Origin of the sequence: Peribacillus sp. Bi134 (assembly GCF_918698065.1) — a bacterium.
Taxonomy (GTDB): Bacteria; Bacillota; Bacilli; order Bacillales; family DSM-1321; genus Peribacillus.
Genome location: NZ_CAKKLN010000006.1, coordinates 1 through 57671 on the forward strand (window position 1 = coordinate 1; position 57671 = coordinate 57671).

At 43.1% G+C, this 57671-nt stretch carries 50 protein-coding genes and 1 pseudogene (1 of these 51 running past the window's edge); 36 read left to right on the forward strand and 15 right to left on the reverse strand.

Going from position 1 to position 57671, the window contains the following annotated elements:
- Window positions 1-205 (reverse strand): annotated as a pseudogene (locus LQ188_RS13860) (DUF1641 domain-containing protein); the annotation flags it as partial.
- 321 nt (window positions 206-526) lie between these two features.
- On the opposite strand from LQ188_RS13860, the gene LQ188_RS13865 reads away from it, so the two are divergent.
- Both LQ188_RS13865 and LQ188_RS13870 read left to right on the forward strand, forming a co-directional pair.
- The gene (locus LQ188_RS13865; protein WP_157831108.1) at window positions 527-697 is read left to right on the forward strand and encodes a hypothetical protein; all 171 of its coding nucleotides are present in this window, start codon (window positions 527-529) and stop codon (window positions 695-697) included.
- Between the two features lie 90 nt (window positions 698-787).
- Entirely contained in the window at window positions 788-943 is a 156-nt protein-coding gene (locus LQ188_RS13870) for a hypothetical protein (protein ID WP_230177111.1), read from the forward strand.
- Window positions 944-1130: 187 nt separating this feature from the next.
- Here LQ188_RS13870 and LQ188_RS13875 read toward each other — a convergent pair whose 3' ends face one another.
- The gene (locus LQ188_RS13875) at window positions 1131-1715 is read right to left on the reverse strand and encodes a DJ-1/PfpI family protein (protein WP_101224420.1); all 585 of its coding nucleotides are present in this window, start codon (window positions 1713-1715) and stop codon (window positions 1131-1133) included.
- A 149-nt stretch (window positions 1716-1864) separates the two neighbouring features.
- Here LQ188_RS13875 and LQ188_RS13880 point away from each other — a divergent pair, with 149 nt between their 5' ends.
- Window positions 1865-2296, forward strand: a complete 432-nt coding sequence (locus tag LQ188_RS13880; RefSeq protein WP_101224419.1) for an Lrp/AsnC family transcriptional regulator — start codon at window positions 1865-1867, stop codon at window positions 2294-2296.
- A 127-nt stretch (window positions 2297-2423) separates the two neighbouring features.
- On the forward strand, window positions 2424-3254 hold the full coding sequence (locus LQ188_RS13885; protein WP_101224418.1) for an STAS domain-containing protein: 831 nt from the start codon (window positions 2424-2426) through the stop codon (window positions 3252-3254).
- 505 nt (window positions 3255-3759) lie between these two features.
- Here the strand turns inward: LQ188_RS13885 and LQ188_RS13890 are convergent.
- A complete protein-coding gene (locus LQ188_RS13890; RefSeq protein WP_230177113.1) occupies window positions 3760-4284 on the reverse strand; it encodes a GNAT family protein in 525 nt (174 codons plus the stop codon).
- Window positions 4285-4454: 170 nt separating this feature from the next.
- Here LQ188_RS13890 and LQ188_RS13895 point away from each other — a divergent pair, with 170 nt between their 5' ends.
- The 3 genes from LQ188_RS13895 (at window position 4455) to LQ188_RS13905 (ending at window position 8286) form a co-directional block, all read left to right on the forward strand.
- Window positions 4455-4601 (forward strand): hypothetical protein, encoded by a 147-nt coding sequence (locus tag LQ188_RS13895; RefSeq protein ID WP_100298038.1) that lies wholly within the window; start codon window positions 4455-4457, stop codon window positions 4599-4601.
- A 115-nt stretch (window positions 4602-4716) separates the two neighbouring features.
- A complete protein-coding gene (locus tag LQ188_RS13900; protein WP_230177417.1) occupies window positions 4717-5682 on the forward strand; it encodes a quinone oxidoreductase in 966 nt (321 codons plus the stop codon).
- An 801-nt stretch (window positions 5683-6483) separates the two neighbouring features.
- Entirely contained in the window at window positions 6484-8286 is a 1803-nt protein-coding gene (locus tag LQ188_RS13905; RefSeq protein WP_101224415.1) for a hypothetical protein, read from the forward strand.
- A gap of 96 nt (window positions 8287-8382) precedes the next feature.
- Here LQ188_RS13905 and LQ188_RS13910 read toward each other — a convergent pair whose 3' ends face one another.
- Window positions 8383-9078: an FHA domain-containing protein gene (locus LQ188_RS13910; RefSeq protein ID WP_230177114.1), complete on the reverse strand. Its 696-nt coding sequence runs from the start codon at window positions 9076-9078 to the stop codon at window positions 8383-8385.
- 783 nt (window positions 9079-9861) lie between these two features.
- Here LQ188_RS13910 and LQ188_RS13915 point away from each other — a divergent pair.
- Both LQ188_RS13915 and LQ188_RS13920 read left to right on the forward strand, forming a co-directional pair.
- Complete coding sequence (locus LQ188_RS13915; protein ID WP_101224413.1) at window positions 9862-10281, forward strand: hypothetical protein; 420 nt, start codon at window positions 9862-9864, stop codon at window positions 10279-10281.
- A 337-nt stretch (window positions 10282-10618) separates the two neighbouring features.
- The gene (locus tag LQ188_RS13920) at window positions 10619-12076 is read left to right on the forward strand and encodes a protein adenylyltransferase SelO (protein WP_230177419.1); all 1458 of its coding nucleotides are present in this window, start codon (window positions 10619-10621) and stop codon (window positions 12074-12076) included.
- 83 nt (window positions 12077-12159) lie between these two features.
- Here LQ188_RS13920 and LQ188_RS13925 read toward each other — a convergent pair whose 3' ends face one another.
- Window positions 12160-12588 (reverse strand): MarR family transcriptional regulator, encoded by a 429-nt coding sequence (locus LQ188_RS13925; protein ID WP_230177115.1) that lies wholly within the window; start codon window positions 12586-12588, stop codon window positions 12160-12162.
- A 120-nt stretch (window positions 12589-12708) separates the two neighbouring features.
- Between LQ188_RS13925 and LQ188_RS13930 the strand changes: the two genes are divergently transcribed.
- On the forward strand, window positions 12709-13296 hold the full coding sequence (locus LQ188_RS13930; protein ID WP_230177116.1) for an NAD(P)H-dependent oxidoreductase: 588 nt from the start codon (window positions 12709-12711) through the stop codon (window positions 13294-13296).
- Window positions 13297-13577: 281 nt separating this feature from the next.
- On the opposite strand, the gene LQ188_RS13935 is transcribed toward LQ188_RS13930, so the two are convergent.
- The 7 genes from LQ188_RS13935 to nikC form a co-directional block, all read right to left on the reverse strand.
- A complete protein-coding gene (locus LQ188_RS13935) occupies window positions 13578-14906 on the reverse strand; it encodes a transporter (protein WP_230177117.1) in 1329 nt (442 codons plus the stop codon).
- Between the two features lie 3 nt (window positions 14907-14909).
- Window positions 14910-15608: an AraC family transcriptional regulator gene (locus tag LQ188_RS13940; protein ID WP_101224408.1), complete on the reverse strand. Its 699-nt coding sequence runs from the start codon at window positions 15606-15608 to the stop codon at window positions 14910-14912.
- The gene (locus tag LQ188_RS13945) at window positions 15605-16372 is read right to left on the reverse strand and encodes a histidine kinase (RefSeq protein ID WP_101224407.1); all 768 of its coding nucleotides are present in this window, start codon (window positions 16370-16372) and stop codon (window positions 15605-15607) included. The genes LQ188_RS13940 and LQ188_RS13945 overlap by 4 nt, the downstream gene beginning before the upstream one ends.
- An 88-nt stretch (window positions 16373-16460) precedes the next feature.
- On the reverse strand, window positions 16461-17450 hold the full coding sequence (locus LQ188_RS13950; RefSeq protein ID WP_290370121.1) for a dipeptide ABC transporter ATP-binding protein: 990 nt from the start codon (window positions 17448-17450) through the stop codon (window positions 16461-16463).
- A complete protein-coding gene (locus LQ188_RS13955) occupies window positions 17450-18475 on the reverse strand; it encodes an ABC transporter ATP-binding protein (RefSeq protein WP_230177421.1) in 1026 nt (341 codons plus the stop codon). Before LQ188_RS13955 ends, LQ188_RS13950 begins: the two co-directional genes overlap by 1 nt.
- Before the next feature lie 9 nt (window positions 18476-18484).
- A complete protein-coding gene (gene nikB / locus LQ188_RS13960; RefSeq protein WP_101224404.1) occupies window positions 18485-19405 on the reverse strand; it encodes a nickel ABC transporter permease in 921 nt (306 codons plus the stop codon).
- Window positions 19406-19416: 11 nt separating this feature from the next.
- Window positions 19417-20319, reverse strand: a complete 903-nt coding sequence (gene nikC / locus LQ188_RS13965; protein WP_101224403.1) for a nickel transporter permease — start codon at window positions 20317-20319, stop codon at window positions 19417-19419.
- Between the two features lie 210 nt (window positions 20320-20529).
- Here nikC and LQ188_RS13970 point away from each other — a divergent pair, with 210 nt between their 5' ends.
- From LQ188_RS13970 to LQ188_RS14045, 16 genes are all read left to right on the forward strand, one after another.
- On the forward strand, window positions 20530-22086 hold the full coding sequence (locus LQ188_RS13970) for a glutathione ABC transporter substrate-binding protein (protein WP_101224402.1): 1557 nt from the start codon (window positions 20530-20532) through the stop codon (window positions 22084-22086).
- A gap of 66 nt (window positions 22087-22152) precedes the next feature.
- On the forward strand, window positions 22153-23661 hold the full coding sequence (locus LQ188_RS13975; protein WP_101224401.1) for an amidohydrolase family protein: 1509 nt from the start codon (window positions 22153-22155) through the stop codon (window positions 23659-23661).
- A 1-nt stretch (window position 23662) separates the two neighbouring features.
- Window positions 23663-25162, forward strand: coding sequence for a chlorohydrolase family protein (locus LQ188_RS13980; RefSeq protein ID WP_101224400.1), 1500 nt, complete (start codon window positions 23663-23665; stop codon window positions 25160-25162).
- A 100-nt stretch (window positions 25163-25262) separates the two neighbouring features.
- On the forward strand, window positions 25263-26828 hold the full coding sequence (locus LQ188_RS13985; protein ID WP_230177118.1) for a glutathione ABC transporter substrate-binding protein: 1566 nt from the start codon (window positions 25263-25265) through the stop codon (window positions 26826-26828).
- Between the two features lie 712 nt (window positions 26829-27540).
- Window positions 27541-28788: an amidohydrolase family protein gene (locus tag LQ188_RS13990; protein WP_230177120.1), complete on the forward strand. Its 1248-nt coding sequence runs from the start codon at window positions 27541-27543 to the stop codon at window positions 28786-28788.
- 24 nt (window positions 28789-28812) lie between these two features.
- Window positions 28813-30063, forward strand: a complete 1251-nt coding sequence (locus LQ188_RS13995) for an amidohydrolase family protein (protein WP_230177122.1) — start codon at window positions 28813-28815, stop codon at window positions 30061-30063.
- Window positions 30064-30091: 28 nt separating this feature from the next.
- Complete coding sequence (locus LQ188_RS14000; RefSeq protein WP_230177124.1) at window positions 30092-31339, forward strand: amidohydrolase; 1248 nt, start codon at window positions 30092-30094, stop codon at window positions 31337-31339.
- A 430-nt stretch (window positions 31340-31769) separates the two neighbouring features.
- On the forward strand, window positions 31770-33065 hold the full coding sequence (locus tag LQ188_RS14005) for a uracil/xanthine transporter (RefSeq protein WP_101224394.1): 1296 nt from the start codon (window positions 31770-31772) through the stop codon (window positions 33063-33065).
- A 281-nt stretch (window positions 33066-33346) separates the two neighbouring features.
- Entirely contained in the window at window positions 33347-33616 is a 270-nt protein-coding gene (locus LQ188_RS14010; RefSeq protein ID WP_148357707.1) for a heterocycloanthracin/sonorensin family bacteriocin, read from the forward strand.
- A 147-nt stretch (window positions 33617-33763) separates the two neighbouring features.
- Window positions 33764-35707, forward strand: coding sequence for a putative thiazole-containing bacteriocin maturation protein (locus tag LQ188_RS14015; protein ID WP_230177126.1), 1944 nt, complete (start codon window positions 33764-33766; stop codon window positions 35705-35707).
- Entirely contained in the window at window positions 35704-37647 is a 1944-nt protein-coding gene (locus LQ188_RS14020) for a TOMM precursor leader peptide-binding protein (RefSeq protein WP_101224392.1), read from the forward strand. The genes LQ188_RS14015 and LQ188_RS14020 overlap by 4 nt, the downstream gene beginning before the upstream one ends.
- A 23-nt stretch (window positions 37648-37670) precedes the next feature.
- Entirely contained in the window at window positions 37671-39239 is a 1569-nt protein-coding gene (locus LQ188_RS14025; protein WP_230177128.1) for a SagB family peptide dehydrogenase, read from the forward strand.
- Window positions 39236-39376 (forward strand): hypothetical protein, encoded by a 141-nt coding sequence (locus tag LQ188_RS14030; protein WP_230177130.1) that lies wholly within the window; start codon window positions 39236-39238, stop codon window positions 39374-39376. The genes LQ188_RS14025 and LQ188_RS14030 overlap by 4 nt, the downstream gene beginning before the upstream one ends.
- Window positions 39377-39434: 58 nt before the next feature.
- Window positions 39435-40865, forward strand: coding sequence for a PLP-dependent aminotransferase family protein (locus LQ188_RS14035; RefSeq protein WP_230177132.1), 1431 nt, complete (start codon window positions 39435-39437; stop codon window positions 40863-40865).
- A gap of 782 nt (window positions 40866-41647) precedes the next feature.
- Complete coding sequence (locus LQ188_RS14040; RefSeq protein ID WP_101224389.1) at window positions 41648-41842, forward strand: hypothetical protein; 195 nt, start codon at window positions 41648-41650, stop codon at window positions 41840-41842.
- Between the two features lie 235 nt (window positions 41843-42077).
- Entirely contained in the window at window positions 42078-42527 is a 450-nt protein-coding gene (locus LQ188_RS14045; RefSeq protein ID WP_230177134.1) for a YfmQ family protein, read from the forward strand.
- A 115-nt stretch (window positions 42528-42642) separates the two neighbouring features.
- On the opposite strand, the gene LQ188_RS14050 is transcribed toward LQ188_RS14045, so the two are convergent.
- The 3 genes from LQ188_RS14050 to LQ188_RS14060 all read right to left on the reverse strand — a co-directional run bounded on the left by LQ188_RS14050 (window position 42643) and on the right by LQ188_RS14060 (window position 45898).
- Window positions 42643-43521 (reverse strand): MurR/RpiR family transcriptional regulator, encoded by an 879-nt coding sequence (locus LQ188_RS14050; RefSeq protein ID WP_230177135.1) that lies wholly within the window; start codon window positions 43519-43521, stop codon window positions 42643-42645.
- Between the two features lie 117 nt (window positions 43522-43638).
- Complete coding sequence (locus LQ188_RS14055; protein ID WP_230177422.1) at window positions 43639-44331, reverse strand: N-acetylmannosamine-6-phosphate 2-epimerase; 693 nt, start codon at window positions 44329-44331, stop codon at window positions 43639-43641.
- Between the two features lie 31 nt (window positions 44332-44362).
- Window positions 44363-45898, reverse strand: coding sequence for a maltose/glucose-specific PTS transporter subunit IIC (locus LQ188_RS14060; RefSeq protein WP_230177136.1), 1536 nt, complete (start codon window positions 45896-45898; stop codon window positions 44363-44365).
- Between the two features lie 360 nt (window positions 45899-46258).
- Between LQ188_RS14060 and LQ188_RS14065 the strand changes: the two genes are divergently transcribed.
- The 10 genes from LQ188_RS14065 to LQ188_RS14110 all read left to right on the forward strand — a co-directional run.
- Window positions 46259-46609, forward strand: a complete 351-nt coding sequence (locus LQ188_RS14065; protein WP_230177423.1) for a DUF2294 domain-containing protein — start codon at window positions 46259-46261, stop codon at window positions 46607-46609.
- A gap of 192 nt (window positions 46610-46801) precedes the next feature.
- Window positions 46802-47839, forward strand: a complete 1038-nt coding sequence (locus LQ188_RS14070) for an ABC transporter substrate-binding protein (protein ID WP_230177424.1) — start codon at window positions 46802-46804, stop codon at window positions 47837-47839.
- Window positions 47840-47860: 21 nt separating this feature from the next.
- Entirely contained in the window at window positions 47861-48790 is a 930-nt protein-coding gene (locus LQ188_RS14075; RefSeq protein ID WP_230177137.1) for a nucleoside hydrolase, read from the forward strand.
- A gap of 24 nt (window positions 48791-48814) precedes the next feature.
- Window positions 48815-49639, forward strand: a complete 825-nt coding sequence (locus LQ188_RS14080; protein ID WP_134784471.1) for an ABC transporter permease — start codon at window positions 48815-48817, stop codon at window positions 49637-49639.
- A 6-nt stretch (window positions 49640-49645) separates the two neighbouring features.
- Complete coding sequence (locus tag LQ188_RS14085; RefSeq protein WP_101224382.1) at window positions 49646-50434, forward strand: ABC transporter permease; 789 nt, start codon at window positions 49646-49648, stop codon at window positions 50432-50434.
- Between the two features lie 15 nt (window positions 50435-50449).
- Window positions 50450-51514 (forward strand): ABC transporter ATP-binding protein, encoded by a 1065-nt coding sequence (locus tag LQ188_RS14090; protein WP_101224381.1) that lies wholly within the window; start codon window positions 50450-50452, stop codon window positions 51512-51514.
- Window positions 51515-51530: 16 nt separating this feature from the next.
- Complete coding sequence (locus LQ188_RS14095; protein WP_230177138.1) at window positions 51531-53249, forward strand: adenine deaminase C-terminal domain-containing protein; 1719 nt, start codon at window positions 51531-51533, stop codon at window positions 53247-53249.
- A 156-nt stretch (window positions 53250-53405) separates the two neighbouring features.
- Window positions 53406-53600: a hypothetical protein gene (locus tag LQ188_RS14100; protein WP_127778047.1), complete on the forward strand. Its 195-nt coding sequence runs from the start codon at window positions 53406-53408 to the stop codon at window positions 53598-53600.
- Between the two features lie 654 nt (window positions 53601-54254).
- Window positions 54255-56159: an endonuclease MutS2 gene (locus LQ188_RS14105; protein WP_230177139.1), complete on the forward strand. Its 1905-nt coding sequence runs from the start codon at window positions 54255-54257 to the stop codon at window positions 56157-56159.
- Between the two features lie 375 nt (window positions 56160-56534).
- Window positions 56535-57671 carry the 5' portion of a PAS domain-containing sensor histidine kinase gene (locus LQ188_RS14110; protein WP_230177140.1) on the forward strand. Its footprint extends 978 nt past the window's final position, so only the first 1137 of its 2115 coding nucleotides appear in the window; the start codon lies at window positions 56535-56537; its stop codon lies beyond the right edge, outside the window.

Sequence of the window (57671 nt, forward strand, 5' to 3'; positions counted from 1 at the left end):
TCAAGACATCATCAGTCGCAACCGATTGAGCGAAATCATAAGACTTTGTTAAAATATTCACTAACTCAGTCAGTTTTGGTAACTGCTCAACTAAAGTGTTCAATGATTCCTGAACCTCAGGCTTTAATAATTGGTCCAGTACATCTAATTGTTTTTGGCGGGCATTAATTTGTTCAGTTTGTGATTGGGTAATCGTTTCTGACATATCCAATTCTCCTTTGCAATAAGCATTTTGTTGAGGTAAATAGAAAAACTTGTAAAATATTACACAATGTGTGACCAGAAAAAATACTAACAAAAATGTAATAAATGCTATCCTATAGTATATCCCTTTAGTGGCTTGAAAACAGCTGATTTTTTAAAAAAGATTCTTAAAATAATCTTTTCCTGCTTATTTTAAGTACAGATTCTAATAGTGGTTACCATTATTTACCTATAATGGACTTTAAGAGGGGGTCTAACATCGAAGCCTGTCATACATATTTCCATCTTGATTTGCCATCCTAAATGATGGAGGTGAAAAAATGTGACTGATTCAGAATCTAAACTTACAGAAGAGAATAATGATAAGAAGCTTCATAAACTGGTTGGCAGTATGGAATATACCAAAGCGCAACTATCGGAAGGTATGAATGGAATTTCTGAAGTTTACCTCAAAAACAGTGAGGAAGGCACATCGGTAACACCTGATAATTAATATTGTTGTGTAAGCATAGCGAAACAGTTATGCTTACACAACAATATCAAAAACAACCGCAAACAATGGCTTGAGGAAAACATACAAAGCGTGGAAGATAAATTCGGTAAGGGAGAGCTGGATAGTCTCGATGTCATTCGCCAGTATGGTGTCATCATCGATTATGCAACGAATAAAGTCCTGCCAGAATCAACGAAACAGTTCCGTGAATCCATGAAAACCTGTTCGTTGGCTTATTGGAAGTAACGTGAAAACATTAGGAACCTTAGACTGCAGACGAACTCGAAGAAAACGAGTTTGCCTGCAGTTTTTTCCTTTAAAAAGAGATTTAGTTGATTTCAGAAATTCGGCTCCCTTTCCGCCGACTGCCTGCGGAATGCGAGCGCCTGGACGGGAAATCAACATCCAAATTGTATAGGTTCCTAAGACATTCTTAATGGAAACCCATCAATTCCTTCACATGTTCACAATTATCTCTTGAAGTGAGCATTTCCAAGAGCGTAAAGGCAACATCGAAAGCTGTGGATGGATTGTAGGATGTAATGATATTGTCCGTAACGACAATCGGTTCGTTTACGACAATCGCACCAAAATCTTTTAGCTGCCTCTGTCTCTTACTGGCTGGATGGTTGTATGTTGTGGCTTTTCTTCCATTCAATATCCCGCTTTTTCCTAGTGGGAGAGAACCTACACAAATGGTTGCTATGATTTTGTTCTTATTATGAAAATGCTTGATCACATCAAGAAACCTCTTATCATAGGCATCCTCATAAAAACCGGCTTCTTCAAAACCTCCTGGAATGGCCAAAGCATCGAAGTCATCCAGGTTCACTTGATCGAGGGTCAGTTCGGGCTGCACGATGAAATTCCATGTGCATTTCAATTGTTCGTGAAGTCCCACCGTAACCAGGTCTGTGGTGCCATCACCCTCTAATTTATTCCATCCCAATACATCTGTAAACACACTTGCTTCAACCGCTTCGAATCCATTGGATAGCAGCAGCAATACTTTTTTCATAGCAGTGTCCCCCTTGTTTATATTTGAATTAATTATATAAAAAGAAAACCCCCTAATACATACGATTAATTACGTAATCATTCCTTTTATATTTATTTTATAATGTATTTGAAAGGAATCGATTTATAAAAAAAGTAGGGGTGATTGAATTGGATCGAACGGATAAAAAAATACTTTCCTTACTGGAGAATAATGGTCGCATGTCCATGAAAGAACTGGCACATGAAGTTTCCTTAACGGCTCCAGCAACGAAAGAACGTGTGAATAAATTAGAGGAAAGCGGAGTGATTAAAGGTTATAAAACAGAAATATCCCTTGAAAAACTTGATAGAAGCATAACGGCATTCATATTATTCGAAACGGATCGATGCAAAGACTTTTATCAATTCAGCTTGAACCATCCGGAAGTTCTGGAATGCCACCGGTTAGCCGGTCAATACAGTTATCTTATTAAAATAAGTACATTTTCCATGGAAACGCTGGAAGACTTCGTCGATGAAGCCATTAAATATGGGAAATCGTCCACCCATCTGATATTCTCTTCCGCATCGAAAAATGTTTTTTCAGGAGATGAGATCTAACCGGCTTTAACCCATTTACTTGCCAACTTTTTAATATATGACCAATTAGCAGGAAAAAACTCCACCAATATAGAAAGTAAATAGTAACAAAAATCACAGTTGGATGTTCAAAAAGGGAGTGGAGAGAGTGAGTTTTGTTTATGAGGAAGATAAAATAATGGAATTCCTTTTGCAGAATAAAAGTGAGTTTGAAGAATATCTTTTATCAGCAGCGGTCAATGTCAGGGATAAAATCGAAGAAATTTTACTGATTGGAAATGTCGACCTTTTGAATAATGCACATAAGCTCATTCGATATATAGTGGAACATAATGAAACGGATATGATTGCCTTTGCCGAAAAAGAGGGAGTTACGTGGGCAACCCACTCCTTGACGCTTTCATTCAAGCTGGAATGGATTCAAGCCCTTCGCAGAACGCTTTGGACCTTTCTTTATAAGTTTGAACAAGATAAGAAAGCGTTTATTGAGGATTCTAGGGTCTTTTTTGAATTAGAGAAAAAAGTGAATGAAAGTGTTGACGTTTTTCTTAAATCCTTTTTCGTCAGTTACTCCGATTATAAAGACAAATTGATTCTCGCTCAGCAAAACTTGGTTGAAAATCTATCCGTCCCTATCATTCCCGTAACTTCCACCACCTGTGTCCTTCCGTTAATCGGGACAATCGATTATTCACGAATACAGATAATCGAAGAAAAAGTATTGATGGAGATAGGTAAACTGCGGATACAGACCTTGATCTTGGATTTGTCCGGTATCATCGAAATGGAAGTTGAAATGATCAATGATTTGATGAAAATCCTCGATGGTACGGCAATGATGGGGTGTAAAGCTGTGGTGACTGGATTACGCCCAGAGGTTGTTACGAAAATGATCCGTTCAGGAATTCAGCTCGATAATAAAGCAGAAACAAAGGGTACACTGCAGCAGGCCTTGAAGGACTATCTTGTAGTCACCTAAATCGTGAAGTGGAGTCGCCATGTTTTGGTGACTTTTTTTTGTGGGTAATTTGGAATATTAAGGTAATTTATTTGCTGTTTTATCATATTCGAATAAGTATATGGAATGGGGAACAGATGCTCCGAAAAGAACTGAATCTTGGTTCAGAGTGAATCTATTCCGAACCCCCAATTTTTGATGAATTCAAGAAAATCCAGTTTGCCTCCAGTTTTTTCTAAAAAAATTCCATTTGATCTCCGCCGGAAACTTTATTCGACCTACCCAGCAGTTTATTCGACCGTTGAAGGAGTTATTCGACCTACCCGGCGGTTTATTCGACCGTTCACAAATTTATTCGACTCTACTTCGGATTCCGGAGCATTTGTCTTGCGGTCCACGCATTAAATCCCGCTCCCGATTGTTGCCAAGCCCTCATCAAAGCAAGCATCTAGCAGGTCTCGTCTTGCCAGTTATCAGCAGGAGTGTCGCCAATTTCTTCTGTGCAACCTTCCAAAGAAGGTTGGTTTCACTTCAGCAAGGAATAGACATATGTATCATGAGGGATACCGTTTTGGTAAATATAACTCCTTAATATTCCTTCCCGAATGAAGCCCAGCTTAAGCAAGAGCGCACTTGATGGCTGGTTTTCCAGAAAAACGACCGCGCCGATGCGGGTTAAATCAAGGTCGTTGAAACCGTAAGCGATAATTTCTTTAAGCGCTTCTAACACAAATCCTTTGCGCCAATGTGAAGGATGGATTTCATAACCGATTTCCGCTCGTCTGTATTTGGGACTGTGGGCATGAAAACCGATGGTGCCAATCAATTCCTGCGTATCTTTTCTTTCAATTCCCCATCTTATGGCTCGTTTTTCACGATGGTTTTTCGCAAAAGATGCTACAATATCCTTCGCCTGTTCGACATTTTCCAATGAGTCCTGGCCATAAAAGCGGGTGACTTCATCTTTTGATAAACATTGGAAAAGAGCTTCCGCATCACTTTCATGAATTTCCCGTAAGCGTAACCTTTCCGTGTTCAATAAAGGAAACATTTTTTCTCCTCCTATATCAGTTTTCTATCTATTCGGGCTCCACGAAGGTTTTTCCTTTATTATGAAGTGCCTAATTTTCTGGTGATTTCGGTGATAATCGGACAAGCTAAAAACGTTAGATGCATTAAACAGTTCAACCTAAAACAGCATTAATGAAGGGGAGATAGATCATGGGAAAAAAACACCGCAACCGTATCGCTTCACCGAAAAAGAATAACCATATTCCGAAAGCGGATATCATTGCAGAACATGAAGCCCACGGTAAAGAATACTCTGCGAATAAACGAAAGAACGGTCCTGGCTCCAATACAGATTGAGTAACCTAGTGACCGCTCTAGCCTTTAAGGGTAGGGCGGTCATTTGTGTTTCTTGCCATCAAAGGGTTCATCCTATATCTTAAAGAATGAAGAACCATTGAAGGGAGTTAGGATGATGAAAGCACTTGTCTTTGATGATTTCGGCGGGCCGGAAGTTCTGTCTGTAAGGGAAATTGCAGAACCTGAACATTCAAAATCAGCCGTGATCGTTCGAATGAAAGCAATCGGATTGAATTTTGCTGATGTATATAGAAGGAAAGGGAATTATCATTTGGTGGGTGATCCCCCATTCATTCTAGGGTATGAAGGAGCAGGGGTCATCGAATATGTCGGGGAAGATGTCCGTCATGTGAAAGTGGGTGATCGCGTCGGGTTTGCTGATGTTCCCCATGCCAACGCGGAGCTGGTTTCAGTTCCAGCTGATAAACTTTTACCGCTGCCTGAAGGCATTTCCTTTGAAACGGCCGCTTCCGTTTTACTTCAAGGATTGACTGCCCAATATTTAACTCATGACAGCCATCCAGTTAAAGAAGGGGAAATCATTCTGGTCCATGCCGCTGCAGGGGGAGTCGGTCAATTACTGACACAGATGATCAGGATGAATGGCGGTCAGGTCATTGGCTTGACCTCATCGAATGATAAAGCGGCTGTTGCCAAACAAATAGGTGCGGATCATGTTATCCTTTACGAATCGGACTGGGTGGATTCCATTAAGGATATAACCGGTGGTAAAGGCGTTGATGTTGTTTATGAATCAGTGGGTCAAACCTTGATGGATAGTTTCAGTGCGACTAAGATTGGAGGAACTGTCGTATTTTTTGGGATGGCAGGCGGTGATCCAGAAAAGATCGACCCGAGAATGTTAATGGATACATCCAAGGCATTAATTGGTGGTGACCTTTGGAACGTCCTGACTACTCATGAAGAACGGACAAGAAGAACAGCAGAGCTATTCCAATGGATTCTGTCAGGGGAAATCCACATCACAGAACCGACTCTTTTTTCGTTGGAAAATGGGGCGGATGCGCATAGACTTCTTGAAAGCCGGAAGAGTTCGGGGAAAATATTATTAATACCATAACAGGTCATGGGGCTTTCCATTCTAAATGGGGGCCCATTTCTTTTACCCGTATAGCGTCCTGTCACATTCAATACCTTATTCATACTGATGAATCAGAACCTTTTTAAGTTCCTTATTATAGACCCATTCTACCCTTAGAATAACTCCAGATAAATGTCCTTGTCCTTACAGGGGTTATGACCTGCTGTCAAAACAACTTGATGACCAAGTTGGCTTATCCACAAGATTCATATGCAACACGCGAATTCAGAGGAGAAATCCACAATGGGCCAATCACCAAACAACAATCGTCATTCTTCAATCCTCAGGCGTTCGTTACAAGCAAAAAAAGAGAACGGACCCGTTCCCTTGGAAAACTTATGAATAGCAGGATTAGGTAATGAGAGACAAACACTTTTTTTAGTGATCCTTGTGGTGCGGTGAATATATGGATGATCTGCCTTAAGTACTTTTCTGTTGTTCTGACTCCCGGGCCATCATATGAAGCGGGCTCTGAATGACCCCGTCTCAATCACTGTGGAGCAATGCATACAATCACGTATCGAATTCAGTGGAAGATACATTCCTTAATAGGTATTGGTAAGTTTATTCATAAATCATAAGGCTTCGTCCCCTTTGGCATCCATCCTTTTATAGAGTCTATATAAACATTAAATCGGTAAAAGTAGCATCGTTGAGGTAAATAGTTTTGGAAGTATTTTGACGTTATTTCGCTATATTAAAAAAATAGTAAATTAGTTGCACAAAAGTGATAAAATGGGTAAATGGAAACATACATGACAAGGAGAGACATTTCAAACCATGATACTTTCACTACTCGGTTTCATCTTAAAAGGAATTTTAATGAAAATGCCATTTGCCATATTAGGACTTTCCTTGATTCCGCAGAGATGGACAAACGCAATCACCAAAAAAGATATACCTTTTTTCATTGAACAAGTGCTGAGACTTTTAGTTTCTGCTGCCGTATTGTTTTTCGTTATCGATATCATGCTGCTGGATCTTACTGCCGCTGCATTCTTTTCGTGTTTTGCCATTATTCTCGGGCTCATTCTCATCATCGATTCAAGAATGTATATGTACAGTGCCAGTGAATCTTCAAGCACCCGACGGAATCGGAGGGGAAATGAAGCGGCAAAGCAGCCAAAAACACCTTGGAACGTACATTTCAACAGTTTGATGGGTGTCGTGTTGATTGCCGCATGGGTCATCATGCTGTTTTACCCGCTCACTTTTGCCGCAGATCTGCATGGATTGGCGAAGGTCGATAAGAAAAAAGAGCTGGAAGAAGTTCAAGATATAAAAACCATGCCGCTCGTTACAGTGAAAATGGCTGACGCAAAAGGCGATGCAGCGATTAATAAAATAGAAAATGCATCATATTTCACTGAAGGCGAATACCGTCTGACCAATATCAATGATGAATTGGCTTATACATCACCCATTGAAATGGACGGGTTTTTAAAAGCCGGGAAAGCGGAATACACGCCAGGTTATAATCTGATTTCCGCCGTATCGACGGATAAAGGGGCAAGTACTGTCAAAGGGAAGATGCTGTATGCTCCCTCACAGTACCTCAATCATGATTTGGAAAGGACCATCCGCAAGGCATATCCGAATAAAATTATCCATGATTCATATTTGGAACCGAACGAAGATGGAAAGCCCTTCTTCGTAGCTTCAGTCGGACATTATTTGAAATACCGCAGCGGTCCCGTGGTGGACGGGGTGGTATTGGTTAATCCGGAAACGGGTGACACGAAATACTATCCAAAAGGAAAAGAACCTAAATGGGTAGATCGGACATTCACATTGGAAACAGCCCTGGAATATTGGACTTACTGGGGAAAATATGTTCACGGGTGGAAAAACCAGTCCTTGATTGGACCGAAGAAAGATGTCCTGATTCCTAATGAGGATAATATGCAAGTTACGTTTAACGAAAAAGGCGAATTGATTTATGTAGTGGACTTTACCCGGGCTAAATCAAAAGGCAACTCCAAAACCCTTGTAGGTTATGGTGTTTTCAATGCCAAGACCGGTGAAATGACGTACTATAAAGGCGTCACGTCCGTTCTGACAGGAAAGGAAGCAAAATCCAACGCCAATGCGAGTGAGTTTTTGTCTAAATATCCAGGCTGGAAAGCCACTAATGGAATTTTCTATACGATCTACGGTGCTCCCACTTATGTCATTCCAGTTACAAAGGGCAGCAAGTTCCAAGGTGTGGCGATCGTTTACGCAAATAGCGATAATCCCCAAGTGGTCTTTGGGAAAACGAAAGACGAAGCTTTCCGTAATTATAAAAAGCTGATTGCCTCTTTAGGGAAAGTCAGCGGTGTGACGCCTCAAAAAGGTTTTGAGATGAAAGAAATAAAAGGGAAGGTATTAAGGATCAATGATGCCAATCTTTCAAATGGATACGTCTTCCATTTAATCGTCGAAGGCAATGCCAAGAGGTTCTCGGTGGACCCTGGTGTCAACGCGCTATCTGATATTGTGTTGACGAATGTAGGAGACAGGGTTGTGCTGATGGTGATGGATATGGAAGAAAGCATCGTTCCAGTCGATGAATTCACTAATCTGGATTTGCCAAGGAAATGATAATGGATCGTGGACATATAAACTGGCCATCTCCAATATAAGCATGAAAAAAAGCATTGTCATCCGCAATGCTTTTTTCATGTTTTCGAATGATTGTCATGATAAGTCCGATAAATTGAATGAATGGATGGATTCCATATAATATCCCTTTTGAATGACGGCTTTTATTGCAAAGTGCCCATTTAACCGTTTCCGCACGCGGTACAGAAGTGAAGCGATTTCCTCTGCCGTCACAATTTGCTCGGGATCACCGACTCGCTCTGGCCAGACTTGCTGAACAATTTCTTCCTTTGAAATAAGATTGTCCAAATTTTCATAAAGGAGCTTAAAGCAATTGAATTCCTTGGTCGGCATTTTAATGGGTGCTTCTTCATTGATGATTACAGTCTGAAGGTGCTCATTGATAGCGACGGTTTGCAGGAACTCGGGGTTCACCGGCGTGAAATCCATTGTTAAATCGTTGTCGATGGAGATTATGAATTCAATCAATCCATTGACCAAAGCAATCGAATCCCCCGGTTCAATGTGACATGGATTGCCCGGTACGAGCGGCATCTGGTTTACGGTGGTGCCGTGTTTGCTTGCCAAATCCTCAATGAGGAGCTGCCCTTCCTCCATATAAATCCGGCAATGTTCCCTGGAAACAAAGTCATTGTAAAGCCTGAAATCAGCTTTGGAGTGCTGGCTTGCTCGGCCGATCAGCAGGCTTTTCCCTTCAAATACATAGGCGAATTCCTCGGTTTGGCCTTTGTGCATGGTTCTCAATACAACCTTGAAAGTTTTATAGATCATTCACTTCATACCCCTTAAAAAAATCTGAAAATTTAAATTATTTTCATGAATTTATCATTTTGGCTACATGGCTATTTAGTGGGTTCAATTTTATAATTATAAATTATCAGTCGCTTACTTACTAACGAAAAATGAAAAAAATCCAAATTAGGCACACAGCCATTATAACAAAGAGGAACGAAGGATGAAGAAGAAACTCTATTTTTGCTGATGTTCGCTTTGACTGTGGGAGAAGTACTTCCTCAGCACCGGAAGAAGTTTGCGATGAAAATGTACCTTACGCTTGTGGAAAAGGAGTTGACCAAAGGTGAGTATGTGGAGAGATAGGATAAATGCTTTCAGCATCCTGCTGATGATCATTAGTATGATCGTATATATTATTTTTCCCCAGCCCTTTACCCTCATTCTGTACTGTATATTTGGCATTGCCTTTATCAGCCTGACTTTACTGAATTAAGACTACCTTTGAATGGGTGGAGGACGGAACCAATAAGAAGAAAAGAAACAAGCCTGCCGAATCAATGGCAGGCTTTTTTGATGCATAATGTTTCATGATGAAATTATAACTATTGGCATATGAAATTGTTAATTTTATCATGAAAAATAGTTTTTATAATAAAATATACCTATATCAGCCATAATTGTAGTAATATTGCTTGAGGAGGAGATGGAGTTCTGAGCGAGATGCAATTTTCCCGGTTAGTAATGCGGGTAATATTGAACGAGGCCACTAAAGTGAGTATTCATATCATGATTGAAAAAATGAGATAGGAGATTTTAATTATGAAAAAATTAATAGTGCTAATAGGATCCTTGCTGTTTGGACTAATCTTAATGAATGTTTATACTGATTCAGGAACAATGGCACGTGATGGACTTGAAATTAATACATCATATATTAAAAACTCGAAAGAATTAGTGGCTGAAATGAGTGTCTCTGGCTATATTCATAAAAAGAAAACGCTAGAAATCAGAACTACTTTAAAAGAAAAGAATACAATTTACATAGATCAAACTGGTAGTGAATTAGAATATATAGTAATCGATTCAACGGGAGAAAAGGTATACTCTGAAAAAATAAAAGGAGATACAATTCGTGCATTTGAATCAATGTCAGGAGAAGGAATCATCAAAATAGTTTTAAGTAGCGGGAAACATACTGCGATGATTAATATAAATGAAGATGAGCTTAATAATGAATAAAACAGATTCTTAAAATCTGTACGGGAGCTAAACCGCTTCACAAGTGTAAAACGGAAGCTGATATTTAAAGGAGAAGAAGCAGGAACCGTTATGGGTTCCTGCTTCTTTCATTCAAAGGGAACCGATGAGGATATTTTCACACAATCGTACTATGAAATCCCGGGGCGCCATGGATTTAAAACGACTTTATAAGAGCCATTTTAATGCAGAAACGGTATAATTAATTGGCAGAAGTAGACATTAATATGGACTGCAACTGAGTTATACCGCGTGTTTTAATATGAATCTTGAGAGAAAGAACATTTATACAAAAGTCAAAGTAAGAAAAGGAGAAACCATGACTAATGAAACAGGATGGAATTTAGACAATAGCTATGCGCGTCTTCCGGAAAAGTTTTTCACGAGCACGAACCCGACTCCTGTACATTCACCGGAGTTGATCATTCTAAATGAACGTTTGGCGGATTCTCTTGGTTTGGACGTTAAGTCGCTGCAAAGCGAAGATGGTGTGGCGGTATTTGCGGGAAATGAGATTCCCGAAGGTGCTTCGCCGCTTGCTCAAGCATATGCTGGGCATCAATTCGGTCATTTTAACATGTTAGGGGACGGCCGGGCGATATTGCTTGGCGAACAGGTCTTGCCCGAAGGCGAGAGGGTCGATATCCAGCTGAAGGGTCCAGGAAGAACGCCATACTCCCGCGGGGGCGATGGCCGGGCTGCACTTGGACCGATGCTGCGCGAATACATCATCAGTGAGGCGATGCACGGGCTCGGCATTCCTACCACCCGGAGTCTGGCAGTGGTGACGACCGGTGAAACGGTAATCCGTGAAACCGGGCTGCCTGGTGCCATCATGACTCGTGTGGCTTCGAGTCATCTTCGTGTCGGCACTTTTCAATTCGCTGCAAAATGGGGCACGATCGAGGAACTCCGGACACTTGCCGACTATACCATTAAGCGTCATTTTCCAGACATTGAATCCGATGAAAACCGTTATCTTTCGCTGCTGCAGGAAGTGGTCAAGCGTCAGGCTGAGCTCATTGCCCAATGGCAGCTGGTTGGCTTCATTCATGGGGTGATGAACACCGACAACATGACGATTAGCGGGGAAACCATCGATTATGGACCTTGCGCCTTCATGGATGCCTATGACCCTGCAACGGTATTCAGTTCAATTGATAGACAAGGCCGCTATGCCTATGGTAACCAACCTGTTATTGGAGGTTGGAATCTTGCGCGATTCGCTGAATCCCTATTGCCGCTGTTGCATGATGACCAAGATCAGGCCGTTACTTTGGCCCAAGATAAGATTTCCGTTTTTAATGATCTGTATCATTCTAATTGGTTAGCGGGAATGAGGTCGAAACTGGGGATATTCAACGAAGAGACTCAGGATGAAGCGCTTATTAATGGCATCCTCAGTATGATGAAAAAGCATGGTGCCGACTATACTAATACCTTCCGTGCCTTGACCTTTGATAAAGTGGAGGATACGGTCCTTTTCGGGACACCGGAATTCGCTCAGTGGCAAGAGCTTTGGAAGGCGAGACTGGGCAGGCAGAAGGAATCGAAAGAATCTTCGAATCAGTTGATGCAGAACAGCAATCCTGCAGTGATCCCACGGAACCACCGGGTGGAAGAAGCGTTGGAAGCGGCAGTGGAGCAAGGGGACTACGGCGTGATGGAACGGCTGTTGGATGTTCTTGCAAATCCTTATGCACACTGCGAGGAACAAGCTGAATACGCCGCACTGCCTTTGTCAACAAAACCTTACCGAACTTTTTGCGGCACCTGATTATGAAACATGTATGAAGCAGCTCCCGCGATTGAAGTCGATTCTTTGTCAACTTCAATTGCGGGAGCCTTTTTGTGTATTAATTAGTAAAAAAGTTTTGTTTGAAGAATGTCCAGGGCACGGTCAATTTCCGCTAAATCTTCCTTCGATGCATGTTGCAGCCGGCTTTGGAAACGGGATTCTACGATTGCAAAAGCCTCGTTCATCATCATTTCCCCCTCTTTGGAAAGGCGGATGTATTGTTTCCGTCTATCTTCCGAATCACTTATTTTTTCAATTAAATTCTTTTCGCTTAATTTTTTCAGTTCACGGCTCGTGTTAGGCATGGAGATATGCTGACAGTCACTGATTTCACTTGGTGTGACAGGCTGACTGACTGTTATATATTCAAGAATTTTATATTGTACCGGCGTGATGGAATCGGATTTGGCGTTTTGTGTCAATTCGTGTGTGACTTGATGTACGGAAGTCGTAAATGTGACCATTTTTTCAAAAAGAGCTTTTTTGTCCATAACTTTCACCTCTTACTGAGAAGATAACAAAAGTGTTATCAAAATACAATTATCATTTGACAACAAAAAAAGGGGTGTAATATGATTGTTATCAAATGATAAGTAAATAGGGGGTACGTCATGAACATGCTGGCCATCTACACATATCCAAATCATAAAAGCTTAAGCCATTCTTTTTTAGAAAAAGTCATTCAAGGAAGTCAGGAGAACCCTAACATAAAGGGGATTCAGGTCTTGGATTTATATGATGAGGGCTTCAATCCGATCTTGGAGTTCAATGAGCATAAACGAAGGCGTGATATGCATCGTGATCCTCAGCTTGAAAAATATAGAAATCAGATTACCTGGGCCGACCAGATTGTCTTTGTCTATCCAATCTGGTGGGGGAGGCCTCCAGCAATGCTGATGGGATACATTGATCAATTATTTTCTGCGAATTTTGCCTACAGGGACAAAAAGGGATTGTTCCCGGAAGGCCTACTGAAAGGAAAGTCGGTCGTATGTGTGTCCACGATGAAGGGACCTGCAAAGTATCCGCTTCTCTGGTTGAATGATGCGCATAAAATATTGATGAAAAGAGCACTATTCAATTTTGTCGGAATCAAAAAAGTGAAATTTTTTGAATTCGGAAATATGGAAAGTCCAAAGGGGAAACAAACCCAAAAGCTAGAGAAGGTTTATCGGTATTTCAGAAAGGTGGCAGTCTAAGTTTTTACGCGATTGATAGGGGCACTTGATTTGTATATTTTGCTATGAACCTGATTTGCTTTTTTGATTTCCACCCCAGGCACTCGCTTTCCGTGGGCGGTCCGGAAGCCTCCTCGGCGCTCTTTGCGCCTGCGGGGTCTCCCTTGGACACGTTTTTCCCGCAGGAGTTCCAATCAACATTGGGTTGGGACTTTATGTCGGCGACCTTTCTTTTTTTATCTATTTACGTGTATCAGATTACATAGTTTGTTATGTAACCACTTTGCCGTGCAGCTTCGCAATCAATCCCGTTTTGTTTTCACGGATATCCATTTGTTCTTGATAAGCGTAAGGATCATACAAATCACTAGGATCGTAAATGAAGCTAATCCGCTGAACCATATGCTTTGGAATTCACTTACATAAGGCTGGATGATGTATGAAGCGACAATGGCCAGGACCGCGCTTATCGGTATGTAGTCAGCGACTTTCCCTTTGCTGAATACGATAACAAGGATTGGTGCAAGTAATGCCGAGTATATGTTGCCTGAGTAAAATAAGAGCTCCAATAGGTTGGGGGAATAGAAGAGTGTAGCAATGAAAACCAATCCTCCAATACAGATTGAAAGCAGGCAGGCCATCCTTATTTTTTGCTGGTCGCTTTTTTTTGTTTGTAATGGTTCAAGAATATTGGCTACGATCAGGCTTACCAATGAATGCAGGCAGGCACCGAATGTTGAGGTGATTGCACTGAAAGCGCAGAGCACAAAAAGGATGAAAAAGAATGGTGTCGTTATTTTGTTTGCCAATCCAGCCAGAATCGAGTGTATATCAGTGAAGCCGCCCGTAAAGATAACCATGATGAACAGGGATGAAAAGGAGAGCGGGAATATGATCCATATAAGGCCGGATAAAGAGAATGTCAATCGAACCTTTTTCATTTCTATCATCAATAATCGCTGCCATGATGTCAGGTCAAAGAAAAACTGGCCGAACCCGACTAGAAGCCCTGCAAAAAGAAAACTCCATAGATCATATTTATTGATTACGAGCATGTATGGATGGTATAAACGGATTCCATCATAAACGGGCTGAATCCCTTCCTTGACGAAAAAGTATAAGGGAATTAATATAACCGCGGCAAACATAAAGACGACTTGAAAAGCTGCGAATCCATGAATGAGCTTTAACCCGCCGAATCCAGCATAAAGGACACAGAAACCGAAAAAAAAGAACAGCCCGACATAGAGTGGCGTATCGAAAAGAAACTGACATAGGGTGGACGCAGCCATTCCCTGAATGAATAAAATGTGTAAGCTGGTTATGACAAGAATCACGATCAATATCCAATATCCGAGGGGATTGAGCCGGGCTTTTAAATAGTCCCCAATGGTCAAGCCCATGGGGAAGTCCTGCCGGACCCTCTTCCCGATGAAGCTGAACATGAACAGGGCGATCGCTCCCATCAGGGCGTATCCGATCCCTCCGAAAACTCCATACTTCACCATCGATTCGGGGGAGGATAATATCGTGGTTCCTGTCACCCAGCGTGCCAGGAGGGAGATGATCCCTAAACCCATCCCGATTTGAATGGGGCCTTGTACGTATTCTTGAAATGTACGTGATCGCAATGTTCATTTTCCTTTCTCGCGGAACTCCTTGGGCGTGATTCCCTCTATCTTCCGGAATAAAGTGCTGAAATAATGCTGGCTATTGAAACCCGATTTTTCAGCGACGTCTGATATGCTCCAGCTGGTGTTATTGGTTAAGGTCCTTTTTGCGGCCTTTATTCTATAGTGCATTAAATATTCCGAAAACGAAGTGCCGACTTCTTCATGGAATTTCCTGCTTAAATAAGTCGGATTGGTATGCACTTCACGGGCGATGTCCGAAAGGGAGAGTTTTTCAGCATAATTTTCATGAATGAATGAAAGCGAATGGTGAATAAGGGTTGAATAATTGTGGGAAGATTCCCTTTTGTCATACTTGGCCAGGACTTTATGCAAATCACTTTCTATTACAGGTTTTGTTAAATAATCAACCACGCCTATCCTGATGGATTGCTGGGCATAATCGAAACTTTGATGCGCGGTCACCATGATGATTTCGACCTCTTTGTTCAGCGCCCTTAGGTCTTCACCAAATTCAAGACCTGATCGCCCCGGCAGGTTAATATCCAGGAAAGCGAGGTTGATTTTATGATTTTGGTTGAGGGTCAGTGCCTGACAGGCATCAGCAGCTTTGTGAAACTTCCAAAAAGGGTAAATGGATTGAATCATATATTCCATTTGTTCAAGGACCAATGGTTCGTCATCAACTAATAATACATTCATTCCGGCTCCGCCTCCTCCGATTTCTTATCAAAAACCAGTGGCCATGATACCTCTACCTTAGTTCCCGAATCAGTAGAAGCTATATTCAATTGTGCACGATCATTGAAATACAAATATAAGCGCTTTTGGATATTATCCAGGCCATGGCCGCCTTCGTCCGTAACGAATGGTTCCTTTCCCATTAACCCATTATCCGCCACTTCCAGATACACCATCTGCGATTCCAGATAAAACCGGATATGCAGCAGGGCTTCACCCACTTTTTTTTCCAAACCGTGTTTAAACGAATTCTCCACCAATGTCTGAAGAATGAAGGGGGGAACAAGTGCGATTGCTAATGGTTCCGGGCAATCCATGTCAATCTTGAGCCGATCACCGAAGCGAAGGGTCTGGATGTCGAGATAATGCTGGGTATACTGAATTTCCTGGGAAAGGGGGATCAATGGTTCTGATGCTTTATATTTGAATTTCAGGAATTGCGAAAATGCCTCCAAGGCCCGTATCAATTCAGCCGTCCTGTTCAGGCGGGCCAAGCCCAATATGACATTTAGTGTATTAAACAAAAAGTGTGGCTGGATTTGCTGGTTCAATTTATTATATTGTGCTTCTTGCAGTGCTTGCTCCAGGCGGATCTCTTTGTTTTTATTTTCAAGAAGGTCGATCCTTTTCTCGAATATGAATAGAAATAAAAGAGCGATAGCTCCCATGATGGGAGCTAAAATGAAGAGCATGATAATTAAGGTGAATCCCTCGTAACTTAGCATGGAGAACCTCTGCTGGTTATATTTTTAAATAACTTGAATTATTCTGTTTATTAGTATCATACTAAAGACCCCTCCGGAAATCTACAGCTTATGACACAATGTGACAAGCGACTTGATGATTTTGTGCAGATTGTTTCAGTTCGGGTAGCTGTGTTTTACAGATATCCTGTACGAAAGGGCACCGTGTATGGAAGCGGCAGCCGTTTGGAGGGTCTATGGGTGAGGGGACATCACCCGTCAATAGGATCCGTTCTCTTTCATGCACAGGATTCGGTACTGGGATGGCCGATAGCAATGCCCTTGTATATGGATGCTGGGGCTGTTCGAAAATGGACTTTTTATCGGCTATCTCGACTATCTTTCCGAGATACATGACCATCACCCGATCCGAGATATGTCTGACCACACCTAAATCATGTGATATGAAAAGAAAGGTAAGGTCGAACTGGCGCTGTAAGGATTTTAATAAATTCAGCACTTGCGCTTGAATGGAGACATCCAGTGCAGAAACTGCTTCGTCACATATGATCAATTTTGGATCCACTGCCAGAGCCCGCGCAATGCCGATCCGCTGTCTCTGGCCGCCGCTGAATTCATGCGGGTATCTTTCCATGGATTCAGGTCTCAGCCCTACATGTCCCAATAATTCTTCGATCCTGCTCTTTCGTTTTTCTTTAGGGACTACATTTTGTATCGCTAAAGCTTCTCCGAGAATTTGGCCGATAGTCTGTCTCGGGTTAAGGGAGGCAAATGGATCTTGAAAAATAACTTGCAGATCCTTCCTGGTACGCCTCATTTCTTTTTTTCCTAAACTCAGTAAATCCCTGTCCTGAAAGTGAATGCTCCCGCTTGTCGGTTCATCCAATCTAAGGATTGCCCTTCCGGTAGTCGATTTTCCGCAGCCGGATTCGCCGACTATGCTTAAGGTTTCACCCTGTTTGATATCGAAGGAAATGTCATCAACGGCTTTTACATGATTGATGGTTCTTCCGAAAAATCCACCCTTGATCGGAAAATACTGTTTCAATTGATTCACTTTAAGCAGAACCTTTTTCTCTGCAGCCGGTACACTCATCATTAAACCCCTACCTTCTCTTGAGCGTCATATTCCTTCTCCCATTGGGGGGTGAACATCCAGCAGCTGACCTCGGTGCTTGGGCCGATAGCCTGGAGATCCGGTACGGCTTGTTCACAAATGCTCTTCGCATGTGCACAGCGGGGAGCGAAGCTGCATCCCTTGGGCATGTTGTAAGGACTTGGAACGGTCCCTGGAATTGTAGTCAGTTCTTCCTGGTCCATGTCAAGACGCGGAAGGGAGTTTAATAAACCGATTGTGTAAGGATGTTTTGGGTTTGTGAATATTTCCTTGGCCAAAGTGTATTCAACGATTTTCCCTGCGTACATGACAGCAACCCGATCACAGGTTTCGTATACGACTCCCAAATCATGAGTAATCAAAATGACAGCCGTCCCGAAATCCTTTTGCAGCGTCTTGATCAGTTCGAGAATTTGGGCTTGGATCGTCACATCCAGTGCTGTTGTCGGTTCATCCGCTATTAAAACCTCAGGATGGCAGGCAAGTGCCATGGCAATCATGACCCTTTGCCTCATTCCGCCGCTTAGCTCATGCGGCTCCTGTTTTGCCCTTTTTTCAGGTGAGGGGATCCCGACGAGCCGAAGCATGTCGACCGCTTTATTCCATGCTTCCTTTTTTCCCAGCTTTTGATGGAGCCTGATCGCTTCTGCAATTTGCTCGCCCGCTGTATATACGGGATTCAGTGAAGTCATCGGCTCCTGAAATATCATCGAAATTTCATTACCGCGTATGGACCGCATCTGTTTTTCAGACTTCGTAAGCAGATCCTCCCCTTTAAAAAGGATGCTGCCACCGGCAATCTTACCGGGTGGCGATGGAATGAGCCTTAACAATGATAGTGATGTTATGCTTTTCCCGCTTCCCGACTCTCCGACGATTCCGAGCGTTTCCCCTTTATTGAGGGAGAAACTAATTCCATTGACTGCCTTACTCGTTCCTTCATCAGTGTAAAAGTGTGTCTGCAGATTTTTTACCTCCAGTATTTTATCATCATCCTGTTTCATCATCATACCTCCTTAGTTCAAGTCTATTCTTTTGTTAAAGTATCGATAGAGGACATCCACCGCTAAATTCATGAATACGAAGATAACGGAAGCGATGAGGACCCCGCCTTGGACCATCGGCAAATCCCTCGTTCTGATTGCATCGACTATCAATCTCCCAAGTCCATTGATGGCAAAAACGGACTCTGTCAATACCGTACCGCCAAGGAGTGCACCGAACTGGAGGCCAACTACGGTAATGACGGGGATAAGCGCATTTTTCAGGCCGTGTTTATAAATGATGATATATTCTTTTAATCCCTTGGCTCTCGCGGTCCGGATGTAGTCCTGGCGAACGACTTCAAGCATGCTCGACCTGGTCATCCTGGCAACGATGGCCGCACCGCCGGCCCCAAGGGTTATGGCTGGGAGAACCATGTGGCTGAAAGTTCCCCAACCTGAAACCGGAAACAAATGAAGGTTCACGGAAAAGAAGTAGATAAGCATGAGGCCCAGCCAAAAACTAGGTAACGAGATTCCCAATAAAGCAACGATCATGATGGAAATGTCAGCTGCCGAGTATTGCTTGGTAGCCGAGATGATTCCTGCGATCATTCCAAGCACAACGGTTATGAAAATGCTGGCAAGTGCCAGTTCAAGGGTGATGGGCAAGCGGACCATGATTTCGTCCAAAACAGGGCGGCTGCTGCGGAGTGATTCTCCAAAGTCACCTTGAACCGCATGAAGGACATAGTCAACGTACTGATAGAGGATTGGACGATCCAATCCAAGCTCATGACGCAGTGATTCAATCGTTTCTTTAGTCGCTCCTTCACCTGCAAGCAGTGTTGCCGGGTCTCCCGGGACCATTTGCATGATGAGGAAAACAACAAGACTTACACCCAGTAAAACCGGTATCGTTTGAAGTACCCGTCGGATAATGAATACGAACATTTTCTCTCCTCCTATTTTTTCATTCTTGGATCCAGGGCATCTCTAAGTCCGTCCCCGAAGATGTTGAAACCAAGTACCAGTGTTGATATCGCTATCCCCGGAAACAAAGCGATGTGGGGGGCACTGAACAAATAATCCCGTCCGCTGCTCAGCATCGCGCCCCATTCTGGTGAGGGCGGCTGGGCTCCCAGTCCCAGGAATGACAATCCGGCTGCCGACAGAATTGCCGTTGCCAGACGTAATGTGGCTTGAACGATGACGGGAGATAGAATATTCGGAAAAATATGCTTGCAGATGATCGTGAAGTCAGTTGCTCCCAATGCACGAATGGCATCGATATATTCCAGCTTCCTGACTGACAATGTGGAACCTCGTACAATCCGGGCAAACATCGGTATGGAAAAGACACCGACCGCTACCATTACATTGATTAAACTTGGACCAAGGGCACTAATGATCGCAAGTGCAAGCAGTATTCCCGGGAAAGCCAGCAGAACATCGACAATCCTCATAATGACGGTATCGATCCATTTTCCGTAATAACCAGCTGTTAACCCGAGGAGTATGCCAATGAACGCCCCGAAGAATACAGAGACAAATCCAACCGTTAATGAAAGCCGTGTTCCATATAATAATCTGCTTAAAATATCCCTTCCCTTATCATCTGTACCCATCCAATGTTCGGCTGACGGAGTCTGGAGTTTGTTGACTAAATCAATTTCATAGGGATCCTGAGGTGAGATCAAAGGTGCAAAGATAGCCAATAAAATATAAAAAAGTACGATGTACCCGCCTACCAATGCCAATTTATTTCGCTTGAATTTTTTATAAAAAGCTTTCCAGTGTCTTAGTTTCGGAGTTTTTCTTTCTTTTACATTCAATTCGGTATTATTGATGACGACCTCTGGCTTCATTGGATTTCCTCCTTTTCTTTCATTCAATTTATTCAAAAAAGGTATTGAAGTAAATATGATGCGGAAAAGCAGTAAAGATAATTAAAAAATGAGTAAAGATTCTGAAAATATAAAATTCGGTTTTTTTTTATAATTTACATTAAGCCCGATGTACTCATAGCTGAAAGTTACTTGGAGAAACAAAGGCAGGTTGAAAAGGGAGGAAATAGAATGAGAAAAAGTATGATTGGGTTGCTCTTTGCTTCTTTATTAGGCATCTCATCCGTTTTATCAGGCTGTGCAACAGAAGAAACCGGCAGTAAGGAAACAGTAGAAAAAGCGAAGGAAGGAGGAACGCTGATCGTCGCGCGATTATCTGATGCGACCACCCTTGACCCTCATTTCATAACAGACATTCCATCTGCAAACGTCGTTTATGAAAAGGTTTATCAAACATTGGTCGTTCCTGACAAAAACATGAACCCTAAACCGCTGCTCGCAAAAGAGTGGAAACAACTGGATGATGTCACTTGGGAGTTTAAATTGCAGGAGGGAGTCAAATTCCATGATGGAGCTCCATTCAATGCCGAAGCGGTGAAAACCAATTTCGACAGGGTACTGGATCCGGCAACAGCTTCTCCGCAGGCTGGTAAATTGGAAATGATCAAAGAAATTAAAGTCGTTGACGAAACGACTGTACAATTCAAGCTGAAATATCCTTATGCTCCGCTGTTATCGATTTTAGTGAGTAATGAAGGAAGCATCATCAGCCCTAAAGCGATTAAGGAAAATAGTGACAAACTGGCTCAAAACCCCGTTGGGACAGGGCCATTCGTTTTTAAATCGTGGAAGCCTGGTGAAGAAATCGCACTTTCGAAAAACAAGGACTATTGGGGGGATAAGCCTAAGATCGATGGGGTGGTATTCAAGGTTGTCCCTGAAGATGCCACGAGGATTGCAATGATAGAAACGGGTGAAGCACATGTGACCGATCAAGTGCCAGTGACGGAGATTGATAGAATCGAAGCGTCAGGCACGATGGATTTATATCGCACGGAGGGACTTGCAGTTGAATACTTAAGCTTCAATGTTAAGAAAAAACCCTTTGATGATGTACGGGTCCGTAAGGCGGTCGCACATGCCATCGAGGTTGATTCCATTATCAAAGGGGTTTATAACGACGTCGGTACGAGGGCGAATTCAACAATGAGCCCGAAGGTGTTTGGTTATGATCCGGATATAAAAGGCTACGACTATGATATTAATGAATCGAAGAAGCTCTTGACTGAAGCGGGGGTCAAGGATGGTTTGGAGTTTACATTGACGACGAGTGATCGTAAGGAAAGGATCAATATGGCCGAGGTGATTCAATCCCAGTTAAAAGGAATTGGAATTAAGGTCAAGATTCAAGTCCTTGAGTACGGGGCTTACATTGACGCGACAGCCAAAGGTGAGCACCAGGTAGCGATAGGCGGCTGGGGCAATGCTACCGGGGATGGAGATTATAATCAATACAATCTTTTCAATAGCAAATCCCAAGGTGCTGCGGGAAATAGTTCATTCTATAGCAATCCGGAAGTTGATAAATTGATTGAAAGTGCACGTAAAGAATCGGATGGAGATAAACGTAAGGAACTATATTCCAAGGCTCAGGCAATTGAAAGGGAAGAAGTTCCATATGTTCCTATCCGTAACTATGAACACTTGGCAGTATATGGCGGGACGGTTAAAGGACTTTGGCTGAATCCGGCAAATTATTTAATGCTTGATGACGTAACCGTGAAGTAGGAATTTATCACAAAAGGAAGGCAGCATAAGGAAGTTATGCTGCCTTCTCAATTAGGAGGGGAAAATATGATAGATTTACTGCTAATCCATGGGACCGTGATAACCATGGATCAAAACAGGAGAATTCTGCAAGATGGCGCCATTGCCATACATCAAGGAAGGATTTTAGCCGTAGATTCAACGGAAAAACTGAAATTGAAGTATGAGGCAGTTAAAGTCATGGATTGCAGCCATCAGTGCATATTGCCTGGATTGATAGATGTTCATGGTCATGGGGGGCATTCCATGTTCAAAACGATTGCAATGGAGAATATTGATTTTTGGATGCCGATCATGACGAATGCGTATAAGCATTTTGTTACGGATGACTTTTGGTATTACGAAGGAAAGCTATCCTCGCTTGAGAGATTAAAGGCGGGCGTGACAACTGGGGTTAGCGTGTTGGGATCCATGCCGCGGTCCGATGAACCGATTTTCGCCATCAATCATGCAAAAGCATACGCCGAAGTGGGAATCAGGGATGTGGTATGCACGGGTCCTTGCAACCCTCCATGGCCCCATTCATTCAGCCGGTGGATCGACGGAAAGCGAGTGGTAAGGGAAGTTTCCTATGAAGAAGTGTTACAGGGGGCGGAAGCTGTAATCGAGGCGCTGAACCATGCGAATGAAGACCGCACGAGAGCCTTCATTACACCATTTGTCATCGTTACATCAGTGGATCCCTCGAATCCCACCTCACCGGACAGGCTTTATGGGCTGACTGATCATGACCTTTATCAAGCGAAGAAAATAAGGGAGATTGCCAGGAAATATAAAACACGAATTCACTCAGATGCCTTTGGCGGGATGATTCATTTAGCGATACAGGATAAGGAAAATGCCCTATTGGGTCCAGATGTCCATTTACAGCATTGTCGTGGCATTTCCTTCGATGAGGCAAGAATACTGGCTGAAACAGGTACCAACGTCAGTGCATCACCTGGTTTTGGCCAGGTTCATGCCCGTACCCCGATAACCGAATTATTGGAGATGGGGACAACTGTGGCAATCTCCACGGATGGGACTTCCCCTTCCACAAGCTTTGATATGTTTCAGGCAATGAGGAAAACACAGTTTGTTCACCAGGCAGCGCTTAGGGACTACTATTATTTACCTCCAGGCAAGCTGTTGGAAATGATCACAATAGATGCTGCGAAATGCATTGGCTGGGATGATGAAATAGGCTCCCTTGAGATCGGGAAAAAAGCGGATGTCATTACGGTCAATCTGCATCAGCCTCATCTGACCCCTGAATTCATGCATGTTCACCGGCTTGTATTTCAAGCAGTGGCGAATGATGTGGAGCATGTCATCGTGGATGGCAAATTGATCATGGAAGGAAGGAAAGTACGGACGGTCCATGAAAGTACAGTGCTTGATGAAGCGAATGAGGAGGCCTTTTCAACGATAAAGCGTGCCGGGCTCGAAAAGTATATGCAGCCGACGAAATACTTCTGGGGCCATGCCAGGGCCTATGTAGATGAAAAGCGATATGACGAACGCGAAGACGCTGCCGTGATGGTGAAAGGGGAATAAGATGAAAACCAAGCTTAAAGGAAGATATGTAATTGGATATGATGGAAACGATCATGTCATTTTGGAAAACGCAGAAATCGTTTATGAAAAAGACACGATTCTGTATGTCGGAAAAAATTATCCTGAAGAAGTGGACAAGGTAATGGATGCCGGTAACGCCATTATCAGTCCCGGGTTCATAGATTTAAATGCATTAGGGGACATTGACCATGATATTTTACATTTTGAAGCCGGTGCCGACAGACAGAAAAACCTTCTTTGGTCAGAGAATTATATAAAAAGCGGACATCCTGAATTAATGACCGAGGAAGAAGAAGCTTTTAAATCACTATATGCTTATTCACAACTCATTCTTCATGGCGTGACGACGGCGATGCCCATCACTTCCGTTTTTTATAAAAGCTGGGCTGAAACCTATGATGAATTGGCAGCTGCGGCAGAACATGCCGCTGGATTGGGATTAAGGATTTACCTTGGTCCGAGTTTCCAATCAGGAATGAGAGTCGTCCAGCCTGACGGGAAAATTAAACTGCATTGGGATGAAAAAGCCGGTGAAGCAGGGTTACGGAAAGCGGTCGAGTTTGTGGGGAAATTCGATGGAGCCTATGAAGGCATGGTCAGGGGGATGCTTGCTCCAGAACGTATAGAGTCTCAAACGGCAGAGCAATTAAAACAGATTAAATATTACAGCGAAAAATTGGAAGTACCCATAAAGCTTCATGCTGCACAAGGAAGTTTTGAATTCAACACCATATGGGAAGCCCATCATGTTACACCGATCAGATATTTATACGACCTTGGCTTTCTCGGTCCAAGAACAGGGATCCCGCACTCCCACTTTGTTTCAGGATATAGTAAAGCGAAATATGGCCAGGGCGATGACTTGAAGCTGCTTGCTGAAACGAATACAACGGTGATTCATTGCCCGCTGATCATCGGTAGGCATGGGGAAGGGTTGGAATCTTTCGCTAAATATAAACGGGCTGGGATCAATATAGCCCTTGGAACGGACACATTCCCTCCGGATATGTTCCAGAACGTTAGGACAGGCAGCATGCTCTCACGGCTGGCGGAAGGAGAAACGGAAGGCTCTGTATATGCCGATTTCTTTCGGTCAGCCACAATTGATGCGGCCGCCTTTCTTGGCAGGAACGATTTAGGACGCATCGCAGTTGGGGCCAAGGCGGATATAATCGCGATTGACTTGGATGGTTTTCATATGGGGGTAATCGATGATCCGATTCGAACCATGTTCGTAAGCGGGTCCGGGAGGGACGTTAAATTATCGATCATCAATGGAAAGGTGGTCATGAAGGATCAAATAATCCCCGAACTTGATTTAACGGAAATCAAATATAAGGGGCAGCAATATTTTAAAAAGATGAGAAAAGGATATATGGAAAGGGATTATCAGGAGCTTCCCGAGAAAGAATTGTTTAAGCCATCATTCAAGGTCGTGGAATCGATAAGCGATCCAGAAGCCATTTATGAAAACAAGTAAAGAAAATGAAAAACATAGTAAAGATATTTGAAATGAATAGTCAGAATATTTCCTATAATTAGATAAGTGTTCAAAAAATGAAATCGGGAGGTCGAAGTCCATGGGGTTAAAACGTGGGACAGGAAAGTTTTTTCTAGTCATGATCATGGCCATCATCATTACAGGCTGTTCTTCTAACAATGACGTAAGCACAACAGCAAGTGATCCGAACAGAGCATCAAACGAAGGGGGCACATTGGTTATTGCCCGCTTATCCGACGCTGAGAATTTGGATCAGCAGTTCATGTCCACGATTAACGCCGCTAGCGTCACTCACCATAAAATCTATGAAGGTCTTGTACAACGGGATGAGAATAGTGAGATACAGCCAATGCTAGCAGAAAAATGGAAGCAAATAAATGACACGACCTGGGAATTCAAGCTTAGGGAAGATGTGAAATTTCATGATGGCACACCATTTAATGCAGACGCAGTAAAAAAGACGTTTGATCGACTATTAGATCCGAAGGTCGCTTCTCCCAGAGCAGTAGTATTCGATATGGTAAAAGAGGTGAAACCGGTTGATGAATTTACCGTGCAATTCATTTTGAAGGAACCTTTTTCCCCTCTCCTTTCGATATTGGCGAATCATGAAGGCGGAATCATCAGTCCGAAAACGATTGAAAAGTATGGCAAAAAGATTATCCAGGAACCGAATGGAACAGGTCCTTTCGTTTTTGATTCATGGTCCCCGGGCCAGGAAATCATATTGAAGAAAAACGACAGCTATTGGGGAGATGAGCCAAAAGTGGACAAGGTCCTATTCAAGGTCGTCCCGGAAGACTCCACGAGGATATCGATGATAGAAACCGGTGAAGCCCATATCGCAGAGCCTCTTCCTGTTGCTGTAATGGACCAGGTGGAATCTTCACCGGCAATGGACGTTTACCGCAGTGAAGGGTATGGAACCGAATATTTAGGGTTCAATGTCAATAATGAACCGTTCAATGATGTAAAGGTACGTAAAGCTATTGCTCATGCCATTGAAATGGACTCGATCATCAAGGGGGTCTTTAATAATGTGGGAGTAAAGGCGAACTCCTTGATGGGCTCTAAAGTATTCGGGTACAACGAAGATCTCGAAGCCTATGATTACAACCTGAAGGAAGCAAAGAAACTGATGGCCGAAGCTGGATATTCTGAGGGACTGGATGCAACCATCCTGACAATGGACAGTAAAGAAAGAGTTAACTTGGCCGAGGTCCTGCAATCCCAACTGAAGGGTATCGGCATTAATTTGAAGGTACAGGTGATGGAGTACGGTTCGTTCGTGGAACAAGTGAATAAAGGGCAATCGGAAATGTTCATCATCAGTTGGAGAAACGCGACCGGCGATGCTGATTATAATCAATATAATCTATTTCATACCGATTCACAGGGAGCGGCAGGCAATACATTCTTTTACAGCAATCAAAAGGTTGATCGTTTAATAGATGCCGCCAGGAAGGAAAAAGAAGAAGAGAAGCGCAAAGAACTATACGCAGAGGCACAGGAAATCGAGATGGGTGACACCCCGTATATTCCTGTAAGGGTCATAGAAAATGTTGCTGCAGTCGCGAAAGATGTAAAAGGATTTTCAATCAGCCCTTCAGGCTATCTGGAGATAAATGACGTAACGATAAAGTGATGCGCAGATAAGAACAAAGGGTTCATCCATTTTAGGGTGAGCCTTTCAGTTTGTAAAACGAATGGGGGTTCGGAAAACGATATTTAATCAAATGATGTTCCCGAACCAATTGACCCAAAGCATTTTCATTTCCTCAGATAAGGTTACGATCTAAATGTTCTAACAAAGTTGATTGGAACAAGGATTGGAGTCCGAAAAGTGAGGTGAAGGTCGAAAAAAATTCGTGAACGGTCGAATATAGTGTTGGGTAGTTCGAATGCTGTGCGTGAACGGCCGAATATTGTGTGGTTTAGCAATCGCCCAAGACAGTGCACCGTATCGAATAAGGTGCTCCGGTCTTTATGTTTTTTTTCTGTAATCCTCATTGGATTGAAGAGATTTGCGAAAAAGCACGACCCCACAGGCGCAAACGCCGAGGAGGCTCCCGGACCGCCCGCGGAAAGCGAGTGCCTTACGTTTCAATCAACGTCTACAAAAAAAGGGAGCGGCTTTCTAAATCAATTGAACTTATTAAATAAAAAACTGCAGGCAAACTGAGTTTTCATAGAGTTGTCTCCAATCTGAAAGAGTTCATCCATTTTAGGGAGCCTTTTTCTTTGGCACAATAAGTAAAAATAACATAAAAACGAGTAAAAATTCTGAAATTATTTGCTGATCTTTAAAACTATAATGAAAGTGATGCATGTTCAATCTGAATGGAAGGGTGAGTTTAATGTCTCAATCGTATTGGTTGACGAATGTACGCTTGGAAAATGGTTTTACTTATAATGAAAATGAAACGATCACCGGCACTGAAACCGGTCATTACCACATCAAGATTGAAAATGGAAAAATATCCTCCATTTTATTGGCGAAGGAATCGATAACGGATCAGGACCCGCAGCATGATGTTCATGGTCTCCTGATGGTCCCCTCGTTTAAGGAAATGCATATCCACATAGATAAAACCTACTATGGCGGTCCGTGGAAGGCTTGCATGCCTGCCATTAATGGCGTGAAAACCCGGATAGAGGAAGAGCAGGTTTTACTGCCAGAATTATTGCCTACCGCTAAAGTAAGAGCAGAGAAAATGCTGGATTTATTATTGGACTTCGGATCTACCCATATACGCACACATTGCAACATTGACCCCGTTATAGGACTGAAAAACTTAGAGGCGACCATTCAGGCACTGGAAGGATATAGTGATAAATTGACGTATGAAATCGTCGCATTTCCGCAGCATGGACTATTACGCAGCAATTCCGCTGGTTTAGTAAGGGAGGCCATGAGGAATGGGGCAAATCTGGTAGGAGGCGTGGATCCAGCCACCATTGATGAAAACATAGAGCGGTCACTTGAAACGATCATGGATATCGCGGTTGAATACAATTCCGATATCGATGTCCATTTACATGATCCGGATCACCTTGGTCTCTTCACCATGCAACGCCTAGCTTCACTTACGGAAGACGCAGGCTGGCAAGGAAGGGTAACGGTTAGCCACGCCAGCGGTTTGGCAGATCTTTCAGTCCCGGAGGCAACGGGCATCGCCGAAAGATTTTCGGAAACAGGCATATCGATTACATCCACAGTGCCCATCTTCAGAACGATCCCCATCCCCCTGCTTCATGAAAAAGGGGTGAAAGTCGAATTGGGTAATGATAGCATCACTGATCATTGGACACCCTTTGGCATCGGGGACAATTTGGAAAAGGCCGGTCGCCTTGCAGAGAGGTTCCGCATGATTGAAGAACGTTCCTTAGCGCAAAGCCTGCAATTCATAACAGGTGGGAAGACCCCATTAAACCAAGACGGGGTCAAGACATGGCCTAATGTCGGGGATGAGGCAAATATCGTTTTGCTTGAAGCAAGCTGTTCAGCGGAAGCGGTGGCTAGAAGGGCAAAGCGTGCCGCTGTCATCTTCAGGGGCAATGTTGTTAGCGGATCTATTTCATCTTTTGAGACGACAGGTGTTTAATCTTCTATTAAAGAGAGTGATTTGATGAATGAAGCATACTGGCTTACAAACGTTACGCTTGATAGTGGATTTGTTTTTGAGAATGAACGAATTGATCGGACGAAGACAGCTACATACAACATGTATATACAAAATGGGGTCATAAAGGATTTGCAATTGGCTTCAACTATGCCTTTGAAAACGGATGGTCCTGTTCACGACGCGGGAAAGCTGCTTGCACTTCCTCCTTTTAAAGAGATGCATAACCATCTTGACAAGACTTATTTAGGACTGCCATGGAAATCATGCACTCCAGTTCCGAACTTAATCGAACGCTTAAAATTAGAAGCAAAAGAGCTTGCTGAACTGGCTGAAACCGGGCGGCTCCGGGCTGAACGGATGCTTCAACTATTGTTAAGCGGCGGGGCAACGCATGTAAGGACGCATGTTAACATCGATCCATACATCGGTATGAAGAACTTGGAAGAAATTCAAAAGGCGCTAAGTAGTTTCAGTGGGAAAATGACATACGAGATCGTGGCTTTCCCGCAGCATGGACTGCTAAGAACGAATTCAAAAGGGCTGATGAGACAGGCGATGAAAGAAGGGGCGTCATTAGTGGGCGGCCTGGATCCTGGCGGAGTGGATAATAATATAGAAGCTTCCCTATATGAAATGGTTGATCTGGCCGTTGAATTTGATGCAGATATTGATATTCATATACATGATCCCGGTCATCTTGGTTTATATACGATCAAGAAACTGGCTTCTTTGATAGATGAAGCAGGGTGGAAAAACAGAGCGGCCATCAGTCATGCTTTCGCACTTGGTGATGTTTCAATCGGAGAATCAAATGAACTGGCCGGTGAATTATCAAACCTGGGGATAGCCGTCATGTCTACGGTTCCGATTAACCGGGTCATTCCCCCGATTGATTCACTGCATGAAAAAGGTGTCCATGTTGCTCTCGGATGCGATGGCTTTTATGACTCCTGGTCACCATTCGGTACCGGAGATATGCTGGAAAAGGCCGGCCGATTGGCCGAGAGGTATAACTGGAAGGACGAGTATGCATTGTCCCAATCGCTTCAATTCATTACGGGCGGGGTCAAGACACTGGACCATGAAGGTAATCGTTTATGGCCGAATGTGGGAAATGACGCAAGTATGGTTTTTGTGGATGCATCATGTGCTGCCGAGGCAGTTGCCAGGAGATCGACGCGTGCTGCCGTTATGGTCGATGGAAATGTGGTTTTTGGCGGACTCGATCGCGAATTTGCCTTGAAGAAGAATTGAAGGTCTATATCAAGAAGGGATGAAGATCATGAATACAATCTATTGGTTAAAGAATGTTCGTTTGGAATGTGGCTACCGAAAAGAGAATGGTAGAGTTACAGGAACGATGACCGGGCTATTTCATCTGTTGATGGAGGATGGAAAGATCACGAAGATTGTCAAAGATGGAGAAGCCATACGTGATGATTTACCAGTGGAAGATGCAAAAGGATTGCTGGCGTTACCATCCTTCATTGAAAAGCATGTTCATCTTGATAAAACACTGATGGGGGATGTTTGGAGGGCGTGCACTCCTTCTTCAAGTGTAATTGAACGCTTTGAAAATGAGAAGAGGGTGCTGCCTTCCATTGCAACAAGCACATGTAAACGTGCAGAATCATTACTGGAAATCCTTTTAGCTTCTGGATCTGCACATATCCGTACTCACGTTGATATCTATCCGGAAGTGGGCTTGCAAAACTTAGATCAAGTACAACAGGCGCTTGAAGGCTATTCCAATAGACTCAGTTCGGAAATCGTCGCATTTGCGCAGCACGGATTGCTGAGGTCCGGTTCTGTCAAGCTTGTCAGGGAGGCATTGCGAAACGGAGCAGGAATCGTCGGGGCGGTGGATCCAGCGACAGTCGATAACAATATTGAAGCATCGCTGGTTCAATTGATGGATTTAGCAGTGGAAGCGAACGCTGATGTGGATTTGCATTTACATGATCCAGGCCATCTGGGCACGTTCACCATGAAACGTTTGGCAGCTCTGACAAAGCAAGCGGGCTGGGAAGGCAGGGTGGCATTAAGCCATGCTTTCGGTATCGGGGACGTATCCAGGGAAGAAGCCTATGAACTGGCTGACGTTCTGAGGGATGCGGGGATTTCCATCGTCACCAGTGTCCCTATTAACAGGCAGATGCCCCCTGTTGATTTATTACAAGAAAGAGGGGTTGAAGTATCGGTAGGAAATGATAATATCTTTGATGTATGGTCACCTCTAGGGAATGGTGACATCCTAGAGAGAGCAGGGAGGCTCGCAGAACGTTTCAAATGGATTGATGAAGTCTCACTTTCCCGAACACTCGGGTATATAACTGGGGGAAAAACCCCATTGGATGAAAAGGGTAACAGGGTATGGCCGAAGGCGGGGGATGCTGCAAGTCTTGTGTTGATTGACGCAAGCTGTTCGGCAGAGGCAGTTGCCAGGCGTTCTGAACGTAAAGCGGTCATTTACAAGGGGAACTTAGTTGCCGGTTCACTATATAAACAAAAGCAGTCAATTGAACGGTAGTACTAAACGAAAAAGGAATTCTGGATACTTCCGGATTTCCTTTTTCGTTTTGGGTATGGAACGGCTTCCATGTACTTTTACTTACTTATGTTATATGCTGAGGAAGTGTTTTTTTTGCTCTCATTTCATTACTGTTATACCCCAATATATTTAAAACGGTCACGCTTCTGATTGCCCATTTGCCTTGCAACAGTAGTCAAGCCAACAAATTAGCAGGGAGACTCAGTCTTTGTTACTATTAATGGTAACGTTATCATTTTGCATGCGATCTGCAAAGATCATATGCCATAAAACATCTGTCCAGCAATGGCAGCGACCCTCGGGGGACCGCGTTTACTATCATGATGTTGCCCTATCGCCTTTGAAGGGAAGGGCAATTGAAATTCACCATGAGCTTTAAAAAGTATCATGTTCAAAGGAGATGGAATCTATGAAAAGTTGGAGATCTTCTGTGACTCTATTTTCTTCTTTTCAATGGTTGTTTTTTATTTTTGCAAATACGGTAGTAGTGCCCATATCTATTGGCGCAGCTTTTGATCTTCCTCCCAATGTCACGGAAATGACCATGAGAAGCTCGCTCATTTTCACCGGGATCGCTTGCGTGTTTCAGGGGTGGAAGGGGCATAAGTATCCACTTATGGAAGGTCACTCCGGTCTATTGTGGGGAGTGATGTTGAATTTAGGACTATCTGCACCATCCATAGGGCTAGGTTATGCCGAGATAGGAGGGGGAATTGCTACTGGACTCATTGCCGCTGGTGTCGTGACTGTCATTATTTCTGCCTTCAACCTTATTTCTTATGTCCAGAAGATTTTCACTCCCATGGTCATGACGGTTTATTTATTCCTTCTGACGTTCCAGCTCATTTTTGTCTTTTTTAAGGGGATGCTGGGGATAACGGAGAATGGGGAAATCAACATCCCGGTCAGTTTCCTATCAGTGGGGATTGTACTTTTAGTAAGTATACTAAAGATAAAAGGTCCAAGGACCATAAGCAATTTCTCGATATTGATCGGAATTATGGTGGGATGGATTTTTTACGAGCTGCTATTTCCGGAGGCCGGGGGAGAAATGGGCTCGACGGGTGCCGCTTTTTCATTTTTCCCATTAGGTGCTCCAAACCTGGAATTCGGGATCATAGCGATTTCCTTTTTTGCAGGATTACTGAATTTGTGCAACACGTTCGCTTCGATTCAGGCTGCATCGGAATTAATCGGCGATGAAGCTGAACACAAGCAGTATCGAAATTCTTTATTCATGACTGGCGGCTTTACCATTTTCGCTCCGGTGCTTGGTCTTGTTCCGTATACACCTTTTACTTCATCCATCGGATTTTTGCAGAGCACTCAAATCTATGAGCGGAGGCCCTTCTTACTTGGAGGCATGTTATTGACCATAATTGGGCTCATTCCTCCTTTCATCTCTTTCCTGGCCACCATGCCGATAACAGTCGGGAATGCAGTATTGTTCGTTGCTTATCTACAGCTGTTCGGTACGGCTTTCAACAGCGTCAAGGGTCAGCATTTCACCTCAGATACGATTTTCAGGCTTGCCGTACCGGTATTGATTGGAGTAAGTTTGATGAACATCCTTCCTAATGCATTTTCGAACGTTCCCGCGCTTCTACAGCCCTTTTTGACCAATGGGCTCATAATGGGCGTATTAATATCAATCGTGCTGGAAAAATCGGTAAACTGGAATCGATATGAACAACTGCAGAACTAATGTGACTTCGATTGAAATGGCTATACATAAAGGAAAACGAAAATGCCAAGTGACTTTTAATGACTTAATTTAAGAGACGATCATGAAAACCGGAAGGGTGTTTGCCTTCTGGTTTTTGTTTTTTTTAGTGAAAATAGGCGTTTTAATCAGTAGCAATACCCACTCCCTTTACATATTTTGTTGGAGGGAGTATTTGATGTGCTGTTAATTCCCTGACCATTTCGTTTTGATTTCCCGTTCTAAGCGTTGCCTTATAAATTAATACACGGAGGTTATATAAAATGTATGAATTTCAAAATCAATTGCAAAATCTGAATGTCGATGATTTCCAGGTGACTCAGCCAGTTCCTTGGGAGCAAAACCAGTACAATTTGGATGATTCGTCTCGACAATTCATAGGTGTGGGCGGCTTTGGTTGTTTTGGCTGTTTCTTGTGCTTTGGCTGCTTTGGTTGCGGAGGTCGCTGTGGTGGATGCGGACGCTGTGGTGGATGCGGACGCTGCGGCGGTTGCGGCGGTCGTTGCGGACGTTGCGGACGTTGCGGCCATTAAGGTTTCAGGTCTTCTAAAGAAAAGTCCCTGCGGTGTAGCAGGGACTTTTCTTTATTGCATTAGACATAAGGGACAAATTGTCGTACATAGGATTAAAGTGAAGTGCTAATAGCAGTACTTAGAATGCTTCGGGTTAGGAGGAGCGGAATGGTGAATTTGACCCCTTCTATGCGTTTAAAAGTGAAAAGGGATACGTTTTTTCTTCCGGAACCAAACAGAGGTGTGTATTTCAGGAATAACATAAGTTCATTCCGTATGGAGGGCAGCTCGATCGTTCAATGGATTGAAAAGTTATTACCGATGTTCAATGGGAACCATACATTAAGCGAGTTGACGGATGGATTGCCTGGCCCATACCGGAACCGGGTGATGGAAATTGCCGAGGTTTTGTACGGTAATGGGTTTGTTCGGGATGTAAGTCAGGACAGTCCCCATCAATTAAGGGAACAAGTTCTTGAAAGGTATGCTTCGCAAATCGAGTTCCTGGAAAGTTGCGGCGATTCCGGGGCTTACCGTTTTGAAACTTATCGAAAGAAAAAGGCGTTGGCTATAGGCTCTGGTCCATTGTTCCTTTCATTGGTGTCCTCACTGATTGAATCCGGATTGTCCACATTCCATATCTTCATTACGGACACGGTACCGACCAATAGAAAGAGATTGAATGAAATCGTGGCACATGCGCGTAAGACGGACGAAGAGGTTGTGATAGAGGAGGTCGTGCTTGAAAAGGGAACAGAGATTGCCTGGCGGGAGATCGTGCGGCCCTTTCACTCGATATTATATGTGTCACAGGAGGGTGATATAGAGGAATTAAGAGAACTTCATTCGGTTTGCAGGCAAGGGGAAAAGACCCTGTTTCCTGCAATGATCATCAATCAAGTAGGCATGGCTGGTCCGCTTGTCCATCCAGATTCAAATGGTTGTTGGGAGTCAGCCTGGCATCGTTTACATCAAGCTGAGCTGGAAAAGAATCAGACATCATCTTCCTTTTCCGCCACAGCCGGAGCGATGTTAGCCAATATAATGGTATTCGAATGGTTTAAAGACGCTACAGGAGTTATGAAAGCAGAACAAGCCAATCAATTTTATCTGTTGGATATGGATACATTGGAGGGAAAGTGGCATCCGTTCATTCCCCACCCGGGGGTGACGGGAAAAGGGAGTGCTGCATGGATTGAAGATTTTGAACGGCGGCTTGAACAGAATTCGGACCCGGTTGAGCCGGGGAAAGTATTTATGTATTTCAGCCGGTTGACATCCTCGGAATCCGGTATCTTTCATCATTGGGATGAGGGGGATTTAAAACAGCTGCCGCTGGCTCAATGCCGCGTTCAGGCTGTTGATCCGCTATCGTCCGGTCCGGCAGAACTCCTGCCCGAAATCATCCGTTCAGATCTGACGCATGAGGAAGCGAGGAGGGAATGCGGTCTTGCAGGAGTTGAAGCATATGTATCCCAAACACTCAGCCAACTTGTTGCGACTCTTCCTCCGCTTCGGGGAGCAGACGAAATAAAGGAATCGATCGGTGTCGGAGCAGGGGAAACATTTGCTGAATGTGTTTGCCGTGGACTGCAAAGCAGTTTGGATACAGAGTTTTTAAATAAGCGGTTCAACCAAGAGAAACTTGTGACGGTGCAATTGGCTCAAGTGGAAGATGAGCGCTGCAGGTATTATCTACAAGCGTTGACCCGGCTGCAGGGAGATCCAATCATCGCCTTGGGTGAGGGAGTGTCAGGCTTCCCGGTAGTTTGGGCAGGAACGAGCGATGGCTGGTCCGGCGCTGTCGGTTTGAATGTTACGATCGCATTACGGAACGCATTGCAAAAGGCCGTCATGAAAGTCCAAAACCAGACCGTTTGCTTAACAGCTCCAGGTTTAGTGGCATCGCCTGTTCTTGAAGAAGAAAAGGTCGATCTTGTGATTCCTTCATGCGGGGTGAAAGGGAATCTCGAACTGGTACAGTCCGCCATTCAAGTCTTGAAGAAGAACAGTAAGCGAATCCACGTTTTCGAAATAGATCTGGAACCTTTCTTGAAGGAAGAAATTGCAGGTGTGTTTGGGGTGTTTTTGCGAGAGGAGGAATCAGGGTGAAAACTGACGTATTGGTTGTCGGGGAAGGAGTGTTGGCCGACCATGTTCATGGGGACCTGTCCGGCCAATATCAGGTAAATCGCCATACCGATTTCGAGGCAGGAATCCCGCAAACGACGGCCATGGTCCTTCTGCTGCAAGATGCCTGGAATCCCGCTGACCATGTAAAGGCGGAAGAGGTGATAGGGAAAGCGGGCATTCCATGGCTGCGGGGGTTTGTATCATTTGGAGAGGGAGTGATAGGTCCGCTGGTGCGCCCGGGTGTTCCAGGCTGCTCACAGTGCGCGGACCAAAGGTATCTCATGGCCGGGCGTGATCGAAAGGAAATGTGGGGAATCCGCCAACAGCTGCAGGAAAATGGGGGGATAGAGCGTGATCCGGCGGCATCCCGCACAGGCCTTTTACAGATGGCCCACTTGATTTGTGCAGAGGTAAGGAAGGTGATGAAAGGAGAACGCGCCCGGTCGGAAGGGCATGTATCATTAATCAGCCTGAAGACGCTGAATGGTTCGTGGCACTCTTTTTTACCTGACCCATTGTGTCAGGTTTGCTCAACATTACCTGATGACTCGAAGGAGCGTGCAAGGATTTCGTTGAAGCCAAGTCCAAAAATCAGTCCCGAAAGTTACCGTACCCGTTCGATGGAGGAGCTGAATGAAGTTCTGGCCAAGGATTACTTGGACCACCGAACAGGATTCTTGAATAATAAAATGATAGACCTTGTACCGCCATTTGCCGATGTAAGTGTTAATTTGCCTTTGTTCATAGGAGATGAGGGGTCGGCGGGCCGGACTCTATCATATGAGGTCAGTGAGATGACGGCCATATTGGAGGGATTGGAAAGGTATTGCGGAATGGAGCCCCGCGGCAAACGGACAGTCATTCATGACAGCTACAACAACCTGAAAGATTTTGCGCTCGATCCCATCAGGATAGGGGTACATTCGAAGGAAAATTATGCACAGAGGGATTTCCCGTTTCAACCGTTTAATCCTGACCGCTCGATAGATTGGGTGTGGGGCCACTCATTTTTGCAAGAGCGGCCAATCTTGGTCCCGGAATTGCTTTCCTATTACAGCTTGGGCTGCGGTCATGGATTTGTCTATGAAACTTCCAATGGATGTGCTCTAGGGGGAAGTTTGGAGGAGGCCATTTTCTACGGCATCATGGAGGTGGTCGAACGTGATTCGTTCCTGCTGACCTGGTATGCGCAGCTGCCCCTCACACGGCTTGATCCTTATTCAGCAAATGACAAAGAACTGGAGCTGATGATTGACAGGGCAAGGGCGGCAGCGGGATATGATATCCATTTATTTAACTCAACGATGGAACATGGTATACCGAGCGTATGGGCGCTGGCAAAAAACAGGAAACAAAAAGGGTTGAATATTATTTGTGCGGCAGGGGCCCATCTGGATCCGGTCCGGGCGGTGAAAAGCGCGGTCTTCGAGCTGGCTGGCATGATGCTGACCCTTGACGATAAATTGGAAGAGAACCAGGATGAGGTTGAGAAAATGCTGCATGATTCCTCACTGGTACGGAAAATGGATGATCATGGCATGCTGTACGGTTTACCGCAAGCCGAAGAGCGACTGCAGTTTCTGCTGGATGATGACCGCCCGATGCGAACTTTCGCTGAAGAATACGGGGAAAAGGTCAATCATCCGGACTTGACGGAAGATTTGCAGGAAATACTTCAGGAGTTTCGCCGCTTGAAACTCGAGGTGATTGTGGTGGATCAAACGACACCGGAAATTGCACGAAATGGACTACATTGCGTGAAAGTGATGATCCCGGGGATGCTGCCGATGACATTCGGCCATCATCTTACCCGCATAACGGGGCTTGAGAGGATACTGAGGGTTCCGATGGAACTTGGATATGCAAAACGGCCGCTTGAATTCGAACAGCTCAATCCGCATCCGCATCCATTTCCATAAGCGGTGACTTAGGAGGTTGGAGGATGAGTCTAGAGGCATTTTTGCACAATTTGCATTTTGATATCGAAAAAGCAAGTCCGCCGGATTGGGAAGTGGATTGGGAAGATGCACCGCTAACGTATAAGCTTTACCGTGACTTGCCTGTTTTTCCACTCTCACTGGAGGTACCGCTGACGCTCGAGGGGGGCAGCGGGCCTTCACGGCAGGACCTTGAAGGAATCGGTCATTTCCTCTGGTACGCATATGGCCTGACCCAAGTCAGCCAGGTCCCGAGATCTTCGGAATCTGAGGACCTCATGCAGTCATTCCGGCGTTTTCCGCCATCAGGGGGAGCTTTGTATCCAAGTGAATTGTACGTATACTTGAAGATGGAGGGATTACCTGCTGGCGTATACCATTATGATGCAGCACACCATCGGTTGGTTTTGCTGCGGGAAGGGGATTTTGATTCCTATTTAACAAAGGCTCTTGGTGAATCCTTTGATATGTCAGCATCCTTTGGCACGGTTTTCGTATCGACGATGTTTTGGAAAAACTTCTACAAATATAATAACTTTTCATACCGTCTGCAAGGTCTGGATGCGGGCGTGCTTCTTGGACAGTTGCTCGAAGTGGCGAAACGGTTTGGAATCGCCGCCGGGGTGTGCTTCCAATTTCTTGATCGGGCCATCAATCATCTGCTTGGGCTTTCGGAAGAGGAAGAGAGCACGTATGCGGTGATCCCCTTATCGGCAGAACCTTCTTTTAGATTTAGAGAAGAAAGGAGTATGGACGGAAATGTCACCTCGACGGAATTATTGCTGGAATTGACGGATATCCAGCCTGAACACTATGTTCGGTCGCAGAGGATCAGGGAATTTCCGATGCTAACCAAAATGAATGAAGCATCCATGATGGCATCCACTCAATCATTCCGGCGGGTCAATCCAAAGAATGGGACGGAATTCGAAGGGAAAATTGTAGCCCTTCCTATCGTGAAGCGGTTGTCCTATGACTTGGCATCAGTTTGCGGGAAGCGATTTTCACCTGAAATGGACTTTGTACTCGGGAAAGTCAGTCAATCGCAGCTGGCCGCTCTCCTGCAGGAGGCAACCGCTTCGTTCTCCTATCGAAATGACTTGGATGGAACAAACGAGAACAACGAAAATCGCGTTTCCCTCTATGCTTGTTTATATAATGTGGAAGACATACAAGATGGTGCATACCATTATGACAGCACGACCCATTCATTACGACAGATACAACCAGGAGATCATCGGCTCCTATTGCAATACGGAATGTCCCTCGATATCATGAATTTTCAGCAAGTGCCGATCTGCATACATGTAGTTGGTGAGCGGGACCAATCCAAAACGCAACTTGGATATAGAGGATACCGCATCCAGCAAATGGAGGCGGGGATGCTCGTTCAGAAGCTACTGCTAGCGTCATCAGCCCTCGGAATGAACGGGCACCCGCTGCTCGGCTTTGATGTGAATATGTGTGATGAACTTTATAAGATAGACGGACCGCAAAGGAAAACGAGCCTGATCCAAATCCCGATCGGACACTATCTGAATCGCCCTTGGCTGAAGGGGAGTCTGCATAGTTGAAGAAGATGAAACGAAAGCCTCCATTTCATTTAAGAAATGGAGGCTTTCGTTTTTATTTTGTAGTACGGCAGAGTGCAATAATCTCTGCTGAAGATTATACTGAAATAAGAGGTTTTACTGCTTTTGGGAATGAATAAGTATATAAAGTTAATAATTTAGTATGCTTTTAACTAAACAATTTAAAGGATGTAGCTTATGGAATGGAAAACTGACAGAAAATCCAAGAAGCCTTTATATAAACAAATAGCGGCTTACATCGAGAGTGGAATTGCTGATGGAACATTTTTATTGGATAAGCCGCTACCGTCTGAACGCTTCTTGGCAAGTGAACTGGGAGTTAACAGAAGCACAGTTGTTGCGGCATATGATGAATTGGAAGCAAATGGACTGGTTGAACGAATAAAAGGTAGCGGAACGATGATCAGCAAGGATATCTGGGGAATTACACGAAAGCGCATACCCAGCTGGAATAGATATATCGAAGCGGGTTCTTTTTTGCCCAATATGCCAGTAACCCAAAGAATACGTAGAGAGGCGGAAGGGCATAACCTTATTAACTTAGCTAGCGGGGAGCTTTCAGAGGACTTATTTCCAGTACAACCCTTACGTGAAATCATTTCCAATAGGTCCTTCATTGGTAGCTTAGGTTATGATCACCCTCAAGGCAATGCAATTTTAAGGGAAACGATAACCAATCATGTGAAACAGTATAGGGGAATTGACACGGATCCATCTTCCATACTCATTACTTCTGGTGCACAGCAAGCCCTGCATCTGGTGGTCCAATGCTTGTTAAAGCCAGGTGATGCAGTCGTATTGGAAGATCCTTCATATAGTTACAACCTTCCCATCTTTCAATCCGCTGGCCTAAGAATTTTTCCTTTACCAGTTGATAAAGATGGCATCAACCCAGAGGATTTACTGGAACTCCATAAAAAACATCGGATCAGGATGATTTTTTTGAACCCCATATTTCAAAATCCTACAGGAACTGTCCTTCATATCAACCGTCGTAAAAGGATTCTTGAACTTTCATCCGAATATGGAATACCGGTCATAGAGGACGATCCTTATAGTTTAACTTCCTTTGCCGGTGAAGAAATTTCCACTCTTAAATCGATGGACAACAACGGAAATGTTTTATATATAAGCTCTTTGTCAAAAATTGTTGCTTCCGGTTTAAGAATTGGGTGGATCATTGGACCGAAACCAGTCATAGATAGACTATCTGATGCTAAGCAGCAGGTTGACTTCGGTCATGGCTCATACACTCAATGGATAGCAAACGATTTTTTGGATTCAGAGTATTTTCCTGCCCATATTGCCGGCTTAAGGGGGCATCTGGAAAATAGAAGGGATGCAATGGTTTCGAGTCTTCAACAATTCCTGCCAAAAAAAGTTGAATATTATTCGCCAAATGGCGGAATTCATTTGTGGTGTAAGCTGAAAGTGCCATTGAACGAAATAAAGTTACTGGAGGAATCCATCAAAAGGGGAGTCATATATGTTCCGGGTTCAACGCTAGGTACAGATGAGGGATACGTACGATTTACTTTTGCAAGGGAAAATGAGGCTTCCATTCACGAAGGCATCAAAAGGTTTGCAGAGGCGGTAAAAAGTTTATAATCATACGCTTTGATATTCACGAGAAAGAGTCATGATGATTCCAGACTGAAGACAAACTTGATGAAAACTCAGTTTGCCTGCAGTTTTTTTATTAAAAAGTGTTGATTTCAGAAATCCGCTCCCTTTCCGCCGACTGTCTGCCAAGCCTCCTCGACGCAAGCGTCTGTGGGGTCTCGGCTAGCCAGTAATTCGGCAGGAGTGTCGCAAATTTCTTTAATCTAATGAGGGTTCCATCCATATAAAAAGTAAAAAAACATGAAGTGTAATCAGGTCTTCTTTAAAATCATGGTTCAGGATGAGACCATTTCGAACCATGATTTTAAAACAAAGTTGATTGGAACGTAAGGTACGAGACTCCTGCGGGAAAAGCGCGTCGAAGGGAGACCCCGCAGGCGAGCGCCGAGGAGGCTCCCGGACCGCCCGCGGAAAGCGAGTGCCTGGAGTGGAAATCAACATCTAAAAATTTTAACCATACCCGAGGAGTTGAAGGTCTTTTTTGCTGGATACAAGTCAGGCCTGAGTTCCTGCATTACGCGGTATCTTAGCCATTTCTTCGGTAGCGCTTTGCACTTTTCTATGTATATTACGAAAGAATTCAGCAAGTGGATGGTGGAAATTTCACTTAATTGGATGGTCCAAAAATTGGTTGTTCTTTTATTATAGAGAAGTGGGCTTTTTCTAATATATCTACTCATTAAACATGAAGCGCGATCTACGATGGGAATCGGAATGATTTTAAATGGATCAAGGTAATGGATAATAATATTTGGAGGCGTTGAATCATGACGATAAGTGTAATATTAGTAGTGGCCATTAGTTTAGTTGCTCTGGTTGGCACCCTTTCATTAACGGGGAAGAGTGATAGTAATTATTCTGCAGCAACGAGAGGGAATTTGTTGAACCTTAGTTATATTTATATTGGTCTTGCGCTAGTATTAACTGTGGGCATCATCTACTTCGTAATAAAATCAGCCTAAGAAAGCGTGAATGATTATTATAATAGTATATCAAAATGCATAGAAATATTGCCTTGATTCGTAAGACATACTCTATTTGCTTGTGAAAAAATGTGAATTTGTTCACAAATGTTACGGAAATATGAACAAAAAGAATCTGATAGATACCTAAAAAAAATGAAACGTTAATAGAACGGTCACTTCAAAGAAAAACTGACCGCCTCTTAAAATAATAATGTAGCGGAGATGATCAAATATGACATTGCCTGTATTGATTTTGACAATTATCTTAAGTTTGCTTAAATTATTAGTTACCTGTCTTCCAACCGATGCAGTGAATTGGATTATGAGTAAATTTAAAATACATTCAGAAATTAGTGACGCGAATTCAATCATAACCTTTGATGGAAAACGGTTGGAAGGTGAAGACAAAATTCAAGTAATTAATTATTTTAACGAAGCTAAGTTTTTGAAAAAAAATCATATATTCCCCGGGAACGAGCAATTGTTTTTACATCCAGAGAACAGTGGGACTCCAATAGTCATTGATACTAAAAGAGGTAAAAACGATGTTAGATTATTTGTGTACAGTTACAACGACCATGTGGATGTAGTCAAACAGTACAAGAAGAAAGTAGTTGCGTATAGTCTTCTTTCCGAGAGCCTCCAAGAAAGTACCATTCCGGTAATAAGGGATTTAGCTTAATAGGAACATAAAAAATTAAAGTGAATTGCACTCCAATTGTCAGTAACATCTAACCAATTGGAGATGCAGTTTTTTTATATGATGAATAACGAAAATGACTTTCAGATGCCGAAAGTCAATCGTTCTCGGTTAATACCTTTAAAGTCTTTTCCCTGATGCTTATCCTGTTTTTATAATCTTTAGCAACCAGCTCTGTATATATTAAATCAAAAAGTAATAGTAGCGGAAGCAATGGAGAGATGTTTTGTCCCATATGCATGCTGTTTTTGCTCGTGACCAATAGCGATAGATCGCCAAGCAGTGAGAGCTCGGAATTCTTATCTCCAGTAAAGACCAAGATGAGCGAGCCTTGCTTCTTTGCGATTTTAACTGCTGAAATCACTTCTTTAGTCGTTCCGGAAATGGAAATGCCGATGACAACACTTTTCTCGTTACTTAAAGCTGCGTCCATCATTGACTGGTGGGGATCTGTAATAGCCTCAACAGATAAGCCAATCCGGAAAAACTTGGATTTGAACTCCTGGGCCGCTAAACCCGAACTCCCTATTCCATATACATGTATCTTATTTGCCTGTGTAAGGAAAGATACCGCTTTCTGGATATCGTCATATGTGGTTATATGAAAGGTATTATCTATGATGCCTAAGTGATCTTGATACAGTTTAGCGAAATAATCCACTTGCTTGATGTCCTTCATATTTTTCGGTGTTTTTCGAAGATCCACGAACCTTTTTAACTCATGCCTGAACTCATTAAACCCAGAAAAGGCTAATTTTTGGCAGAAACGCGTAATCGTTGCAGGTGAAATATGAAGCTTTTTAGCTATTTGACTAATGGTTAACTGACTTACTTCTTCAGGGCGCTGCAGAATATAATTGGCCAATTCTTCCTCTGTTTTGGTGAACTTGTCCATGCTGCACTCTATGCCATATATGAGGTTTTCTGCTAAATATTCCATTGAATCACCCATTTCAAATTTCTTATATGTATTCATAGTTTAATGTATCCAGTACGGACGTCAATAACCGGAGGAACGTTTGCAGCAATTTGAATCGAAAAAAAGACCCAAACTGCTGTCAGTCTGGGTCTTTTCATTACTATGTGCCATTTTTTATTCTTGGATAGCGTCCACGAATCTTTTAGTGATTTGCTGCGGTCTGGTAATGGCACCGCCAACTACTACTGCATGGACATTCATATCCAATACAGAGCGGGCGATTTCCGGTGTTATGACATTTCCTTCAGCGATCACTTTCGCTTTTTTCACTGCTTTTACTATCTCCTTGAGCAAAGCGTAGTCATCCTGATATATTTTCTGGCCGAACGTTTCGTTCGTATAGCCGTATAAAGTGGGCGCCACAATATCGAATCCTAAAGCGTCAGCGTATATGGCTTCCTCGATGGTGGATACATCGGCCATTAGTAAAACATCCGGATATTTTGCTCTTATTTCACCATAAAACTGCTTTAGCGTTTTACCGTCCGGCCTTACCCGGGATGTAGCATCCGTCGCAATGATTTCCGCTTTGGTTTCCATCAATGCATCTATTTCGGCCATGGTGGGAGTGATATAGACATCGTTTTGTCCATACACCTGTTTAATGATCCCTATGACTGGAAGGTCCACATTTTTCTTGATTTCGATTATGTCAGCTACAGAGTTTGCGCGAATGCACTTCGCACCGCCTTCTTTGGCAGCAATGGCCATGCGTCCCATAATAAAAGAGCTGTGCAGCGGCTCATTCTCCAATGCTTGACATGATACAATTAAGCCTTTGTGAATTTTATCCAGCACCTGTTGCATGTTTAACACGTCCTTATCGTTGTCTATATTCTCAATGACCCAAGTATTCTTCCACTTCATTTTTGATGATCGTCACTTGGGGACCGTAAACTATTTGAATGCCGTTTCCTTTTTTTACGACACCTTTTGAACCGGTTTGTTTAATGATGTCTTCTTTCACCAATGATTCATCCTTTACGGTGACACGCAGACGGGTTGCACAGCAATCGACGATATCGATATTTTCCTGTCCGCCTAATCCGTTAACGATGGTCTGGGTTCTCTCTGATGCCGTTACTTGTGTAACAGCGGCCTGTTCATCATCTTCACGTCCGACCACTTTCAAATTCTTCTTCCTGATCAAGAATTTAAAAGTGAAGTAGTATAAGAAAAACCACGGAATGCCGACGAGAAGTACATAAATCCAGTTTGTTTTACTGATGCCCTGGAGTATCCCGAATAAAGTAAAATCAATGAATCCTCCAGAAAAGGTTTGACCGATCGTTATATTTAATATATCTGCCATCATGAAGGCAAGTCCGTCAAACAAGGCATGAAAAACATAAAGGATCGGTGCGACAAATAAGAAACTGAATTCAAGCGGCTCGGTGATGCCTGTTAAGAAAGAGGTCAAGGCAGCTGAAAGAAGCAAACCGGCCACGACTTTCTTATTTTTAGGTTTAGCGCAATGATAAATGGCCAATGCCGCGCCAGGTAAACCAAACATCATCGTGATGAACCGTCCGGACATGAACCGGGAAACACCCTCATAATATTTGACGGTAGTTGGGTCGGCCAATTGCGCAAAGAAGATATTCTGGGTCCCGCTGACAATCTGCCCTTTAATCTCCATCGTTCCGCCTAATGCTGTTTGCCAGAAGGGAAGGTAGAAAATATGGTGCAACCCTAACGGTCCGAGCATCCGTAATATGAATCCGTAAAAGAAAGTCCCGATCGTGCCTGTGCTCGTTACCAGCGCACCTAATTGGTTTATGAAAAGTTGGAAATAAGGCCATACGATAAAAAGCACGGCTCCAACCAAGATGGACGCGAAGGAAACGATGATGGGAATGAAACGTGAACCCCCGAAAAACCCTAACACTTGCGGAAGCTGAATTTTATTATATTTATTGTGCAAAAGTGCGGCAACGATACCTACTACGATACCGCCAAACACACCGGTCTCCAGTGTTTGGATCCCGACCGCCATTCCTTGTCCGGCACCTGCCAAATTCTCTTTGGCAAGTTCCCCGTTTATTTGAAGCAGTGCATTAATTGAACTGTTCATGACAAAATAGCCGATCATGGCTGCCAATGCAGCGGTACCTTTATCCGACCGTGCCAATCCTACTGCAACACCTACTGCAAAAATAACCGGCAAGTTGCCGAATACGATGCTCCCTGCAGAACTCATGATCGTGAAAATGGCCTGTAGCCAAGCAAAGTCTAAAAATGGATAGGCTTCAACTGTATTTGGATTGGAAAGAGCACCGCCAATTCCCAGCAATAAACCGGCCGCTGGCAAAACGGCAATCGGGAGCATAAAAGATTTACCGAACTGCTGTGCTTTCTCAAAAGCTTTCTTCATAATGATTCCTCCCTCATTTAACGAGCCATTGATACTCTTTATTTTTTATCGCTCTATACTAGCTATATTAAATCCACATGAGAGCGTTTTCAATGCGGTGCAAGGTTATATCAACTGTTTTCAATCTTGTGCTTATTTCTCTGAAAAAGTTTTCATTAATAGAGGGTGCTGGATTGGATAAAAAGTTATATGAATATATTGAAATCTTTATTGCTTATTTTTATAATTCGTGTATTGGTGAGTAAATGTACTATTTAATAAGAAAAAACATTTTTTTTATCCAAAATCCGAATATTATCTTGTGCAATTAAGAAAAAGTATATATAATTACCTCAAACGATAGTTTGGCAGGTGATAGTCATCTTACCGATAAACGCTAACGAAACGAAGAAATTGCTTTCTCATATGTATAATGAGGTATCGAAGGAATTGTTCGGCTTTGGTACGACGCTGCTGAAGGTTACTATTGAGCAGAATGTGATTACATTTCAGGCCAAACATCGACGTGCCCCGCGCTCTGAAGCTTTAGAAGGGGAAGTTCCCAGCCTGAAGCAGGAGGTTGACTTTCATATGTCCCTGCTTTATAAAAAGAAACTGAAACAAAAGCTGGAAACGCAAACGAATTGGGATATCGAAGCTGTCCTGAGGGATTATGACTCAGCGACACAGCTGGCATTCACCAATATTGTATTGAAGGAAAAAATTATATAATCATATAAATGGATTTCCCTTCGGATTTATCTGGAGGGAACGCCGCTAGAGAACCAAATGATAAGTTTTATCTTTGTTTACAAAGAAAAGACAATCTTGGGTAGAATTTCAATTCTATTTAAGATTGTCTTTTTTTACATTTATATAAGTAAAAAGGAAAGTTTAAACAATATAAAATTGGAGGTTTGGATGATGAAAAAAATATTGATGATGTTATCGCTGTTCACATTAGTTTTAGCTGCATGCTCTTCAAAGGACAATGGAAAGGAAAAACCAGCGAAATTGGTCGTTTCCACTTGGGGATTCGCCGATGATTTCTTCCGTCCTGAAGTCTATGAGCCATTTGAAAAGAAGCATAATGTCGAGATTGTCGTTGATTCAGGAAATAATGCAGATCGATTGAACAAAGTGCGCCAAGCGAATAGCGATGTGGATGTTATCTATTTATCCGACTACTATGCACAGCAAGGCATCGATGAAGGGTTATTTGAGAAAGTTGACTACAGCAAAATTCCGAATATTGATAATATATACGACAAAGCAAAAGCACCGAATGGCGAGGAGTTTGGACCAGCCTATACCATTGCACAATTTGGCATTGCCTATAATCCCGATGAATTGAGTAAACCGATCACTTCTTGGAAAGATCTTTGGAGCAAGGATTTGGCAGGGAAGATCACAATTCCATCCATCACTTCAACAACTGGACCGATGTTTTTGGATGCCGCTTCAAAAGTTAGCGGAAGTAAAGAGTTCAATGAAGATAAAGCCTTCGATCAAATGAAAAAGATCATGCCGAATGCGGTTAAGGAATATGGGCAAACATCAGAGTTCGTTAACATGTTCTCGCAAGGGGAAATCGCTGCAGGCCCGATCATGGAAATGTATTTTGGCGATTTACAAGAAGCCGTTCCCAATGCTAAGTTCATTTCCCCTGAAGAAGGCGGCTACGCAGTGATGAATACAGTGAATATTGTTAAAGCCAGCGATCAAAAAGAATTGGCCGGCGAATTCATGAATTACATCTTAAGCAAGGAAGTTCAGGGAAAATCAGCGAAAGCGAAAGTGGATTCTCCTGTCAATACGGAAGTCGAGCTCTCTAAAACGGAAGCGAAAGGCTTAACCTATGGAGATGAAGTCATTAACAGTCTGCGTGTATTGGACATGAAGTTTGTTAATGAAAACTCGAAACAATGGATCGATCGTTGGAATCGTGAGCTTACACACTAAGAAAGAAACGAGGTGTGCTTGATGAAGAAAAAAATGATTCTTGATGTGGATACTGGAATAGATGATGCAATCGGGATCATTCTTGCTGTTAAAAGCCGTCAATTCGACATATTGGCGGTCACGACAGTGAACGGGAATGTATCACTTGATACGGCCACATTGAATACATGCAAAATATTGGATTTATTGAATGAACAGGACATTACAGTCATAAAGGGGGCAGATAGCCCAATTATCAGGAGCCCCTTTTTTGAACACCGGATCCATGGCGAAGACGGGATTGGCGGAGCCTTGAAGGATGTGCCAGTCAAAAAGCGGCCTGATGATGGATTTGCTTCTGATTTCATCATCAATTCCATTTTGAATTTTCCTGGTGAAGTGACGCTTGTCATGACGGGACCTCTTACGAATTTGGCTTTGGCGGTGAAAAAATGTCCGCAAATCACCAAGCTCGTTAAAGAAGTCATTTTCATGGGCGGAGTGATCAAAGGGGTTGGCAATGTCACGCCAACCTCTGAATATAACACGTATGTCGATCCTGAAGCAGCCAAAATCGTATTACAGGCGGGATTCGCATCGATCACGCAAGTTGGTCTTGATGTCACGAGAAAGGTTTTATTGGGTGAAGAGCATATCCAATTGATTCAAAACCATGAATTTGCTGACTATATAAGGCAAAGTACATCAGATTATCGGAAAAGGTATTTTGAACGTAACGGCATATGGGCATGTGCGATGCATGATCCATTAGCTGTAGCCATTGCTTTGCAAGAAGATCTTGTCACCAGAGAAGAATATTATGTGGATGTTGAAACAAAAAGCGAGCTTTGTGACGGACAGATGGTTTGCGACTTTCAAAATAGGCTGATGAAGCAGCCGAATGCGCAAGTATGTCTGGACGTCGATGCGGAAGCGTTTTTCGACCTGTTCATTCGCATAATCAATTCATAAATAATACGAACAGGGGGTTCCGAGGTGAAGAAACGCTATCTATACCTGTTGCTGTTACCAGGCGTTCTATTTTTAACGATTTTCATGATCATTCCGATCCTAATGACGATTGGCACGACCTTTTTTCAAGAAGGCGGCGGTTTTTCCATACAAGGATATCTCGATTTTTTCCAAGACCGATACTTTATTGAAATTCTGCTGACGACACTTAGGGTGAGTCTGTTCACGACAATCATTTGCATTCTATTAGGATTTCCAGCAGCTTATTATATTTCAAAACTGAAACAACGAAAAAAAGCCATCATGCTTTTGCTGACGATCTTCCCGCTGTTAACAAGCCCTGTTGTCCGCTCATTCAGCTGGATGGTGATCATCGGTAAAAACGGTGTCGTGAATAAACTGCTTATGGGCATGGGCTTGATTGAAAAGCCACTTGATATTTTGTACACGCCTACTGCCATCATCATCGGATTGGTCCATTTATTCCTGCCATTGATCATCGTGACGCTGGTGGGTGTGATGGAGAACATCGAGACTGACTTATTAAAAGCGGCGGAAAGCCTTGGAGCTTCAAGATTGGCTGTATTCTCAAAGGTAATCATTCCGCTTTCGGTTCCAGGCTTGGTCATTGGCAGCATCCTTGTTTTTGTAGGAAGCTTCACTGCTTATACAACGCCTGCTTTATTAGGCGGGAAACAGCGGGTCATTTCGACATTTCTTTATCAAAACGCAATTACATTGAACGAATGGCAAGTGGCATCGATTGTCGCTACGATAATGATTGCAGTGACAGTTCTTATCATATCGATCATGAATGGTTTGGCAAAAAAATTAAATCCAAAGGGGTAGAGGTGTATGCAGGAAAAAAATCGAGGATTGGCCCTGTTTACTCTCCTGGTGTTCATTTTTTTACTAGGGCCTTTGCTTATCATATCCGTTACGTCATTTGAAGGCGGAAATATTTTGAAGTTCCCGCCAGAAGAGTTTTCTTTAAGATGGTACGAAAATATTTTTAACGTGGAAATGTTTTTGGTCGCTTTTAAAACGTCCATCCTTGTTTCACTCGGAGGCAACCTTTTGGCACTGTTATTGGGAGTGCCGGCTGCCTATGCATTAAGCCGGTTTGATTTCAAAGGGAAAAGCGTGATTAATGCCTTTTTCGTTTCTCCTATATTAATACCGGGAATTGTTCTTGGCTTTGCATTTTTACGTTATATTGTTGGGACTTATCAGCTACCGATTTATGCGGCCCTGTTTGTGGGACATACTGTTATCATGCTTCCGTTCATCATCCGTGTGATTTCTTCAAGCTTATCAAACTTTGATTTTTCCATTGAAGAAGCGGCGGAAAGTCTCGGAGCCAGTAAATTGGGCACATTCTTTACAGTCGTCCTCCCTAACATAAAATCAGGAATTCTGGCGGCAGTCATGATCGCCTTCTTGGAATCCTTCAATAATGTCGACATTTCAGTTTATATGACAGGCCCTGGGGTAAGTACGTTTCCGATTCAGATGCTGACGTATGTGGAGAACTACTTCGACCCTACCATTTCGGCCATTTCCGTATTGCTCATGTTCATAACCGCTTTCTTCATGTTTATAGTAGAACGGCTCATGGGATTGTCTTATTTCACAAAACGATAAAGGAGGTAATGATGGATGGCTTTATTCACTTTACAAGATATATCTGTAGCATATAACAAACAGAATATATTAAAAGATTTCAATCTTGAAATTGAAAAAGGGAAACTGGTATCCCTTCTTGGCCCGAGCGGCTGTGGGAAAACGACGACCCTGCGTTTAATTGCCGGGTTTTTACAGGCGAACGAAGGGAAGTTTTTATTCAAGGAAAAGGACTATACGAAAGTGCCCGTCAACAAGCGGAATTTTGGCTTTGTGTTCCAAAACTATGCATTATTTCCGCATTTGTCGATATTCGATAATATTGCATTCGGTCTCCGTCTGAGAAAGAATTCCAAAAGTGAAATCGAAAAAAAAGTAATGAATGTGCTCGAAATCGTTAATTTAAAAGGATTTGAAAAGAGATATCCCCAAGAGCTTTCCGGAGGGCAAAAGCAACGGGTTGCGATTGCCAGGGCGCTGGTGATTGAGCCGGACATCCTATTATTTGATGAGCCATTGAGTAATCTTGATGCCAACTTAAGGGTGAATATGAGAGTCGAGATTCGCCGTATCCAGCAAGAGCTGGGGATTACAACGGTATATGTTTCCCATGACCAGGAAGAATGCTTTTCGATATCCGACCAGGTGGCGATCATGAATAAAGGGATCATCGAGCAGCTTAGTGATCCTGCGACCATTTACAAATATCCTGAAACCAAATTTGTCGCTGACTTCATCGGCTTCAAGAACTTCATTGACTTCGATAAGCGGAGGGATCATGAAGGTAAAATCGAACTGAACAAATCTGGATACTCATTTGTGCTGCAAAAGGATTCGCAGATGACAAATTCAACGGGAAAAATAGGCGCCATCAGGCCGGACGATCTGTTGATCAGGGAAAAAGATAACACTGGAGCTGTTCAGGAAAATAGTTTACCTGGCCGAGTCAAGGTAAGTACGTATCTGGGAAGAAGCTATCAATATGTTGTTGAAACTCCAATAGGGGATTTCACTGTGAACAAGGAAATGGCGGAATCCTATCGGACGGGTCAGGAAATAATCCTTGAAATTCCGAAAAACCAGATGGTGCTTGTTGACTAGCTTAGGAGGGTAAGTTATGCGAATGGATATGCTTGTAAGGGATATCAACGTGTTTAACAGCTATTTTAAAAGATTTATTAAAGGGAATGCAGCCATCAAGGATGGGAAATTCTATTATATTGGAGAACGTGAATTGGATGCCTTCGAGCCGGATACAATCGTCGATGGACAGGGGAAGTATATGGTTCCAGGTCTAATCGATATCCATCTCCACATTGAAAGTACGATGGTGACGCCTGCGACTTTTTCCTACGGGTTAATCAAAAATGGCGTGACGACGATCGTGCCGGAACCGCATGAAATGGCCAATGTTTTCGGCATTTCCGGTGTGAAGGAAATGATCAAAGCAAGTCAAGATTGCGTAGCGGATATGTTTTATGCCATCCCGAGTTCCGTTCCAGCCACATCGATGGAAACAACAGGCGGTGCTATCGAAATAGATGATATAGACGAATTGATGCAAACAGAGGACATTATATGTCTCGGCGAGATCATGAATTACTATGAGGTCATAACCGACCCGGATTGCAAAACGAATAAGATCTTGTCCCATATCCGTTCCCGTTATCCAGATTTGATCATAGAGGGGCACGTTCCAAAGCTGCTCGACTTGGACTTGCAAAAGATTATAAATGCCGGAGTGAATTCAGATCATACACACCAGACCGTGGAAGGGATGGAAGCGAGGATCGCCGCCGGGATGTTCATTGAGATTCAAGAAAAATCAATGACTGAAGAAGTGATGAATTACTTGAAGGAAAATCAGGTGGATGAGCATTTCTGCTTTGTCACCGATGATGTCATGACCGACTCTTTCCAAAACAGGGGACATCTGAATGTCCTTTTAAAGAAAGCCATCCAAATGGGGATGACTCCTGAAAAAGCCATTTATGCATGCACCTATACACCTGCACAGCGGATGCGGATGTATGACCGCGGCGCCATTGCACCTGGAAAAACAGCAGATTTCCTGCTGCTATCGGATTTGGAAAAATTTGAAATTGAACAAGTATACAAAAAAGGTAAGCTAGTTTATGAATCTTCACGGCCATATGTCCAAGAAGTGAAGGAAGAACAATTTCCTGAGCATTTCTATCAAAGTGTGAAGCTTGCGGAACTTACCGAAAACGATTTTAACATCACGATCCCGGATAGGCTTGAAAGCAGCAAGTGCCGGATCATAAACGTGCAGAACGGTTCTACTTTCACATCTGAAACCCATGATCGTATCGAAGGGAAGAATGGTCAATTAAGCTGGGAGGAAAGCCCTTACGGTTTAATCGCCACATTCGAACGATACGGGAAAAACGGTAATCGGGCGCACGGGTTGATCACCGGCGATGTATTGAAGCGTGGAGCTGTCGCCACAACCTATTCGCATGATAACCATAATCTTCTGGTGATTGGCCATAATAAGCAGGATATGATGATTGCCGCTAACGAAGTAATAAGGAAGCAAGGCGGTGTCTGCTGCGTCCACGATGGCAAGGTCCTATCGATGATTCCTCTGCCGGTAGGAGGGATTCTTTCCGAAGAGCCGATGGACATCGTATCAAAGCAAGTTCAGCACCTGACAGATGCACTTAAATCGTTAGGCTACGAACATTATAATGTCATTATGTCATTAAGCACCTTATCGCTTCCTGTCAGCCCGGCTCTGAAAATAACCGACCATGGATTGATCAACGTGAACGAAGGGAAAACAGTCCCTCTCATAATGAGTGATGAAGCTTAAACCGAAAAGGGGATTATCCAATGGATAATCCCCTTTTATTAATGACTTACCTGGCGTCAAATGTTAGCTGGACTTGTTTATTTTCATATAATTACCATTAAGGTAAAAATATGATAAAATAGAGGGACAACTGAGGATAGAGTGGTAGGTCACGCTTTGCTTTTCCATCTAATGATAGATTGGAAAGGAGGTGACCGCTTGATTCATTTCTTATTGAACTTGATTACAGATATGGGTAAAGAGATATTTGTTGCTGTAGCAACCAGTCTTATCCTGTCTATGTTCGCCAAGAAACGGAAAAAGAACCACTCATCCTCCCAAGATGGCAATGGTTCTTCTTCTGACGATTAATTAAGTTAGTTGTGACCAACCACTCTTGCTAGTTGTCAGCCTCATGTTAGCGCATGAGGCTGTTTTTAGTTTATGTCAATATAAGGATAACATACCCCGATTTTAAAGTAAATATTCAGACAATGAAAAGGGGAGAACCATGGGCTTGGCTGCATTGTTTTCTTGAATCTTTTAATAAAAATTTGGAAAATGGCAAAAAACGAATTGACTCTTTCTTACTGATATGGTATGTTAATTCCAATCTAAGAAAAGGTGTGGTGTTTTATGTCGGGAGTAGGTATCAACTAATTTAGTTGAATAAGGTATTTAATCACTGATATGTCAGTGGATTACGTATGCCTTTTTTCACAGTGTAATTCTGCATTGTGAATACCTACCTTAAGACTGCTTCCTTTTCCATAAATCGTGTAACATGCAGGTGTTACGGCGAAAAGCATGGTGGGATTTGTCCTATCATGCTTTTTTGTGTACGCAGGTCTATTCGAGCTGCCCTATTTGTTATCGATTTTAGGTACTTATCCATGGATAAGGCCGATGCCCGCAGGAGCTTTCTACTCAAATGGCTTGTTCATTTGTAAAGGTAGGGGGGACCATTGCGGGCATTTTTTGGATTCGGGAATTTTAATCACTCACTCATTCAAGGAGGATCATTAGATGAATACAATGACTTATGAAAAATTACAATATATCCAACTCAAGGAAATGGTTAAAAATCATTGCGTAAGTGGTTTAGGGAAAGCGTTATTGGATCAGCTTAAGCCGAGCAGCACCTTGAAGGTCGTTAAAAATCGTTTGAACGAGACCACGGAGGCAAGGAACTTACTGAATGCGGAAAGCCATATTCCCTTAAAAGGCATTTCTCATATTGGCCTCCATATCGACAAACTGGAAAAAGGAATGATTTTGGAGCCGTCAGAGTTAGTGGCGATAGCAGACTTCTTAAGAGGCTGCAGGAATATCAAGAAATTCATGACCGATAAAGAGTTCTTTGCACCGACACTGCATTCCTACGCCCGCTCCATGACTGAATTCAGGAGCATCGAAGAAGAAATCCAATTCACCATAAAGGGAAATGCTGTCGTTTCCGAAGCAAGCAAGGACCTGAAACGGATTAGGAACCAAATCATCAAGACAGAAGGTAAAATAGAGGAACGGCTGAATAAGTTCTTGAAGAGCGGAGCCAATAAAGAGTTCATTCAGGAATTTTTCATCAGTAAAAAGGATGATCGCTACACCATCCCGATCAAAGCCTCCTATAAAAATCAAGTGGCCGGAACGATCGTGGAAGTATCCGCAAAAGGGGCTACCGTGTTCATTGAACCTGCCTCTGTTACGAAATTGAATGCAGAATTGGCAAGCTTAAAAGCGGAAGAATCGATGGAGGAGTATCAACTTTTGGCCACACTATCCGGAACGGTTTTCGAACAGCTGAAACCGATCAAGATAAACATCGAGCTGATCAGTCAATATGACATGATCTTCGCAAAAGCCAAGTTCAGTAAAAGTATGGATGCCATCGAACCGAAAATCAATGATCACGGGTATATTAAATTAACGAGCTGTAAACATCCACTATTGCCGCAAGACAGCGTACCTTTGGATTTTGGAATCGGTAAGGACTATCGCAGCTTGATTATTACAGGCCCTAATGCCGGGGGGAAAACTGTCGTCCTGAAAACGATCGGCATCCTTACATTGGCTGTCATGTCAGGACTGCATGTTGCCGGGAAAGAGGGGACGGAGCTTGCCGTCTTTGACCAGGTATTCGTCGATATCGGTGATAATCAAAGCATGGAAAATGCACTGAGCACGTTTTCATCGCATATGAAAAACATCTCGGAAATCATGGGGGCAATAACCAATAACTCCTTGCTGCTGTTCGATGAAATCGGGAGCGGAACGGAACCGAATGAAGGAGCCGCATTAGCGATTGCCATCCTTGAGGAATTTTATCAGAGGGGCTGCATAACCGTTGCGACGACCCACTATGGTGAAATCAAGCGCTATTCGGAAATACACAGTGATTTCATGAATGCGGCCATGCAATTCAACAGTGAAACACTTGAGCCAAAATATAAGCTGTTGATCGGTCAATCCGGGGAAAGCAATGCCCTTTGGATAGCCCAAAAAATGAATGTCCGTGAAAAGGTTCTGCAAAAGGCAAAGCTCTATATCGACAATAAAGACTACGACTTGGGCCGTGTCGAGGAAGGTAAAATCAAAAAAGCGAAGCCAGCAGCCGTTCCTAAAGAAGCATCTTATGAATATGAAGTCGGTGACAAAGTGAAGGTAAACGAACTGAATGGATATGCGATCGTTTATAAGAAAAAGGACTCCTACAATAATGTCGTCGTACTTTTCGAAGATACCTTCAAGGAAGTTCATGCCAATAAGCTTGAGCTTGAAATAAAGGCCGTCGATTTATATCCTGAAGGCTATGATCTCAATACTTTATTTGTCGGCTACAAGGAAAGGAAATTGAACCATGACTTAGAACGGGGATCGAAAAAGGCGCTAAAGAACGTAGCAGCGGATATCCGGAAGAAGCTTGGTGAATAAAAAGAGTTGGATTTTAAACGGGAAAAACCAAATCCTGATGACTAATGAAATTGTAATATAGCGGTTGTAATAACCGTGTTCCACCCAAAAAGTTAGACATCGGCAGGGTATGAGTCTGTATTAACAGGACTCATACTTTTTTTGCTTAATGGCTTATATCGTTAAAACTCCGTACTACATAATTTTGCTGTACATTAGCCAGATTGAATCAATGGTGACTTTTTCTCCTGTATAATCATCATCCTAATCTATCGATCATCAGGCAATGGATGGCCTAAATCCAAAAAAACTGAAAAGAATGGAAATTCTAATTATTTGTTTTATATCTGCTATAATTCTATTAACTAATAAATCGCACGTTATAGGATGTCTACAATGAAAATCATAAAAATTTTGTTTCAATATATAAACCAAAGCATTACGAGAAAATACTTAAATATCTTTATGCTCGTTTTAATTATTCCAATTATTGTGATTTACTATCTGATCATCGGATATGCAGAGCAAACAATAAAGAAAGATATCGTTGCACAAAACCGTTCAAGCACGGATATGATTGTCAAAAGATTGAATACCGAGATGACAGATGTCGTATTGCAGCTACAGTTGATCGCTGGAAAAGATACGGGTACTCAACTTGACTTGGATCGCATGTACACTCAATCAAAGCAAGCCATCTCACAAAGTTCTATCGTCCATTCTATCTACTATTTAGACCAAAACAAGAAAATGAGATTTGAAGCTCCTTTTGTTAAAAATCCGTCTTTTATTTTCTATGATTATCCGAATTTTGAGCAAGTGCGCTGGAGCCATAATTATGCTGTTTCTGATAATATTCAAAACCACTCTGGAGTTAATGTTGTTACAGTCTCCGTTCCGGTTTTTTCGGCAAATAAAAAATTCCACGGTGTACTGGTAGCGGAAATCAGTAAGGATTACTTGTCAGAAGTGTTAAAAAGTGTGAGTTTGAGCAAGGGGCATTTTAGTTATATTACCGACAGCTCAGGAACCGTCATTGCTTCGACGGCAGGGCAGCAAATTGGTCAAATTTCATCATTGCATGCCTTAGGTGGCTTTTCAGAATCTATGGTGATCGATTGGCAAAAGGAAAAAAGTGTTGCGGCTTATCAAGCAATGCAAGATGGATGGGACCTCGTTTATGGGGTGCCGGAACGAATAGCATTTGAACCTATTCAAAAGCTTTCCTTTGCACTAAGGATCAGCTTTGTTACGATCTTGGTTTTATGCTTATTTTTCACTTGGCTGGGAATGAAAAGCATTCTGTATCCAATCATCCGTTTAACTGAATATGCCCGGACGTATAATCCCCTTCATACCTATATCCCTATAAAAGAAAAGAAAAAGGAACGACCAGACGAACTTGGACTGCTGACTGATACGATTATTAATATGGGGAACAGCAATTACGAAAAGCAAAAAATGCTGGAGGAGAAGGAGCGTTATCTATTCGACGTCCTTGAGGGAATTCCATATGGTATCATCACCATTAAT

What these genes read in the sequence shown, in the direction of transcription:
- LQ188_RS13905 (WP_101224415.1), top strand. Translation starts at nt 6,484, where the DNA reads ATGATACTTTCACTACTCGGTTTCATCTTAAAAGGAATTTTAATGAAA.
- LQ188_RS13890 (WP_230177113.1), bottom strand. Translation starts at nt 4,284, where the DNA reads ATGTTTCCTTTATTGAACACGGAAAGGTTACGCTTACGGGAAATTCAT.
- LQ188_RS14010 (WP_148357707.1), top strand. Translation starts at nt 33,347, where the DNA reads ATGTATGAATTTCAAAATCAATTGCAAAATCTGAATGTCGATGATTTC.
- LQ188_RS13995 (WP_230177122.1), top strand. Translation starts at nt 28,813, where the DNA reads ATGAATGAAGCATACTGGCTTACAAACGTTACGCTTGATAGTGGATTT.
- nikC (WP_101224403.1), bottom strand. Translation starts at nt 20,319, where the DNA reads ATGAAGCCAGAGGTCGTCATCAATAATACCGAATTGAATGTAAAAGAA.
- LQ188_RS14040 (WP_101224389.1), top strand. Translation starts at nt 41,648, where the DNA reads ATGACGATAAGTGTAATATTAGTAGTGGCCATTAGTTTAGTTGCTCTG.
- LQ188_RS14060 (WP_230177136.1), bottom strand. Translation starts at nt 45,898, where the DNA reads ATGAAGAAAGCTTTTGAGAAAGCACAGCAGTTCGGTAAATCTTTTATG.
- LQ188_RS13930 (WP_230177116.1), top strand. Translation starts at nt 12,709, where the DNA reads ATGAACATGCTGGCCATCTACACATATCCAAATCATAAAAGCTTAAGC.
- LQ188_RS14045 (WP_230177134.1), top strand. Translation starts at nt 42,078, where the DNA reads ATGACATTGCCTGTATTGATTTTGACAATTATCTTAAGTTTGCTTAAA.
- LQ188_RS13985 (WP_230177118.1), top strand. Translation starts at nt 25,263, where the DNA reads ATGGGGTTAAAACGTGGGACAGGAAAGTTTTTTCTAGTCATGATCATG.
- LQ188_RS13990 (WP_230177120.1), top strand. Translation starts at nt 27,541, where the DNA reads ATGTCTCAATCGTATTGGTTGACGAATGTACGCTTGGAAAATGGTTTT.
- LQ188_RS14085 (WP_101224382.1), top strand. Translation starts at nt 49,646, where the DNA reads ATGCAGGAAAAAAATCGAGGATTGGCCCTGTTTACTCTCCTGGTGTTC.
- LQ188_RS14035 (WP_230177132.1), top strand. Translation starts at nt 39,435, where the DNA reads ATGGAATGGAAAACTGACAGAAAATCCAAGAAGCCTTTATATAAACAA.
- LQ188_RS14070 (WP_230177424.1), top strand. Translation starts at nt 46,802, where the DNA reads ATGAAAAAAATATTGATGATGTTATCGCTGTTCACATTAGTTTTAGCT.
- LQ188_RS13975 (WP_101224401.1), top strand. Translation starts at nt 22,153, where the DNA reads ATGATAGATTTACTGCTAATCCATGGGACCGTGATAACCATGGATCAA.
- LQ188_RS13910 (WP_230177114.1), bottom strand. Translation starts at nt 9,078, where the DNA reads ATGATCTATAAAACTTTCAAGGTTGTATTGAGAACCATGCACAAAGGC.
- LQ188_RS13950 (WP_290370121.1), bottom strand. Translation starts at nt 17,450, where the DNA reads ATGATGAGTGTACCGGCTGCAGAGAAAAAGGTTCTGCTTAAAGTGAAT.
- LQ188_RS14005 (WP_101224394.1), top strand. Translation starts at nt 31,770, where the DNA reads ATGAAAAGTTGGAGATCTTCTGTGACTCTATTTTCTTCTTTTCAATGG.
- LQ188_RS13955 (WP_230177421.1), bottom strand. Translation starts at nt 18,475, where the DNA reads ATGATGAAACAGGATGATGATAAAATACTGGAGGTAAAAAATCTGCAG.
- LQ188_RS13875 (WP_101224420.1), bottom strand. Translation starts at nt 1,715, where the DNA reads ATGAAAAAAGTATTGCTGCTGCTATCCAATGGATTCGAAGCGGTTGAA.
- LQ188_RS14075 (WP_230177137.1), top strand. Translation starts at nt 47,861, where the DNA reads ATGAAGAAAAAAATGATTCTTGATGTGGATACTGGAATAGATGATGCA.
- LQ188_RS13895 (WP_100298038.1), top strand. Translation starts at nt 4,455, where the DNA reads ATGGGAAAAAAACACCGCAACCGTATCGCTTCACCGAAAAAGAATAAC.
- LQ188_RS14105 (WP_230177139.1), top strand. Translation starts at nt 54,255, where the DNA reads ATGAATACAATGACTTATGAAAAATTACAATATATCCAACTCAAGGAA.
- LQ188_RS14090 (WP_101224381.1), top strand. Translation starts at nt 50,450, where the DNA reads ATGGCTTTATTCACTTTACAAGATATATCTGTAGCATATAACAAACAG.
- LQ188_RS14050 (WP_230177135.1), bottom strand. Translation starts at nt 43,521, where the DNA reads ATGAATACATATAAGAAATTTGAAATGGGTGATTCAATGGAATATTTA.
- LQ188_RS14095 (WP_230177138.1), top strand. Translation starts at nt 51,531, where the DNA reads ATGCGAATGGATATGCTTGTAAGGGATATCAACGTGTTTAACAGCTAT.
- LQ188_RS13900 (WP_230177417.1), top strand. Translation starts at nt 4,717, where the DNA reads ATGAAAGCACTTGTCTTTGATGATTTCGGCGGGCCGGAAGTTCTGTCT.
- LQ188_RS13920 (WP_230177419.1), top strand. Translation starts at nt 10,619, where the DNA reads ATGACTAATGAAACAGGATGGAATTTAGACAATAGCTATGCGCGTCTT.
- LQ188_RS13915 (WP_101224413.1), top strand. Translation starts at nt 9,862, where the DNA reads ATGAAAAAATTAATAGTGCTAATAGGATCCTTGCTGTTTGGACTAATC.
- LQ188_RS14015 (WP_230177126.1), top strand. Translation starts at nt 33,764, where the DNA reads ATGGTGAATTTGACCCCTTCTATGCGTTTAAAAGTGAAAAGGGATACG.
- LQ188_RS13970 (WP_101224402.1), top strand. Translation starts at nt 20,530, where the DNA reads ATGAGAAAAAGTATGATTGGGTTGCTCTTTGCTTCTTTATTAGGCATC.
- LQ188_RS13980 (WP_101224400.1), top strand. Translation starts at nt 23,663, where the DNA reads ATGAAAACCAAGCTTAAAGGAAGATATGTAATTGGATATGATGGAAAC.
- LQ188_RS14000 (WP_230177124.1), top strand. Translation starts at nt 30,092, where the DNA reads ATGAATACAATCTATTGGTTAAAGAATGTTCGTTTGGAATGTGGCTAC.
- LQ188_RS13925 (WP_230177115.1), bottom strand. Translation starts at nt 12,588, where the DNA reads ATGGACAAAAAAGCTCTTTTTGAAAAAATGGTCACATTTACGACTTCC.
- LQ188_RS14055 (WP_230177422.1), bottom strand. Translation starts at nt 44,331, where the DNA reads ATGCAACAGGTGCTGGATAAAATTCACAAAGGCTTAATTGTATCATGT.
- LQ188_RS14025 (WP_230177128.1), top strand. Translation starts at nt 37,671, where the DNA reads ATGAGTCTAGAGGCATTTTTGCACAATTTGCATTTTGATATCGAAAAA.
- LQ188_RS13945 (WP_101224407.1), bottom strand. Translation starts at nt 16,372, where the DNA reads ATGCTAAGTTACGAGGGATTCACCTTAATTATCATGCTCTTCATTTTA.
- LQ188_RS13940 (WP_101224408.1), bottom strand. Translation starts at nt 15,608, where the DNA reads ATGAATGTATTATTAGTTGATGACGAACCATTGGTCCTTGAACAAATG.
- nikB (WP_101224404.1), bottom strand. Translation starts at nt 19,405, where the DNA reads ATGTTCGTATTCATTATCCGACGGGTACTTCAAACGATACCGGTTTTA.